The sequence below is a fragment of the Bartonella pachyuromydis genome (assembly GCF_039543065.1).
GTDB classification, from domain to species: domain Bacteria; phylum Pseudomonadota; class Alphaproteobacteria; order Rhizobiales; family Rhizobiaceae; genus Bartonella; species Bartonella pachyuromydis.
Genome location: NZ_BAABJA010000008.1, coordinates 1 through 57671 on the forward strand (window position 1 = coordinate 1; position 57671 = coordinate 57671).

The 57671-nt window shown below is 39.3% G+C and carries 42 protein-coding genes and 12 pseudogenes (1 of these 54 running past the window's edge); 41 read left to right on the top strand and 13 right to left on the bottom strand.

Going from position 1 to position 57671, the window contains the following annotated elements:
• The 5 genes from ABD917_RS08875 to ABD917_RS06115 form a co-directional block, all read left to right on the top strand.
• The coding region (locus tag ABD917_RS08875) for an autotransporter outer membrane beta-barrel domain-containing protein (protein WP_425548553.1) at positions 1–127 on the top strand (127 nt) is incomplete at its 5' end.
• Positions 128–305: 178 nt separating this feature from the next.
• The gene (locus ABD917_RS06100; RefSeq protein ID WP_345119224.1) at positions 306–488 is read left to right on the top strand and encodes a hypothetical protein; all 183 of its coding nucleotides are present in this window, start codon (positions 306–308) and stop codon (positions 486–488) included.
• Positions 485–841 carry a hypothetical protein gene (locus ABD917_RS06105; RefSeq protein WP_345119225.1) on the top strand — a complete coding sequence of 119 codons (357 nt, stop codon included), beginning with the start codon at positions 485–487 and terminating at the stop codon, positions 839–841. Before ABD917_RS06100 ends, ABD917_RS06105 begins: the two co-directional genes overlap by 4 nt.
• Before the next feature lie 137 nt (positions 842–978).
• Positions 979–2199, top strand: a complete 1221-nt coding sequence (locus ABD917_RS06110; protein ID WP_345119226.1) for an autotransporter outer membrane beta-barrel domain-containing protein — start codon at positions 979–981, stop codon at positions 2197–2199.
• Between the two features lie 134 nt (positions 2200–2333).
• Positions 2334–5402, top strand: coding sequence for an autotransporter family protein (locus ABD917_RS06115; protein WP_345119227.1), 3069 nt, complete (start codon positions 2334–2336; stop codon positions 5400–5402).
• Positions 5403–5993: 591 nt separating this feature from the next.
• Here ABD917_RS06115 and ABD917_RS06120 read toward each other — a convergent pair.
• From ABD917_RS06120 to ABD917_RS06145, 6 genes are all read right to left on the bottom strand, one after another.
• Positions 5994–6434 carry a flagellar protein FlgN gene (locus tag ABD917_RS06120; protein WP_345119272.1) on the bottom strand — a complete coding sequence of 147 codons (441 nt, stop codon included), beginning with the start codon at positions 6432–6434 and terminating at the stop codon, positions 5994–5996.
• Between the two features lie 2380 nt (positions 6435–8814).
• The gene (locus tag ABD917_RS06125; RefSeq protein ID WP_345119228.1) at positions 8815–9027 is read right to left on the bottom strand and encodes an EexN family lipoprotein; all 213 of its coding nucleotides are present in this window, start codon (positions 9025–9027) and stop codon (positions 8815–8817) included.
• Positions 9028–9190: 163 nt separating this feature from the next.
• Complete coding sequence (locus ABD917_RS06130) at positions 9191–9433, bottom strand: EexN family lipoprotein (RefSeq protein ID WP_345119229.1); 243 nt, start codon at positions 9431–9433, stop codon at positions 9191–9193.
• A gap of 1430 nt (positions 9434–10863) precedes the next feature.
• Positions 10864–11094: a hypothetical protein gene (locus tag ABD917_RS06135; RefSeq protein WP_345119230.1), complete on the bottom strand. Its 231-nt coding sequence runs from the start codon at positions 11092–11094 to the stop codon at positions 10864–10866.
• Positions 11091–11720 carry a ParA family partition ATPase gene (gene parA, locus ABD917_RS06140; RefSeq protein WP_345119231.1) on the bottom strand — a complete coding sequence of 210 codons (630 nt, stop codon included), beginning with the start codon at positions 11718–11720 and terminating at the stop codon, positions 11091–11093. The genes ABD917_RS06135 and parA overlap by 4 nt, the downstream gene beginning before the upstream one ends.
• Positions 11717–11968, bottom strand: a complete 252-nt coding sequence (locus ABD917_RS06145) for a hypothetical protein (RefSeq protein ID WP_345119232.1) — start codon at positions 11966–11968, stop codon at positions 11717–11719. Before ABD917_RS06145 ends, parA begins: the two co-directional genes overlap by 4 nt.
• 839 nt (positions 11969–12807) lie before the next feature.
• On the opposite strand from ABD917_RS06145, the gene ABD917_RS06150 reads away from it, so the two are divergent.
• The gene (locus tag ABD917_RS06150; protein WP_345119234.1) at positions 12808–13137 is read left to right on the top strand and encodes a protein tyrosine phosphatase family protein; all 330 of its coding nucleotides are present in this window, start codon (positions 12808–12810) and stop codon (positions 13135–13137) included.
• A 416-nt stretch (positions 13138–13553) separates the two neighbouring features.
• Here ABD917_RS06150 and ABD917_RS06155 read toward each other — a convergent pair whose 3' ends face one another.
• Together ABD917_RS06155 and ABD917_RS06160 are read right to left on the bottom strand one after the other, a co-directional pair.
• Positions 13554–14555, bottom strand: coding sequence for a bifunctional riboflavin kinase/FAD synthetase (locus tag ABD917_RS06155; RefSeq protein ID WP_345119235.1), 1002 nt, complete (start codon positions 14553–14555; stop codon positions 13554–13556).
• Positions 14555–15400 carry a TIGR01459 family HAD-type hydrolase gene (locus ABD917_RS06160; RefSeq protein ID WP_345119237.1) on the bottom strand — a complete coding sequence of 282 codons (846 nt, stop codon included), beginning with the start codon at positions 15398–15400 and terminating at the stop codon, positions 14555–14557. Before ABD917_RS06160 ends, ABD917_RS06155 begins: the two co-directional genes overlap by 1 nt.
• A gap of 155 nt (positions 15401–15555) precedes the next feature.
• On the opposite strand from ABD917_RS06160, the gene ABD917_RS06165 reads away from it, so the two are divergent.
• Positions 15556–15717, top strand: a complete 162-nt coding sequence (locus tag ABD917_RS06165; protein WP_345119238.1) for a hypothetical protein — start codon at positions 15556–15558, stop codon at positions 15715–15717.
• 1395 nt (positions 15718–17112) lie between these two features.
• Here ABD917_RS06165 and ABD917_RS06170 read toward each other — a convergent pair.
• Positions 17113–17809, bottom strand: a pseudogene (locus ABD917_RS06170) (nuclease).
• Between the two features lie 143 nt (positions 17810–17952).
• Here ABD917_RS06170 and ABD917_RS06175 point away from each other — a divergent pair.
• The 11 genes and pseudogenes from ABD917_RS06175 to ABD917_RS06225 all read left to right on the top strand — a co-directional run bounded on the left by ABD917_RS06175 (position 17953) and on the right by ABD917_RS06225 (position 26363).
• Positions 17953–18300: pseudogene (locus ABD917_RS06175) on the top strand (TrbC/VirB2 family protein).
• A gap of 28 nt (positions 18301–18328) precedes the next feature.
• On the top strand, positions 18329–18655 hold the full coding sequence (locus ABD917_RS06180) for a VirB3 family type IV secretion system protein (RefSeq protein ID WP_345119239.1): 327 nt from the start codon (positions 18329–18331) through the stop codon (positions 18653–18655).
• Positions 18652–20205, top strand: a pseudogene (locus ABD917_RS06185) (VirB4 family type IV secretion/conjugal transfer ATPase); the annotation flags it as partial. The gene ABD917_RS06180 and the pseudogene ABD917_RS06185, both read left to right, overlap by 4 nt.
• A gap of 297 nt (positions 20206–20502) precedes the next feature.
• Positions 20503–20742 (top strand): annotated as a pseudogene (locus ABD917_RS06190) (EexN family lipoprotein); the annotation flags it as partial.
• 98 nt (positions 20743–20840) lie between these two features.
• Positions 20841–21767: pseudogene (locus ABD917_RS06195) on the top strand (TrbL/VirB6 family protein).
• Between the two features lie 68 nt (positions 21768–21835).
• Positions 21836–22072, top strand: a complete 237-nt coding sequence (locus ABD917_RS06200; RefSeq protein WP_345119240.1) for a type IV secretion protein VblB7 — start codon at positions 21836–21838, stop codon at positions 22070–22072.
• Positions 22069–22735 (top strand): annotated as a pseudogene (locus ABD917_RS06205) (VirB8 family type IV secretion system protein). Before ABD917_RS06200 ends, ABD917_RS06205 begins: the two are co-directional and overlap by 4 nt.
• Complete coding sequence (virB9, locus tag ABD917_RS06210; protein WP_425548554.1) at positions 22735–23589, top strand: P-type conjugative transfer protein VirB9; 855 nt, start codon at positions 22735–22737, stop codon at positions 23587–23589. Before ABD917_RS06205 ends, virB9 (ABD917_RS06210) begins: the two are co-directional and overlap by 1 nt.
• Positions 23590–23616: 27 nt before the next feature.
• Positions 23617–24778, top strand: a pseudogene (virB10, locus tag ABD917_RS06215) (type IV secretion system protein VirB10).
• Between the two features lie 12 nt (positions 24779–24790).
• Positions 24791–25864 carry a P-type DNA transfer ATPase VirB11 gene (gene virB11 / locus ABD917_RS06220; protein WP_345119241.1) on the top strand — a complete coding sequence of 358 codons (1074 nt, stop codon included), beginning with the start codon at positions 24791–24793 and terminating at the stop codon, positions 25862–25864.
• A gap of 236 nt (positions 25865–26100) precedes the next feature.
• A pseudogene (locus ABD917_RS06225) lies at positions 26101–26363 on the top strand (EexN family lipoprotein).
• A gap of 319 nt (positions 26364–26682) precedes the next feature.
• Here ABD917_RS06225 and ABD917_RS06235 read toward each other — a convergent pair.
• The 3 genes and pseudogenes from ABD917_RS06235 to ABD917_RS06245 all read right to left on the bottom strand — a co-directional run bounded on the left by ABD917_RS06235 (position 26683) and on the right by ABD917_RS06245 (position 27686).
• Positions 26683–27186 carry a Fic/DOC family protein gene (locus tag ABD917_RS06235; RefSeq protein WP_345119242.1) on the bottom strand — a complete coding sequence of 168 codons (504 nt, stop codon included), beginning with the start codon at positions 27184–27186 and terminating at the stop codon, positions 26683–26685.
• A 75-nt stretch (positions 27187–27261) separates the two neighbouring features.
• On the bottom strand, positions 27262–27450 hold the full coding sequence (locus tag ABD917_RS06240; RefSeq protein ID WP_345119243.1) for an antitoxin VbhA family protein: 189 nt from the start codon (positions 27448–27450) through the stop codon (positions 27262–27264).
• 52 nt (positions 27451–27502) lie between these two features.
• Positions 27503–27686: pseudogene (locus ABD917_RS06245) on the bottom strand (antitoxin VbhA family protein).
• Positions 27687–28286: 600 nt separating this feature from the next.
• On the opposite strand from ABD917_RS06245, the pseudogene ABD917_RS06250 reads away from it, so the two are divergent.
• The 3 genes and pseudogenes from ABD917_RS06250 (at position 28287) to ABD917_RS06260 (ending at position 30865) form a co-directional block, all read left to right on the top strand.
• Positions 28287–29306, top strand: a pseudogene (locus ABD917_RS06250) (ATP-binding cassette domain-containing protein).
• Positions 29281–29811 carry an ABC-2 family transporter protein gene (locus ABD917_RS06255; RefSeq protein WP_345119244.1) on the top strand — a complete coding sequence of 177 codons (531 nt, stop codon included), beginning with the start codon at positions 29281–29283 and terminating at the stop codon, positions 29809–29811. The pseudogene ABD917_RS06250 and the gene ABD917_RS06255 overlap by 26 nt, the downstream one beginning before the upstream one ends.
• A 517-nt stretch (positions 29812–30328) precedes the next feature.
• On the top strand, positions 30329–30865 hold the full coding sequence (locus ABD917_RS06260; protein ID WP_345119274.1) for an ABC-2 family transporter protein: 537 nt from the start codon (positions 30329–30331) through the stop codon (positions 30863–30865).
• 989 nt (positions 30866–31854) lie between these two features.
• On the opposite strand, the gene ABD917_RS06265 is transcribed toward ABD917_RS06260, so the two are convergent.
• Entirely contained in the window at positions 31855–32598 is a 744-nt protein-coding gene (locus tag ABD917_RS06265; RefSeq protein ID WP_345119245.1) for a hypothetical protein, read from the bottom strand.
• A gap of 365 nt (positions 32599–32963) precedes the next feature.
• Between ABD917_RS06265 and ABD917_RS06270 the strand changes: the two genes are divergently transcribed.
• The 20 genes and pseudogenes from ABD917_RS06270 to ABD917_RS06365 form a co-directional block, all read left to right on the top strand.
• Complete coding sequence (locus ABD917_RS06270) at positions 32964–33272, top strand: TrbC/VirB2 family protein (RefSeq protein ID WP_345119246.1); 309 nt, start codon at positions 32964–32966, stop codon at positions 33270–33272.
• A gap of 21 nt (positions 33273–33293) precedes the next feature.
• Positions 33294–33605, top strand: a complete 312-nt coding sequence (locus ABD917_RS06275) for a VirB3 family type IV secretion system protein (RefSeq protein ID WP_345119247.1) — start codon at positions 33294–33296, stop codon at positions 33603–33605.
• Positions 33602–35965 (top strand): VirB4 family type IV secretion/conjugal transfer ATPase, encoded by a 2364-nt coding sequence (locus tag ABD917_RS06280; RefSeq protein ID WP_345119248.1) that lies wholly within the window; start codon positions 33602–33604, stop codon positions 35963–35965. Before ABD917_RS06275 ends, ABD917_RS06280 begins: the two co-directional genes overlap by 4 nt.
• Positions 35962–36420 carry a type IV secretion system protein VirB5 gene (locus tag ABD917_RS06285; protein WP_345119249.1) on the top strand — a complete coding sequence of 153 codons (459 nt, stop codon included), beginning with the start codon at positions 35962–35964 and terminating at the stop codon, positions 36418–36420. The genes ABD917_RS06280 and ABD917_RS06285 overlap by 4 nt, the downstream gene beginning before the upstream one ends.
• Position 36421: 1 nt before the next feature.
• Positions 36422–37387, top strand: a complete 966-nt coding sequence (locus tag ABD917_RS06290; RefSeq protein ID WP_345119250.1) for a TrbL/VirB6 family protein — start codon at positions 36422–36424, stop codon at positions 37385–37387.
• A 204-nt stretch (positions 37388–37591) separates the two neighbouring features.
• Positions 37592–37907, top strand: a pseudogene (locus ABD917_RS06295) (type IV secretion system protein VirB7).
• The gene (locus ABD917_RS06300) at positions 37897–38565 is read left to right on the top strand and encodes a VirB8 family type IV secretion system protein (protein WP_345119252.1); all 669 of its coding nucleotides are present in this window, start codon (positions 37897–37899) and stop codon (positions 38563–38565) included. Before ABD917_RS06295 ends, ABD917_RS06300 begins: the two are co-directional and overlap by 11 nt.
• Positions 38562–39425, top strand: a complete 864-nt coding sequence (gene virB9 / locus ABD917_RS06305) for a P-type conjugative transfer protein VirB9 (protein WP_345119253.1) — start codon at positions 38562–38564, stop codon at positions 39423–39425. Before ABD917_RS06300 ends, virB9 (ABD917_RS06305) begins: the two co-directional genes overlap by 4 nt.
• Entirely contained in the window at positions 39418–40623 is a 1206-nt protein-coding gene (gene virB10, locus ABD917_RS06310; protein ID WP_345119255.1) for a type IV secretion system protein VirB10, read from the top strand. Before virB9 (ABD917_RS06305) ends, virB10 (ABD917_RS06310) begins: the two co-directional genes overlap by 8 nt.
• A gap of 7 nt (positions 40624–40630) precedes the next feature.
• Positions 40631–41701 carry a P-type DNA transfer ATPase VirB11 gene (gene virB11, locus ABD917_RS06315; RefSeq protein WP_345119256.1) on the top strand — a complete coding sequence of 357 codons (1071 nt, stop codon included), beginning with the start codon at positions 40631–40633 and terminating at the stop codon, positions 41699–41701.
• 64 nt (positions 41702–41765) lie between these two features.
• Positions 41766–41932, top strand: a pseudogene (locus ABD917_RS06320) (antitoxin VbhA family protein).
• Positions 41933–41981: 49 nt separating this feature from the next.
• Complete coding sequence (locus ABD917_RS06325) at positions 41982–43619, top strand: BID domain-containing T4SS effector (protein ID WP_345119257.1); 1638 nt, start codon at positions 41982–41984, stop codon at positions 43617–43619.
• Positions 43620–43882: 263 nt separating this feature from the next.
• On the top strand, positions 43883–45517 hold the full coding sequence (locus tag ABD917_RS06330; RefSeq protein ID WP_345119258.1) for a BID domain-containing T4SS effector: 1635 nt from the start codon (positions 43883–43885) through the stop codon (positions 45515–45517).
• Between the two features lie 151 nt (positions 45518–45668).
• Entirely contained in the window at positions 45669–47588 is a 1920-nt protein-coding gene (gene traG / locus ABD917_RS06335) for a Ti-type conjugative transfer system protein TraG (protein WP_345119259.1), read from the top strand.
• Between the two features lie 97 nt (positions 47589–47685).
• Positions 47686–47928 carry a hypothetical protein gene (locus tag ABD917_RS06340; RefSeq protein ID WP_345119260.1) on the top strand — a complete coding sequence of 81 codons (243 nt, stop codon included), beginning with the start codon at positions 47686–47688 and terminating at the stop codon, positions 47926–47928.
• A 229-nt stretch (positions 47929–48157) separates the two neighbouring features.
• Positions 48158–49756 (top strand): BID domain-containing T4SS effector, encoded by a 1599-nt coding sequence (locus ABD917_RS06345; RefSeq protein WP_345119261.1) that lies wholly within the window; start codon positions 48158–48160, stop codon positions 49754–49756.
• 301 nt (positions 49757–50057) lie between these two features.
• A complete protein-coding gene (locus ABD917_RS06350; RefSeq protein WP_345119262.1) occupies positions 50058–51158 on the top strand; it encodes a BID domain-containing T4SS effector in 1101 nt (366 codons plus the stop codon).
• A 299-nt stretch (positions 51159–51457) separates the two neighbouring features.
• On the top strand, positions 51458–53164 hold the full coding sequence (locus ABD917_RS06355) for a BID domain-containing T4SS effector (RefSeq protein ID WP_345119263.1): 1707 nt from the start codon (positions 51458–51460) through the stop codon (positions 53162–53164).
• A gap of 340 nt (positions 53165–53504) precedes the next feature.
• Entirely contained in the window at positions 53505–54878 is a 1374-nt protein-coding gene (locus ABD917_RS06360; RefSeq protein ID WP_345119264.1) for a BID domain-containing T4SS effector, read from the top strand.
• 263 nt (positions 54879–55141) lie between these two features.
• On the top strand, positions 55142–57671 hold the 5' portion of the coding sequence (locus tag ABD917_RS06365) for a BID domain-containing T4SS effector (protein ID WP_345119265.1). Its footprint extends 158 nt past the window's final position; only the first 2530 of its 2688 coding nucleotides appear in the window; the start codon lies at positions 55142–55144; its stop codon lies beyond the right edge, outside the window.

A 57671-nucleotide genomic window follows, 5' to 3' on the forward strand; every position in this document is an offset into this window, starting at 1 on the left:
GCTTGGTGTAAATGCACAATTGTCACAAAATATTGCCCTTCATGCCGATGTGAATTACCAACAAAAGCTGCAAAAAGCCGGTATATCTGGAGCAAGTTTTTCCGGCGGAATACGCTACCGCTTTTAAGAAAATCTTATCTTTATTTTTAGAATATGAGCAGCGCTGAGATATCAACAGCGCTGCTTAGTTTTGTGCATTACAAAAAACGAAAACCAACTCGAATTGTTAAGTCTTCATCAAAAAGAAAAACATCTTAGAAGCATTTCTATGCATAAAAAGCGTTTATTATTATGCACAGCCGCTTGTGCTTTATTTTTCTTATTTTAATGCAATTTACATAAGTAATGCCTCTGGTTTAAGCCCACAGACACGCCATGCACTTGAAGAAATTACCAAATTACCTAGACAATATCGCCATACCATTGATCTAATCAATACTCCAACACAGACAGAAAAAAATCTTGAGATGATAGCTCTGGTGGCATGATGAGAGAAAATTCTCATTTTGATCAGGCAGTTCAAAATTCTATGAATCATGTGAGAGATACCATCAACAGTTCTTTTTCTGGTGCTGGACGCTATGAATCAGGAGCGTATAAAAAGATATTGGAGCGTGAACTCAATGCTTTATCCACAAATGCAATGGCTAATCATTTTCATCAGAATGTACAGCATATGAATCAAGCCAATGCCCATCTTAATCGTTTGCGGCAAAACCGCTTAAGAATGACAGAAGACTTATTAAAAGGCTACGAGAAAGCGCTCTCCGATGCGGCACAGGCAACAACAATACTTGAAGCTGATAACCAACAGCGTGTTAATACTGCACATAAACAGTGAGGAATACAAGACAATCAAGAGTGGTATAAACTACAAAATAAAGCAGAAATGCTGCATAAAGTGGCAAGAGTAGAGAACGCTTTACAAGGACACAACAAGGAACTTTCCGATACTATACGCACAGCACTCATAGATACTTGGAATGCCGATACGATAAAAAACGCAGAAAAAAAGGAGAGGCTTCTGTTCCCTCTCTCTCATCCAGAGAAAATAAATCCTCCCCTCCTCTTGCTCTTCCAAAAGGTAAAGATAATACATCATCAAAAACAACTCTTAACCCATCAGCAAATCATGTACGGTTGTCTACAAAGACTGAGACGACCATTCAAACTCTCACTGATATTAAGAGAGCATCTAAACTTGCAGAGGGGAAAGAGACTGCGGCTTTATCTCATGACTTACCTCATTCAGAAGCAAAAACCGAAACTCTCTCCCCACAAATAGCGAACTATTTGGTTATGCCTCATGCATTATTTTCCATTGGATTTGCTGATGTAAACAATCAAAATACCTTATTAGACAATATACGCATAACAATGTTTGAAGCAAAGGATTATAAAGAGAAAGGACTTTTCTTTTCTACTTATGGAAAGAGAAGCATCTTCTCTTCCAGCTCTCATACACCACAAAATAGTGCTGATGCCGATATCCGCTGTGCGGCCTTCCAAACAGGTCTGCCATTGATAACCTTAGAAGAACAAAATACCAGCACAGATTTTGGTCTTTTGGGAATATATAGAAAACTCGCTTTCACCCCAAAGAACAGAGAAAACTCGCAAAAGAATATACTGAATAAATGGTCTCTTACCGCATATGGCCACATGCAGCATGACAGTGGTGTCTATGCAAGTGCATTTCTTTCCTATGGACTCTTTAACGGAGAAAATATCACTACTCTCACTAAAAACACCAAAACATTGGCAGCCTCTGCTACCATCGGTCAAAAATTGCCAACTATTGTTGAGAAAATAATATTTGAACCACAAGCACAATTTATTTACCAACATCTCATGCTTGGCATTCTTTCAGATGCAAAGAGCTTTAAAATAAACATGGGCAATCCTTCTCAGTGGTTACTGCGTGTTGGTGGTCGTTTAACGCAAAACAAAGGTGAAGCTGTCTCCTTCTATGGTAAAGTAAATATTATCAATACGTTTGGTCAAAATAATACTGTACAAATTGATAAAAAGAGTTTTCAGATTTCTCCAATAGGAACAAGCCTTGAAGACGGTTTGGGTATTAACGCTCATTTATCGCAAAATATCGCGCTTCATGGTAATGTCAGTTATCAACATAAACTCAAAAAAGTTGGTGAATCTGGTATAAGTCTATCTGCTGGAATGCACTATCGCTTTTAAAAATACTTTTCTTCATATCTTGAAATATAAAGCCCCCCCCATATGTTTTATTTTGTATTTTATAAAAAAACAAATGGGAGTGATCCCATTTTTTCTGTGAAGGGGGGGGAGAAAATATTTAGGGATATATTTATATGAAGAAAAGCTTCTTATTATATACAGTTTCTGGAGTTCTCTTTTGCTCCTCTTCCAGCCTATCTTATGCCCGTGATGAAATACCTACTCCACAACCAACTATAAGTTCTTCATCTGCACAAACTAGAACTGATAGTACAACAGCTAAGAAACGAAAGAGGAGTCTATCTGCGAGTGCCACAACTCCAGAAACAGTGCCTACAAGCCAAAACACACCAGCAGAAGCCCCTTCATCTGGAAATACATCTCCTATAGTTGCACGCCCCAGCTCTCAACCATCTAAAAATCCTAAAGAGAACACTCTATCACAAAATCCTCAATCTACAGAAGATACTGTTACGGAATCTACAACGACAGGGACAAGTGCTAAATCTAGAAGACGTCCATCCCCATCTTCTACAAGTCCAACCGCAGAAGGGGCACTACGGAATTCCTCTGCAACTACTACACAGCCAATGCCTCCAAAACCAACATCAGAGGCCCCCCAAATGCTTGCAAAACCTGAAGATGTAAAAACAGCAGTGAAAGCACCACCAGCGCCTACAACCTCCGAGAATACAAAACCAGAAACAAGAATTCCACCAGTATCTACAGGCTCTGAGAAAGTAAGACCAGTAACAAAAGAACCACCAGAGCCTACAAAACCTGAAGGTGCAAAACCAGAAACAGGAATGTCACCAGTACCTACAAGCCCTGAAGGAGTAGGACCAGCAGTAAAAGTGCCACCAACTCCTGTACAACCAATGCCTCAACAGCCAGTGCCCGAAAAGCCTGAACAACAAGAACAAGATGAGGATAAACAATCTAAAGTTGAAGCAAAAGATGGGCAAACTATAGAGCTGTATAATGCTGATATTTACGACAGATATTTTGCTGTATCCGCAGAGGGTGAAAATTCGCTTGTCAAAATACACGGAGGAACAGTTAGTGCAAATTTTGTTGCACTGAGCACATCAGATAGAGGAACGATTGAAGCCACAGATATTAGTGTAACAGCAGGATTAACTGGTTTGTTAAACATCAATGGTGAAATCAACCTTAAAGATTCAACCGTAACTGTTACAAGTGATTATGGAGCAAATGGTATTGTTTTCCTAAATGATCCATATCATGTACCTGAAAAACGCCATGTACGCAGTGCTGAAACAAAATCAGATACCAACCAAGAACAAAATTTGGTCAATCAAGTAATCTTGCAGAACACAAAACTTTCTGTTGAAAACGGCGTTGGTATGAGCATCTATGGGTTGGATACGGACGCTGAAGTTTTCCTCAAAAATTCAGAAATCCACGCAGATCTTTTAGTGAAAAATACAAAAACACTAGGAGCTGGTGTCCATAGTCTTATATTAACGGCAGATCACTCTCATTTAGAAGGGCGCGTAAGAACATTGGATGAAAACCAAACCATTTTTGATCTGACAAATGGTACAAAATGGTTTTTAAAAGCAAATAAAAACATAGAAAATAACGATAACGATCCATCTAACTATGAACAGTTTGGCGCTAATGAAAGAACCTATTCTAACCTTTCTGCACTCAAGTTTACAGATAGTACAATTATATTTGAAGAGCCCATAGAAGGACAGTATCAAACTTTGTTTGTAGGCCTTAACCCACTACAAGAGGCAAAAGAATCTGAAGATGATAACGAACCTAATGCAGCTGTGGTTTATAGTGCAAAAGGGAAAGCAGAAGTTTATTTGAATTCTCAATGGAACAGCTATTCCCCAGTAACTAAACAAACAGCCGACCGTCTTATAATTCATGGTGATGTATCAGGTACGACCACAATTCACGTCAATCTCTTGGAAAGCAACCCAAAAATGACCGATAGCCGTTCGGTTTGGGACGAGCAAATGCTTTCACTTCCCGTCGAGACCCATGGAATTTCACTCATTCAGGTTTTTGGCCAAGCCAATGAAAATTCCTTCAAATTAGCAGGAGATTATCTGACAATGGCTGGCCTGCCTTATAAATATGTCTTGATGCCTTACGCACCAAGAACATCCCATGAGAGCCAAAATCTCTTTGGTCAGAATAATCGTGATTTCTGGGATTTCCGCTTGCAAAATGATTACCTTGATAAGGACAAGAAGATCAGAGCCGTTTTACCACAGGTAGCAAATTATGTGGTAATGCCTAGTGCTTTGTTTTCCGCTGGATATGCTGATATCAACAACCAAAACACATTGTTAGACAATATATATACAACAATATTTGCAGAAAAGCATAAGAAGAAGAACGCTATCTTTTTATCCTCCTATGGAGAAAAAGTTACTTTATCTTCTAGCCGTGATCCACTCCATTATGGCTACGGCGCTGATGTAAACTATAATGCTCTACAAGGAGGTATCGTATTAGCTGCATTGGAAGGCAAAGATATCAGTACACATTTTGGTCTTTTAGGAACATACGGCAAGCTTTCCTTTACGCCAAAGGGTATGAAAGATTCTGAAAAAACCACACTTGATAAATGGTCTCTCACAGCCTATAGCGGCGTCAAACACAGCAATGGTTTATACGTAAACGCACTTTTTTCCTACGGAGCCTTGAAAGGAAACATTACCACGCCTCTCATTGGCAATGCTGCAAAATTGGATGGTACTAAAATATTAAATGTATCTGCAACGGTTGGCCAAAAATTAGCAACCGGTATGCAGGGACTAATGTTTGAACCACAAGCGCAATTTATTTATCAAAGCCTCATGTTTGACGTACTCTCCGATGCCAATAATTTTAAAGTTGATATGAATAATCCGCATCAATGGTTGGTACGAATTGGTGGACGTTTAACGCAAACTCTCACCACTCTAGAAGAAAATTATCCTGTTTCCTTCTATGGTAAATTGAATGTCACCAAAACCTTTGGTGATGGTGGAACAATAAAAATCGCTGATCGATTTTATCTTGATCCCATGGGTTCCTCCATTGAGGGAGGTGTTGGTTTTAATGCTTTCCTCTCTCAAAAGATCGCTCTTCATGGTGATATTAGTTATCGACAGAAACTGCAAAAAGCCGGTATATCTGGAACTAATTTTTCTGGCGGGATACGTTATCAATTCTAAAATAACATCAGTACCAATTCTCATAAAAGGCAGCATAAAATGCTGCCTTTTATGAATAAATTTCTATTTCGCAGATTTTTATAAGAAAACGCTAAAAAACTATCCGATCTACAGAAAAAGACTTTTTACGCGAAAGAAATGCTATGCTTGATCTTACCTACAATAATATTGATTTATCATAATCATCTAGCATTATTCATATTCAATAAGAGTCTCGAATATCGCAGAATTCTCTTACGGCAAATCTCTCCCATATTGAATCAAGAAAAATTGTTCGTACACCGTTATAAGCAAAATGAGCATAGAGACCAAAACATGAAAGAACAAACGAAAAAGGCCTCTCATGAACCGTTTTCAATTCAAGGGTTATAGCAACTCCTGTGAGCTAATAAATACCTAGAAAATATAACGTAGCACAGGCTTATTACAACATCATATTCTTAAGAGAGCTAAAGAGCATAAGCGCTTTAAAAAGCCAATCCTCCCTTTTTTAGCATCAAAATCGTGTAAATTGTAATACCCATATAAAACATCCGCAAGAGATTAAACAATATAAAACCATTAGATGAAGCCATAGGTTACATCATTGTTTCATCCCTTAGAGCGTCCATTAACCGAAGGCTCACAAGCTCCATCTACTTCTTTTGTACGTGCAGCGATTTGTATCGCTTGTGAAAGATCGTTGACGGCATCTAAATGCGTTTGCAGCAATTTACTATTACGATGTAATTTTTCCTGCAAATCCGATAATAAACTTTCGACCTCATTCTCAATATCTTCATTCATGTAGCGTTTCACATCGCTTATAGATTTATTAAGGTCACGCAAGCCACGTATTTTACAGAGATTAATTTCTTCATAATCTGGAACACCACTATTCTCTAGCATATTGCTTTCATAATCGACCACTTGTGCCAATCCTTTAACAGCAGCAACAAATTTTGTCATAGCCCAATCACGATCAATAAGATTGTTATCAAGGACTTTTGCTCTTGCAGCAAAACTATCATCACCATATTGCACGACAGACATTTCATTTTCCCCTTCAACAGTATTGTTCAATCTTTCTCTTAAATATCAAATTATCAAATAAGGGAGATTAAACAGCTTTCTTTCAATGCTGATACACTCAATTGAGTTTATTGTGCGAATATTGCCCCGACAACAGCACGATAATCCTAAAAGCGTATACCTATTTGACTTTCAACACATTACTTTTACGACATCATATGGATTTCTCTGCTATCAAACCACCCTTTGTGCAATACCAATTCAGCAAAACACCACAAATCATCAAATCAATATGCAGGAGACATCTGAAAGCTCCAAATTTATTTAGCCTCTTTTATTTTACCTGCCTTAGATAAAAACAATAATATGCACCCTCTATACCGACAAAAATTTGTCGCATATAAAAGTTTAAACCCTTTAAGGCTTTAGCATTTTAAAGATTGCAGCATTTTACCCTCCATAACCTTTGGCCTTCTATGCACCACTGTCCTCTGCCTTTTAGCACTCAGAAAAACCAGTAAGCACACATATTCAGAAAGATTCACTCTCACATGCTCTTTTCCGCATCACACAATATTTTGCATGAGATACAAAAACAGCACTCCTTTTTGAACAAACCAATCACACCAATATCAAAAAGAGCGTTTTAAATAGCCAAACAGCTACAAACCCCCCTTTTTCAATGATCATTCGCTTTTCTTTGCAACAATCGACTATATAAGATTTTTAAACTTCTTTCAAGAGTTCATAAAAAACGCAATTTGATAATCTTTTCATCCTATAATTGCTTAAAATGATCCTCCACTGACATTCACCATATTTTATTGCAACCAAGCTCCTTACAAATCATTTTACTTTATAACAGAGAGTTGATTGTTCACGGCGCCATCTTATTACGCGCACTCCATACATAGATAAAAGAAAAATCATGGCTTTTCTCACAACCAAAGCCCCTACTGCAAACTATATTGTTATTCTAAATAGTTAGGATAAAGCTATATTGTTGTTCTTTTCCCTCACTGATCATATTTACCATTTCTTCATCAATCAGCTTGAATGGATCTTGTTTGCGGTAAAATCAAACAGAAAACGTGTTTTAAAAATTTTTTTATCGCACAAAACTTACATATAAAAAGCAAAGCAACACCATAAATATTCACTGTTTTTATATGTACTACAGTGCTAAGGGTATCACATCCCGATACGAAAAAAGAGTAATTTTACGCTTGCCGCAGATATTGTATCAACATATATTACAAACTGTAACAGATTGTTATTCATAAAGCCCATACCCAAAGAATGGAAAGAGGTTCTTATGGCTGATATCATAAAAACTGCTGTGCTTTATTCAACATTGATTGTCACTCTTAATGCTTTTGTCGTGCTAGCCCTCATGATAGAGATACAGTAGGTATATTCTGTTAAGCGTTTGCCATAACCTGCGCAACGCAGTGCGTGAGCATCTCATAATATCAAACATAAGTTTTAAAGCAGAAAAATTTTCATAGACCAAGCGATCACTTTTCAGTATTTTCACGTTACTATGTGCTTTTAGAAGCATTTTGCGCAGTTACTCCCCAATATTTATTCTTCCTGAATGATCCTGTCAAATTGATCCCCTCCCCACTTAAAAGCAAGACTCCTTCTCACGCATTTGTAATAAAATTGATTTTTCTTCAAAAATTTAAACTATATACAACATCTTGATTTATAATAATAATCTACCGTTATTCATCTAAAATAATCGCCTCGAATATCGGAGATTTCTCTCATTTCGCATCCTCCTATATCAAGTGAAACCATTTACTTGCACATGATAAGTACAGAATGAAATAAGTATAAAACCATCAAAGAAAGAGCTAAAAATGTCTGTTCTGAGCACTTTCAGATGCCAAGAGCTGTTTTAACATTTTCAGCGAACAAAGAGTACGATAGTACTAGCTGTTACTGAACAACCATGCCCCTAACGCACCGAACATCTCCTGAATATTCTCTACCTTAAACTTGTATTTTGTATAAAGGCAAAAGAGATCGGTTCAATATGCATAAATATGCTCACCGTACTGAAAAAACTTTTACAACACTACGGAAATTTTTTCATTCCCCCTATAAGGAGAAAAAGATCCTAAAACCTCATTGACTATAAAGCACATGAAGGGAGTGCTCGTTGTGCCAATATGATTTAAAATACAATTTTTTTACAAGCGCTGCGAAATCTTGTTTTTAAAAAGAAAAAAACTCCACCATAGAGAGGAAATTTCTCATTGAGAGAAAGTCTTCTCTTTGTGGTTCAAAGCAAAATGATCTCTCACTTAAAGCAGAAAAAACAAGATCCCCATTCTTGTTGAGAATTTCACAACTATCCCTTTATGCTCAGATAAACAAGGTCTGAGAACAATATTTAACCTCCAAAAAGAAGTTGGTAACCTGCTTTTGCGACATTATCACAATTTTGAGATGCCTGTACAGATGGCCCACCGAGGAAACACTTCTTTTCCCATTTGAGACGTAATTCTTTATCTTTCTTAAAATCTTCAACGCTATAGTTTTTTTCGCAACAAGCAACAGCAAATCCAGTGCAAAGCAATAGTGTGGTGATAATAACTTTGTTCATGGATTGGATTCTTTCCAGATCTTATCTATTCTTTTTTGATCTTCTTTAATTCTCTCTCGCCATTTAGCATCTTCTTCAATTCTCTGCCTTTCATATTCAGCTTCCCGTTTTCCAGATTCAGAGAGCCATTTTTCAAATTCTGCATCGCTTTTCGCTTTTTCTCTTACTCTTCCATATATTTAAGGTTTTCTTCTTCTGCTTTTTTCCGGCGTTCTTCAGAAAGTTCGTGATCAGCTACTCGTACATTTTCACAATTTTTTGAAGTTCCTGACCATCCACATCTCACAGCCCATTCTTCAAATAATTTTGGATCTCTCTTAAATTCCTCAACACTGTAAGTTTTTTCACAACCAACAACGACAAGCCCCATACAAAGCAGCAATGCTGTGATAATGGCTTTATTCATTAAATAATTCCCCTTTTTCCTTCTCACTTAATAAAATAATGTATTTCATATACTCTCTGCATCGTACGAACAGATTTCTTTGCTGAATGCGCAAAACGGCAAGGCAAATATGGTAAATCTCATAGCCGCTTGCATTTTAAACTTGCATTTTTAAGATGTGTCTTTATTACATGCCCCGCACAGGCACCCCATTGTGAAGTTTTTGAACTTTCATAACACTTGTGAAGCCTTCGCACTGTTCAAGAAGCTTTACACTTCTTTTCTGTCATATCACGCTATTATGAGACATAAAACAATACGAATATCTGCCTTAACCACTTGGTATGCTTATAGTCATGGCGATAGATCAGCAAACAAAAACAATATCTTCTTCAATTCACTGATTGCACTCTCATCATTCTGAAATCACTGGAAAATCAAAGCAAGCTTTGCTATAATCCCCCCTGCATTGACAATAATGCCAATAGAAATACTCAGCAAGCAACCTGATATGTTCAAACAGAACAGAAAAATTGGGACCTATCCCCTCAAAAACTATTACCGCTCATAATGTCACTCCCTTAAAAAGTACAGATACAAGAAACAAGTTCAAGAAAATGACAAATAAATTCTTTTATGTATTGAAAAAGAATAAATCTCACCAAGCACCAATATTAGTGAACAAATGAATTCTTTTACCCCCTCCCTCTAAACTTTAATAAAGTTTAACAAAACAATATACAGCTGAAAAAATAACCAGCCCCCCATTTTCCTACAGTATTAGCTTTTTAAAAATAAAATAAACAAGAAGTAATTTTACATTTAAAAACATTATCAACACAATTCTTTAAAAAAATCGTCCTCATCTATAAAGATAAAAAATGTTTGCCACTTCTGAACATAAAGTTATAAAATATAGCCATTTTCTTCACCTCGTAGAATGAAGTAGCAGAGTGGAAAAACTGTTTTTTGTTATCAAATGATGCTTTTGTTATAAGAGCATTTCGTTTTAAGCGGCCAATAGTGCTTATAGAAAGGCACCATCATTCACAAAAATCATGATGCGTAAGTGTTTCATTCATTGGAGCTGAACTTGCCAGCTTGCAACTTACAAAAAACATCACGGTCAAATTTCACAGATAGATGATATCTCTCCCTATCTGTATGCATGTCACCTTATCTTTTATTATGGATGCAAGAGGCAAGATGCTCCCCAAATACACACTCTCATTCACCCCACCCAATATTTATTCTTTTAAATATCGTTTATGTCCCATACATATAAAACAACCAGCCAAGTGCGGATTTATTCAATATTGCTCTTAAAAAGGATATAAAGGAATAGAATAGCAGCGATCACGCATAAGACAGCCCTGCCCAAGGTATTTGTAATGTCTACTTATGAGCAAGGCAAATAAAGCCCACAAAAATGTATTATCGCATATCATTTTTTACACTTTTCCGTATTTTTGTGCAAGCAATTCACGCACCTCATCTGCCATTTTTGTTCCACGACTTGCACAACTCACCTTAATCAAACGATGTAAACTTTCCGGTATATCAATTGTGAGACGTTTCATCCCCCCATCCATGCTCCCTTTATTATTTTCAACCCATGCATCCGCCGTTAAAGGAATGGATTTATTGGTTGGCTTTGTGCCAATCTTAATTTTTTTATTCATCGTGCTAACTCCTTGATTTCCGCAGCAACAGCTTCAATTTCTGCTGCCGCTGGACCTTGCTTATCGACTTCATAAACAGCTTTCCCCTGGGCCACCGATTCTGCAAAAATCACGCGCTGAGCAATGCTCGCAGAAAGAACACCAACAGGAAACACTCCAAGAGCTTCACTCACATCACGCCCTATTGCTGTATTGACTATTTTACGATTAATAACAAAAGCAGATTGCAAATTTTCTTTATAGACTCGAGCTTCATCAAAGAGCTTGACAATTCCATCCGCTGCCCAAATATCATAGGGGCTAGGCTGCACAGGAATAAGCACAAAATCTGAAGCCATAAGAGCACTGCGCGCAAGATCCGTTACGCGTGGAGGACCGTCGATAATAATATGATCGTAACCATGACCAATCTGGGCAATTTCCTTATGAATCGTTGCGCGCGGTAAACCAACAACCGAAAACAAGGGATCACCTTCACGAGCCGCCGCCCAATCCAATGCACTTCCCTGCGGATCACCATCAATAAGCAACACGCGCCCTCCAGCCCGCGCAAAGCTAGCAGCAAGATTTACACTCAAGGTAGTTTTTCCTACCCCTCCCTTTTGATTTAAGAGTCCAATAATCATGAATTACGTCTTTCTGCTTTATCGTTTTTACGATTATACAGAAAATAACAAAAGAAGCAAGCAGAGACCCCATACAAACCAACAGTTTCCCCTTTTTCATAAGAAAAGCAACAACTCCCAATTTCCTCTTTTAAATAATCTTTTCGTATCGCAACGAACAGCATAAAAACAGTTTGAGAGACAAACAAACATAAACGGATAACAGATTCTTTCTGATATTTATAACCAATGCTAAAATCTGTATTCACAAACATCAAATCATCAGCAGATTTTAAAACGATTATCTCTACCCCCCCCAAAAAAAGCCGTATAAACTTGATTTTCCCATTATGAAAGCAACAGCACGTCCAATATGCTTCACCGCTTCCATTAAAGGCTTAAAGCACACTGTCCCTTCTGTAAATGGATACAAACCAATCAAAGAAAAAAGGCATATTTTTTTAAAACATAGGTCTTCGCTAACGAATTTACGAATACAACTCCGCATTACCTACCCTGTACAAAGCATCTTTGCTAAAACAACGTCGAACCACACGATCTCTCATAAAAATTGAGAAGAATGGTTTAAAATTGAAGCATTTTTTGAGTATCACCCCCCCCAAAAAAACAATCTGTCTAAAAAACCCTACCACACAATCACATCAGAGAATAAATAACAGCATCAGAACGGTAAAAGCCATCATGCTCCCCTTCCCTGTTTCAGCTATCCTTACCTGAAAATACCTTTAAAAAGCACATGAAATTGAAACGGTTTTATCCTCTTGCGTCTTTCTCTTGCAATGTAGAAGCAAATAATTTTTAAATTCATCGAGACAAATAAACACCAAAAAGAGAGATCTCTTTGGCGTTCTTACTTTACAGAAGAAGAACAATAAATTATCTAATATCAATCGGACAGCTCATCAATATAAATTAAGAGAGAACATGTTGGGAATAAAACGCCTCGCACAGCACAATATGTTTTTTCAAAAGCGCATCTATTTTTCTCGAAGAAAGAAAGTTTTAAAAATATAGAACACTCTCATCTTTAGAATATTCTTGTAGCGTAGCAGAGAACATCATAAATTGTTATGAGGAACGAACAAATATGCACTTACAACAAATTGACCAAGATATTTTTATCAGCGCCCAAATTAGTGTTGAAAATATCAAAACATTAGCACAATCAGGCTTTAAAACGATTATCTGTAATCGCCCCGATCAAGAAGAGCCCCATCAACCTGATTTTTCCATCATTAAAGCAGCAGCATATGAATATGGCATAACATCACATTATATTCCTATCGTACCACCGACCATAAATCGATCAGAAATTGAAACCATGAGAATGATTTTAAAAACAGCATCTCTGCCTCTTCTTGCCTATTGCCACCACGGAACACGCTCCATGCATCTTTATCGCTTAACCCGCCTTTAATTGCATATCTTAACAGATAAAAAAGAAGCCATTATTCTTGAAATTCTAAAAAATCCTCAGTTTTTATAGAATTTTGCAATCCAAGAGGGAAATCATACGAACAGTTTTAAAATAGTATGTTCTCTTCAACGATTGCACAACAAAACACGCTCTCTACATCTTGACCAATGAATCTGCCTTTCTTTGCTTCTCTTAACAGATCATAAAGAAACAAGTAGTAAATTTTTAAAGCCATAGAATTTCATAGTGTTATGAAAAAAGATGAACAACAATGCTAAAATCAGATCTCCAGATATTCGATAGCCCTTCCCAACAGCGCAAAAAACACATATTTCATGATATTTTAGAATATATTTTCGTGATCATAATCAGTTTAACAGCTATTTTTGCTGCGCTTCTTTCTTTTTCAGATCAACTTAAGCTATATTTTTAAAAGTAAGCAGCCTATCCAATGGTGATAATGGTTGCACTTTTGCTAAAATTCCTTTTGCTGCTTTTTCATCACGTTGCATTTGCGCAATCAAAGGCTCTAACCCATCAAATTTTTCTTGCCCTCGCAAAAACTGAAAGAAAGAAACAGTGCAACTTTCTCCATAAAGGTCGTCATTAAAATCAAATAGATAGGTTTCTAACAAGGGGACACCATCCTCTACAACCGTTGGACGACAGCCAAAACTTGCAACACCATCATGCAAAACACCATTCGCACGGCGCAATCGCACAGCATAAACACCATGTGCCAAGCTTACTTGGAGAGGAAGCATTTGGTTAGCGGTAGGAAAACCTAAAAGGCGACCGAGTTGATCGCCTTGGATAACATTTGAATGCACCCGATAATGATAGCCCAACAAATGGGCTGCTTTTTTCACCTCACCTTGGGAGAGAAGCTTACGAATAGAACTGGAGGAAACAATCAATGGTTGCTGGTTCTGTTTGCTCGATAAGCAAGGGACTTGCACAACTTCAAACCCACATTCTTTTCCCCGTTGAGAAAGCAGCTGTGCATTTCCACTTTTTTTGTGCCCAAATTGAAAGTTTTCACCCGTTATCACCGCACAAACATCAAAAGCTTCCTTTAAAATCGCACGAATAAATTGCTCTGCTGAAAGAGTAGCAAAATGCGCATCAAAAGGCTGTTCAATGACGCCATGAAACCCGAGTATTTTAAAAATTTCAGCTTTTTCAGCAGCTTCTGTTAGGCGATCTACAGGCGTCGAGGGCTGGAAAAAACTTCTTGGATGCGGTTCAAAGGTTAAGACAATAGCAGGCTTATTTTTCAGACGCGCCAAATCAAGTGCTTTTCGCAGCACCATCTGATGTCCACAATGAACACCATCAAAATTTCCAAGTGCCAACACAGCTCCCCGCCAAGCCACAGGAAGTTGATGAATCCCCTGAAGACGTAAAAAAACTGACATTACTGAAGTGCCCACATGACTGCTTGTGGCTTATAGCCATGACGTTCAAGAAAAGATTGCAATGCTTGCTTATCCACCACACCATTTTGCATATAGTCATAACGATGAATCCCACCCATGATATAGAGAACATCAAGACCAAAATGCGCCGCACCTTTAACATCGGTCAAAAGACCATCACCAATAGCCAAAACCTGACTTTTTTCCACTGCTCCACGCATTTTTTCTAATTTTTCAAAGGCACATTCATAAATGGGCGCATGAGGCTTTCCAGCAATACGCACCTCACCTCCTAATTGTTGGTAAAGACGCGCCAATGCACCAGCGCACCAAAATTCCTGATTGCCATAATGAACAATCACATCTGGATTGGCGCAAATAAAAGGCAAATTCCGCGCACGCATACGCAAAAACATCTCCTCATAAGCAGCAGGCTCTTCATCAAGTCCGTCCAGAAAACCACTACACACCACAACCGAAGCTTCCCATTCTTCCACCAATTCGCAATCCAATCCTTCAAACAACACCAAATCACGTTGTTGACCAATGAAAAAAACTTTACGCGGTGCAGCGCGAATAAGATCACGGGTGACATCGCCTGACGTGATAATACCATCATAATAATCGCTATGAACGTTCATGTTTTGCAACTGAGCAATAACATCTTCCCGTGGTCGAGGTGAATTGGTCAAAAAAATGACATTCTTTCCCATCTGTCGAATTTTATACAATACTTTCAATGCCGGTTCAAATGCATGCACACCGTTGTGCACGACACCCCACACATCACAAAAAATAGCATCGTAATGCGCTATGACAGTCTCAATATGGGTAAGTTCATTCATGTTGCACCTCTTTATTTCTTTGCCATTTATCAAACTGTCTTTTTCTTTAAAACTCCTTATCGAAAGAGTATTGTTCTGTCATCTACTTTCCCACTTTTTTCCCCCCGTATTAAACACCTCACTCCCTATAGAAGTCATAAAAAAGGATAAAACTCATGAAATTATCATTGCGTGGTGCAAATTCACGCCTCATATCAAAAGCTGAAAATTCTGCAAGAGTGCTTTTCCTCATAAAAACTTCAATTCTTAAGAATCGCTGTCTTGATACGGTTTTTGATCTTAAATACTCAAATTATTCTTTTGCAAAAAACCAATAAATCTTTGCATAAAAACCATTTAAAAGAAAAAGTTCCCCTCTTTTCAAGCACATAAACAAGTAAAAAACGAACAGACAGCAGAGAAACGATGGTCTATTCTATGCAATACCGTGACAGGACAGCCGGAAAAAACACCTTGGAGTAAGAGTGCTTAATATTTGGTATTTATTCTTTTATGACAGAGCAATATGATGCGATCACAAAAACTTTGTGAGAAGAGTTTTGGGTATTTCTCAAAAAATCTGCCTCCATACAAAAATGCGTTGATTTATAGGAATAATCTACATCCATAGTGAATAAGAGAGCCGTATATTCTAAAACTTTCTCATTGCAAATCTCTCCCATGGAACATCAATCAAAACCATCCCCCTGCATGCCATAAACGGAATGAACCTATGGATAAAAACTGTACAACAAAGCAGCAAAAATGCCTCTTATGAAGAGTTTTTAGCACCAAGGGCTGTAAGCAATATGGGGGGTTAACAAAGTGAATGATAATACCAATCTATAACTACAAAGAATGATCGATTTCCTTGGCTTTTTTCCGTATATTTTCCACAATGAGAGATCAATGAAATGATCCACGCCCTCCTCTGCTCTTTACTCAAACTCTTCTATTCTTTGGGCTCTTGAAAGAAAGCAAAATCAATGTACTATGCTTTTTCGCAGCAAATGAAAAGTCATCTAAGAATGAGAAAAAGCAGAAAACACGAGGCGTATCGGTCATTGGCTTTTATGATAACCAGCAGTATCTCTCTCCACCCCCATCACCTCTGACATAACCTCTCACACATCCAGTTTTGGCTTTTACAGCTGTAATAAAGTAACAGTTGCATATTTTATTTCTGCCATGTAATGAAAAACGCGGTGAGAGACAAACAAAGTTGTGCCTATTGAATGGAGAAATCAAGGGGGGGATAATGGAAGATTTGATCACGCGTCAAGAAATTGAAGAAGAAGTAGAAGAAACTGATCTACTCCATTTTCCTTTTTCTCTATACTATTCGTGGATTGGTTAGGCGCATACTAGGAATCATAGCAGTAATAAGCTTTGTTCTGTTTATTGCAAATATTCTCGTTTACTGGTTAGAAATACTGGGACCTAGAACAGTAGAGTTTAGAGTACCTTTCATAATCACAACAATTATGTGTATCATTCTCTTTTGTAGTGCTAAGGTCATCAGTTGGTTTTATGACATGCTTTTATTTCGTCTTGCACCACCAGATATTACTCTGATACTCTCTGAATGATATTATCTAACAACACCCTCAACAGCACTTATACACGAGCACGGTTAACAAAAAAGACTTAACCGTGCTGGTCTTTTTCTTATCTTTCAGTTTGTTTAAAAATCTTTAAGGATCAATAGGATTATAGCTGCCATGGTCTCTTCTCTACTCTTCTGGCTGGTCAAATTGGCTAGACCATAATCCCACTTGTGCTTTTTGCGCAGCAGATTGTAGGTTTTTATAATCTGCTGGTGAGGGAAAGTGCTGCTGATCTTTTGTCAACACCATCATGCCTTCTATAAGCCCCAAGCGCGCCAGATCAACTCCATCAACAAAACATTGTGCATAATGAACTTGTTGAAGAACACGTGTTTGCCGACAAGTCACATTTTTATCGATTGTTTTTGCCACAAGCCACGCTGTAACAAAAGCCTCACAGGGCCATTTAATGCCATGGCGTGAGGCAAATTGCCGCGTTTCACATGTTTCAACACCATATAATCGGATATTGCGCACGATTCTTTTTCTCCACCCCTCATCCATAGGCGTGATCATTTTAAAAGTAACACCGCTTGTCACCTCTATAGCGCCAGAATAAACGGGGACATTTTCTTCATAAAATTCTGTTGATAATGCTTCTAAAGACAAAGGCATTTCTTGTTTATGATCATGATCACGTATTGTTAAATCTGCTTCTTGAAACTGTTTTTCCACGGTCTTTTTTATCTTTTGCACAACAGGATTTTGCATAACATCTTCAGATGTTTTGACCAAAATAAAACACAGATGCAATAATAATATAAATAAAAATCAGATATTTAAATAATGATCGAAAAGGTTTTTTAAAATTATCATTTTGAATATTATAAAGAGTTTTGTTTGTTTTACTATAAACAAAGAAAATACTGTAAATGAAACAGTATCATTTTTGATTTATTTACGTTATACATTACATTTAGTTAATATTAAGCAATTTTTATTCTATTAATACGCGGGGACATTTCCATGCTGAAAACAAGCAATTCTTCTGCAAGTAGTCGTTCTTTATCCAAATTAGCCTTTTCAAACAGCCAAAAGAAATGGTTAACGACAATACTGATGTTGTTCATTGCCTTTATAGCACTCAGCGTTCCAGCATTTGCAGAGGGCTTTGGAAAAATCGACGATGCTCTTCAAAAAGTTGTTAAAGCTTTACCAGGAACCATTGCAAAATCAATTGCTACCATTGCCGTTGCTGGTGTTGGGCTTGCCTAGATTGCTGGTTATGTTGAAATGCGCAAAGCATTTTTTGTTTGTGTTGGTATCGGCATTGTTATGGGTGCAACACAAATCGTATCGATGCTTTCCAATTAAGTGACTGACTTTAGCATTTTCAAAAATCATGAACCAGCGCGATAAGCTAACGGAAGATACGTTGTTTCTCGCTTTCACCCGTCCTGCAATGAGTGCAGGTGTAACGGTGGAAGCTATGGGGTTAAATGCCATGGGAACAATGATATTGTTTATTATGACAAGCAATTTTTTCCTTATAACCTTTGGTATTACAACACACTTTATCTTTAAGGAAATTCTCAAACACGATCATAATAAATTTCGTATCCTCCTGACATGGCAAAAGACACACCTCTTTGCCAGAAGTTCTAGTCTATGGGGTGGGGGAAGTCTTTCTCCATTACGATTAATTCGTAATTATGAGGAATTGAAATGAGAACACTAGAGCGCAAGCGTGAAAAACAACCGGAATCCATTATTCCTTATGTGCGTCATGTCAACAAGCATGTGATCGCACTGGATTCTCGCGCGCTCATGATGGTTGTAAAACTTGAAGGAATTAACTTTGAGACAGCCGATATTATTGATCTCAATGTACTTCATGAACAGTTAAACAACTTGTTTAAGAATATCGCGGATGAACGTATTGCCATTTATAGCCATATTATCAGAAAGCGTGAGAAGGTTTATCCAGATGGGACTTTTAGATCAGCATTTTCCAAACAGTTGGATGACAAATACCGTGAACGGATGGTTTCTCAAGAACTTTATCGGAATGATCTTTAACTTTCTATTTTGTGGAATCCCCATGTTGATAAAGCGGATAAATTAGCGGAATTTTTCAAACGTTTAGGCAAAGCAAAAGCAGAAAAAAAGGAAGTTGATGAAGAGTCCATTCGCAAGCTTGAAGATGTTACCACGGATATTGTTCAAAATTTAGAGCGCTATGGCGCAAAAAGGCTGAGCCTTTATGAACATGAAGGCAATATTTATTCACAGCAAAGTGAATTTATTCACCAATTGGTAGGTGGACGTCGTGAACGTGTACCTCTGACATGGGGAACGATAGCCTCCTCTGTTTATTCAGACCGCCTTATTTTCGGTAAAGAAGTCATAGAAATACGCTATGAAGAAGGGCAAAGATTTTCCGGTATGTTTGGTTGGAAAGAATATCCAGCAAAGACCAGAGCAGGCATGACAGATGGTCTTCTCACCCTACCCTTTGAATTTATTTTTACCCAATCTTTTGTCTTTAAAAGCAAAAACATTGCCAAGCAGATTATGGGGCGCAAGCAAAATCAAATGATCAATGCCGGAGACCGTGCCGGCTCACAAATCATGGAATTAGATGATGCCCTGGATGATCTTGAATCCAACCGTTTTGTTTTAGGAGAGCATCATTTATCCTTAGCTTTTTTTGCCGATAACACCCAAGAATTGGCAGATAATCTTGCCAAAGCCCGTTCTCGTCTCACCGATGGCGGCGCTGTGATTGCGCGGGAAGACCTTGGGCTTTCGGCAGCGTGGTGGGCACAATTGCCTGGAAATTATGCCTATCGTATCCGCTCTGGTGCCATTACCAGCCGCAATTATGCAGCTCTTTCTCCTTTTCATTCCTTTCCGGTTGGCAAAATAGATGGCAATGTATGGGGACCAGCGGTCGCATTGATGAAAACCTCTGCTGGTTCAGCCTTTTATTTTAATTTTCACTTTGGCGATTTAGGTAATACCTTTGTCTGTGGCCCCTCTGGTTCGGGGAAAACGGTTATTGTTAACTTTCTTCTTGCGCAATTGCAAAAGCATGATCCCCATATAGTCTTTTTTGATAAAGACTGTGGAGCAGAGCTTTTTGTCAGAGCGGGTGGTGGCACCTATATGCCTTTGAAAAACGGCAAGCCGACAGGGATAGCGCCGTTAAAAGGCTTAGACTATAACAATCCAGCAGACAGAGTCTTTTTACGGCAATGGATTACCAAACTTGTTTCTAAAGCCGAAGAAGAAAATCGTAAACGTAGAGAAGAATAGGAGAAAAAACTAAAGGAAGATCAAGCGAAATGGGAAGCTGAAGCTGGAAAACGTGCAGCTGACTATGAAAAACGGAGAGCTGAAAAACAAGCTGAACAGAAACAGGACAGCAATTGAATTATAGACCGAAATATTTGTGGCAACATTATGTTTACGCCCTAGATTTGTCATCACGGATTACAAAAACCTAAAACACAGAGCAGAATGTAAAAATTGTGCTCAAACCTCACAAACAGAAAGAAAGAAGGGGAAATATTCATGAACAAAATCATTATCACTGCACTACTACTTTGCACTGGAATTATCACAGCTGGATGTGAAAAAACTTATAGCGTTGCAGAATTTAAAAAAGATAAAAATTTACGTGATGAATGGGAAGCTAGATGTGGATTAGCAGGTACCACAAAAAATTGTGAAAATCTGAGATTAGCCGAAGATGAACTTGAGAAAGAATATTATCAAAACCTTTCCAAAAAACATCAAGAAGAAGATAAGAAGTAAAAAAACTAAAAAGAAAGAAAAATAGTGGAAAAAAGGGTGCTTTTAAGCACCCTCCAAGAAATTGTCAGGACATACATGAATAGCGGGGCATTTAAATGGCAATAAACAGCAAAAGTATATTTACTAGTATAGATAAAGGTTTAAGGGAGCCACTGACAACGGCAATGGATAGCACCATTGGAAATCTTTCATCGGCTTTATCTACACCACTTAAAGCATCCTGTACACTCTACATTATATTTATAGGTTATAATGTTATCTATGGGTGCTCTTCCATGCCCTTATGGGACTTTATAGCGACAATTTTCAAACTTGGTATCATTGTTACACTCGTTACAAAAGCTTCTGGCTATAACACATGGGTCAGGGATATATTTTTCAATGATCTGCCGAATGCCATTTCAAATGTTATACAAGGAGCACATTCAAATAAAAATATATGGGATAATATGATAAACCAAGCTACCGCACATGTTTTTGATGCTGCAAACAATACACCAAGGCGTAAAATCGGTACATTTATTGCTAACTGACTTGCTGGTTGTCTCTGCTATATTATTGCTATTATAGTTTGTACGATTGGTTTTATCGTTTCATTATTAGCTAAACTTGGTTTATTTCTTGTCCTATCAATAGGTCCTCTTTTTATAAGCCTTTATATGTTTTCAGCTACAAGACGTTTTACAGAAACATGGTTAAATCAAACAATAAACTTTATCATTTTACAGGTACTAGTCGTGTTGCTTGGTGATATGTACGTCAAAGTTTCGTCGAGCATTTTTTCAGACAATATTACAGATATTATGATTTCTTTACTTGGATTCATGGTTATCGGCATTTGTGGTATTTATCTTTTTTTCCATTTACCTGCTATTGCCTCTGCTTTAGCCTCTGGGGGAGCTTCCCTTACCGGAGCAACAAAATTTAGGAGCAAACACAGCAAAAACGGCTGGGAAAGCTGCTCAAAAGTTAGAAGAATTTATAGAAAAAATGGCAAAAAGCATTCTGAACCACATGTTTAAGAAAAGGAAATAGGAAAGTGTTTTAAAAAATTGGGGTCATTTTATCGCTTATCCTCTTAAATAGTTGTATGCCTTCATCAAACACTCTGAAGTCACTTCCAAAATGCGATGAATATTCTAAGTGGCCATTAAACAAATCGATGTGGAATTGGGAAGGAAAAAATCCCTCCTCCCCCCCCATCATCATCAGCAACAATACCGACCTCCCATCATCTGTGAAAGAGAGCAAACTCGAAACGCTTCTCAGCCAAAAACTCACCGATGAAGAAATGGAATCCTACAAAGACTGCGGGCAAAAAGCATGAAAGAACAAGACATAGAACAATATATTGCGGATGCGCGATTGTTTGATCAAGACCGCATCCTCACCTCATACCGCATCACCCACGCCTCCCTCACTATCGCTGCGATAGCTGTGATCGTCGCGGTCATCTTTTCGCTGGCGGTCATCACCCTCACCCCGCTTAAAACCGTTGAGCCCTTTGTCATCCGTGTCGACAATTCAACCGGCATCACAGAGGTTGTGGAAGCCTTAAAAGAAGCCCCCACCAACATTGATGAAGCGATCACTCGCTACTTTGCGGCAAAATATGTCCGCTCTCGTGAAGGCTTTGAGTCTGAGGAGGTACAACACAACTTCCAAACCGTCTCCTTGCTTTCTTCTCCAGAAGGCAAGAAAGATTTGCCAGCTGGTATGGAGCACCCCCCAAAAGTCCACAAATCCTCTACAAACACGCAAGTGTTACAATAACGATAAAACAATCTCCTTCATCAATCAGGACGTCGCACAGGTCCGTTATTACAGAACAGCACGGGACGATGAAACCAATAAAGAATTCATCAGCCACTGGGTTGCAACACTCACCTTTGAATATATCAACGCCCCCATCTCTGTACAAAACCGTTTGATAAATCCTCTCGGCTTTATTGTTAGTGAATATAGAACAGATCCAGAAGTGATCAACTAATCCATGAAAAAAAATTCTTTTTTCTTTTTCTAAGCGCCATCGCTCTTTCTCCTACACCTTGGGGCAATGCCAGTGTTTTTCCCACCCGCGCATCAAATGACAGCCGCATTCGCTTTATCAATTATGATGCCTATAATGTCACAAAAATTATTGGCACCATACGCTCGTCTGTACAGGTAGAATTTTCTGCTGATGAAGAAATTGCCCATGTTGCTATCGGCAACAGCGTTGCTTGGGAAGTAGCACCTGCTGGCAATATTCTGTTCCTCAAAGCACGAGAAATACAGCCCATTACCAATCTGCAAGTGGTCACCACCCGCCGTGATGGCTCAAAACGCTCCTATCAATTTGAACTCATGGTCAAAGATGGCGAAATTTCCACCGCACAAGAAACCTATTTTCTCGTCAAATTTCGCTATCCACAAGACGAAGCCGAACGCAGAAGGCTTGCTGCACTTTTACGACAAGAAAAAAAACAAGCCAGACAAATTGATGGTCTTTTTGATGCCTCTGAAACCTACGGACCACGCAATTGGGCTTATAGCGCACAAGGATCGAGCAATCTTGAACCCTCCGCCGTTTATGACAACGGCAAAACCACAACATTTACCTTTCCAGACAATCAAGAAATCCCTGCCATCTATATTGTTGGCAGTGATGGAACAGAATCCCTCGTTCCCAAAACCACCAAAGGCAATATGGTGATTGTCCATGCCATCAGTGCTAGGTTCACCTTAAGAAAGAGCAGAAATGTTTTATGCATCTTTAATGAAGCCTATCAACAAAAAGGCATAAATCTAGGAACCGGAACAACCTCACCATCTGTTGAACGCAAAGTTGCATCAGATCTTTAAAGAAGCGGGAATAAAGGGGGCACACCTATGAGTGATAAAACAACTATCGAAGATCGTGGTGCAATTGGCGATAAACGCAACAATACCTCACAAAGCCTTGGCAAAAAAATTGTCATCGCTCTAGCCTGCATAGGATTTTGTGGTTATGTTCTCTGGAATATCTTATCCACCCCCGAAGAAAAAAGACACGGCAAAGTCTCATAAAAAACAAGCACAAAATTTTCACAATACACTAGCACCTCTAGAATTAGCCCCCGCTGACCCGCGCACAAAACTTGGTCCCATAACCCGACACCCCCCACAACCACTTGCACCAGAACCCAAAAAAGACGATCCTTTACTTGATGCCGCAAGACGCGCCCCTGTACTCGCTTTTGCTAGGGGCACGAAGTCTCAATTAAAAGACATTATCAACAATGGTCTTACCAACACCTTTGACAAATTGAACCCTCTTGAAAATCTTGGGAATATGCAAAATTCTCCTGCTCTTCAAGACATCAAAAATTTTGCAACCCTGCTAAACCCAACCAAAACAGAAGAGACAAAAGCAAGCTTCATCGGCAATAGAAACTTTATCATCGCCATGGGAACCTCTATCCCCTGTATTTTAGAGACGGCATTAAACAGTGACCAACCAGGCTTTGCAAGCTGCATCATTAACCGCGATATCCTCTCTGACAATGGTCGTGTTGTCTTGCTAGATAAAGGAACCCAAGTGATTGGTGAATACCGCGGAGGAATAAAACAAGGGCAATCCCGCCTCTTTATCCTCTGGACCAGAGCAAAAACCCCAACCGGTGTCATCATTCCCCTTGCCTCGCCCGCAACCGATAGTTTAGGGCGATCCGGCTTTGATGGCAATATCAACACCCATTGGTGGGAAGGCTTTGGCTCTTCCCGGTTACTTACCGTTATTGATGGCGCCACAACAACCCTCACCAATAAAATAACAAACAATTCCAACAAAGCGTGCGCAAACAACACTGGAAAAGATGCAGCAAGTATAGCCCTTGAAAACCAAATCAACATCCCCCCTACCTTAGAAAAATACCAAGGTGAACTCGTCAACATTTTTGTGGCACGGGATTTGGATTTTTCTTCCGTTTATAAACTCTCCATTACAACAAGAATAAACAAAATCTTCCCACGCTCTATTCCAAGAAACTTCTTCTACCATTCTCAAATGTAGTAAAAAGAAATTATGCCCACAGCACAAAATTCAGAACGCGCTTCTATCGTCTTAACGAAATTGAAGATCTTAAGAGACTACCTTAATGACGATAATTTATTTGAAATTGTCATCAATCGCCCTAGTGAAGTGATCGTTGAAGGTCCAAATGGTTGGCAAACCCATACTATCAAAGAATTGACCTACAGTGAATTAGAAGGCATTGCAAAAGTTGTTGCTGCCTATACAACACAAAAGATCAGTGTAGAAAACCCTGTTCTCTCTGCCACACTCCCCAATAATGAACGTATACAAATTGTCATGCCTCCCGCCGCTGCGCCAAATACCATCAGCATGACAATTCGTAAACCTTCATCGCGCACTTTTTCTCTTGAAAGTTTACACGAAAACCAACTGTTTTCTGTAACAAGAAACGTCAGTTTTACCCCTCTTGAACAAATGAAAAAACGAGCAGGTGAACTTTCTGATACGGAAAAAGAATTAACCGATCTCTTTATCGCCAAAGACTTTTGTAAATTTTTAGCGAGAGCGGTTATTACCCAACAAAATATTTTGATATCTGGGAAGACCGGTTCGGGAAAAACCACTCTTTCTAAAGCTTTAATTGCCAAAATTCCTGACTATGAACGCATTCTCACCATTGAGGATACACCAGAACTTGTCGTTCCCCATTCAAACAAAGTGCAACTTTTTTACTCAAAAGACAATCAAGGACTAGCAAAAGCGGGTGCAAAAGAACTCCTTGAATCGGGATTGCGCATGCGCCCCAACCGCATACTCTTGCAAGAATTGCGTTATGGCACAGCTTTCTATTATATCCGCAATGTTAATTCTGGTCACCCAAGTTCCATCACCACAGTCCACGCCTCAACAGCGCTTTCCGCCTTTGAACAAATGACCCTTCTTGTCAAAGAAAGTGATGGCGGTGGAAATTTAGCACGAGAAGACATCCATGGCTTATTAATTTCTATGATTGATGTCATCATCCAATGCAAACGCTTGGAAGGAAAATTTCGTGTCACAGAAATCTATTATGATCCTTTCAAACGCCGAAATGCTTTAAAAAAAAAACGCAAAGTCGAGTAAATAAACATGAAAAAAATGAAGCTGAACATCAAAAAAGGCAAACTAAGCGACAAGAGAGAGAACGAAAAGCTGAAAAACAACAGGATAACAACGAAACTATAGGCAAAGATCTCTCTCGCAATATGACCTCTACGTCAGAGATTTATCATCACAGATTACAAAAAATGAAAACACAAAGCAGAATGTAAAAATTGTGCTCACTCTTTAAAAACTGAAAGAAAGAAGGGGAAATATTCATGAACAAAGTCATTATCACAGCACTACTACTTTGCACTGGAATTATCACTGCTGGTTGCGAAAAAACCTATAGCGTTGCAGAATTTAAAAAAGATCAAAAATTGATGGAAGAATGGGGGCAAGATGTGGGTTCACAGGAACTTCAAAAAATTATGAAAATCTAAGATTAGAACAACTTGAACTTGAAAAGGAATATGAAGCAAAAGCGGAAGAAAGAGCAAAAGAACAAGCTGAACGAGAAGCAAAAGAGCGCGCTAAATAAAAATAAGATAACAATTGAATCAGAAATAATCATATTTGGAAAAATTTGATAGAATGGGTATGTAATGACATTTGAAAAAATAGCTTACTTTACCATGGTAGAAAATATTGTTAATGAAACCCATCATGCAAATAATGAAGGACTTCATTACGAACCTTTCATTGGCGTTAGATGCACCACTGAAACTATCTTGTACAATCTACATCGCATTTATGGGTTACAATATCATCTATGGTCGCTCTTCCATGCCCTTATGAGAATTTATAGCAACAGTTTTCAAACTTGGCATCATTGTTGCACGCACCACAAACGCCACTGCTTATAAGAGATTGAGGTTCTGGTGGATAAGTGCAGACAAGTGTTCAAAATTGCCATGATACGCCGCAACTGATGCCTTTATCATTTCTTGTTGCTCAAGAGAGCTCCAATCGATATAATAGCTAGCTTCACGAGCAAGCAGCCCCATAAATTCACGCAATGTGCGTCCATTCCCCTCTCGAAAGGGATGTAACACATTCAACTCACCCATGTAATATCCAGCCCTTATACTGAATTCACCCATATCAAGACCCCGCAGATAGCGCTCCTTTGCAAGCTGCTGTGTAATCTTCGGTGCATAATTTTCAATCTGAGTATAATAAGCAAATATGCTATTCCCTTTGGTAATATCCAGCAAACGGATCTTCCCCGCCCATTCATAGACATCACCAAACAGCTTTTTATGGATCTCTTTCATGTGAGCAAGATCAAACTTACCATGAAGAGGTGTATCCATAAGTTCAAAAGACCGCAGATAAGCAAAAGTAGCTTCTCCACACTCCAAGGTGGCTCAATCTTTAATTTCAAATCGATTATACAACACACCGGTTTCAGGATCAGTATAAGAATCATCACCCCCTTATACTTCTCCACGTTTTACCCGCTCTATATAATCTGTGATAATATCACTTATTTCAAATTCACCTATAATATAACGCTCTACTTGAGCAACAACTTGTGGATCTGGTTCCAACCCCTCTAAACGTTGGCTTGCCAATGCATCTTCAGCATGAAGGCGACGCAGCTTAATTTCCTCTTCACTCAACATATAAAAACCTCCTCCCCTTGAATATTATACCATTAAACTATCGTTTCTATTCTCATACTTCACCACGTTTTATCCGTTCCATAAAATCCTTGATTACATCACTTGTTTCAAGTTCTCCAATAATAACCCGCTCCATCTGAGAAACGACCTGTGGATCTGGCTCCAACCCCTCTAAACGTTGACTTGCTAATGCATTTTTAAAAGCGACGTCGTTTAATTTCGTCTTCGCTCAACATATAAAAATCTCCCTTGCCTGCCCTTTACTATAACGCAACCACACTCCAAAAACAAAATACTTTACGTTTATTGCCCCCTATAACATCTTTTGACTTTGAACACACTATTGCATGATTTTGGTCTTGCACTTAATCTCTGCAATAAAAATTTAACAGCATTTACCAAAAGAATAAAGGCAGCTGTTCCTTTTTCTAATGCGTTTCCTCTTAAAGCACAGTACCATCACACGAAAAAAACAGAATAACTCACCATTGCTTATCACCTACGATACTGTCCTAATGCAAGTCTCACATGCTGAAAGCATAACAGTTCACATTTTTGGTTGCACAATAATGAAGGACGACAGCTCCCTGCCCATCAGATTTCATCTCTGCCAAACATCATCTTGAAAGAAAAAACAAAAACTGAACCTATCAATGCCTCACGCAAACAAGCACATCTTAGTGAAGAAATATACTGTCTCTCAATAGGATAAACTCTTCAAGTGCGTTTTATTACGATAAAGGTCTAGGAATATGTCTTCTTTTCCGGTAAATGAGAGCAGAGTTTCAAAGATTACGAGCCCCTTAAACAGGATAAATTAAAAAGGGGGGAGACTGATGGCATCATTATTGATTGACCTTAACAAGGTCTCAAAAATATACCGCAGCAAAGAGCATGCACCTAGTTTTACAAACAAGGTGGTTTCTCTTTTTAAGCCAACCTATAGAAACCATCACGTGCTAAAAGATATCAGTTTCACCCTTTTTTCAGGGCAAGCACTCGCCATCGTTGGACCTAATGGAGCGGGGAAATCAACACTGACTAAAATACTTTCTGTTATACAAGCCGCTGATGAGGGGGATGTCAAAGTCTTAGGAGTGAATCCTTATAAAACGAAAAAAGATTTGTTTAAGTCTCTGAGTGTCGTCTTTGGTCACAAAAATTGCTTATGGTGGGATTTGCGCCTCCGCTATAGTCTAGAAATGGTTTAACCCCTCTATGACCTTGAACGGAGCTCTTTTATTCGTGATCTTAAAGAAATCACTGAGTTATTAGACATTGAGCATATCATGGATAAGCCCGTAAGCATGCTAAGCCTTGGTGAGAGAGTCAAAAGTGAATTGGCATTTAATTTGTCCTTTAGACCTAAGCTGTTGTTTTTAGATGAACCAACCATTGGTCTTGATATTACCTCCAAACATGAAATCAGAGAGTTGCTTAAAAAACTAAAAAGAGAGCAAGGCTTAGGATATATCATCACAAGTCATGATATGGGAGATATTGATAGCTATGTCGATGATATTATTCTTTTGCATAAAGGAAAGAAGCAGTTTCATGGCACTATGGATAGGCTTAAAGGGATAATTCCTTCATGGGTGAAAATAACTGTGTTTTGTGAACACTTGCCAACCCTCTCAACCCTTATCAAAAACATTGATGAACTCGCCATAAAATTGTCTGCTCCTTTACAAAAGAAACACTTTAATGATGAAAAATGTACACTGGAGATTTCACTGTTGCAGGAAGATGTTCCACGTTTCATAAGAGAAATCGCAACAGAACTTAATTGTCCGTTTTCTGTATCCACTCCCTCACTTGAAGAGATGCTCCGTGTTAAATTTAAAGAATTTATCTAACCATTGCTTTGCTCTGTTTCTCTTTGCCAAAAACGGACTGCTCACCATCCTTAGTGACAGAGCAATGTTTTTTACCGATTTTGTTATGGGGACGCTCTCGCCCTTCATGATTCAACTTCTGTTGTGGAATGCCCTTTTTTCTGATACGGGCGACAACATAAACGGTTTTGGCTTTCAGGATATGATGTATTATTATGCCTTTGCCTTAATTTTTTCACGGTTAAATAATGGTTATGGTATCATTCAATCTTTCTCTAAATATGTGAAAGAAGGGCAATTAGAAGTCTATCTCACCAAACCATTCAGTTACATGACACAAATGCTATTGCCCTTTTTGGGTAAAAGTGTGCTTTATGCCATTCCCTTAATAGCTCTTTTTACTATAAAGTTCATTTTATCCTACGAAAATATTTTAGGATTGGTCATAGCTTTTCTGTTATTTTTTCTCATTTTTATTCTCTCACAATTGCTGTGTTTTTTCTCTCCTTTGCCATTGCCTTATTGAGTTTCTGGGTTATTGAATATAATATTTTTCTCTCTTTTAGTATTCTTAGTTCAGCACTTCTTGGCGATACCTTTTTACCTTCCTCTTTTTGGCCAACATGGCTTATTCCATTAATGCAATTTAATCCTTATCGTTTCATCATATCAGCCCCTGCCGAATTCCTCTCCACAAAGAACCAAGTGATGTTTCAACAATTGATGTTGGGGAGTATTTTTTATATTTTGTGTCTTTTATTCTTTATTCATCTTGTCTGGAAAAAGGAAATGAAAGCCTATCATGGAGTGGGGGAATGAAATGAAAATAATCTCTCATTTTATCAGTATGAATATACGCCGCAACTTGTTTACGGTAAAAACTTTATTGGAGAATTTATTCTTTCTCTGTGCTATTATTTTATTCAATTCACCTTTATTGACAGAATTTCTTGCTTTTCAGGAAATATTGGGAGCTATAGCAGAGATGAAATTCATTTTATCTTTGTCGTCTTCATTTTACTTGGAATATTTTTACCAGTTCTATTGAAACATTTTTTGAAAAACTAACAGAAGGTAAAATTGAGGGATATTTGACAAAGCCTGTTTCAATTTGGCTGTTAATCTTGTTTGGCTGGTGTAGACCTCTTTATCTGATCAAGCTCTTTATTGTTGGTGTGAGTGCTTATTTTTTTGTCTCATTAGCCGATATATCAGAGATAAAACTACGATGGTTTTCTTTTATCCTAGCCATAATTTGTGTCTTTATCGTAAACTTGTGTTTTTTTATGATGTTCAACTTTATAACATTCATGACCAACCGTAAGATGCCGGTTGCCTATTTTCATGCCATGCTTTATCAACTTTCCTTTATCCCCATAGCAATTTATCCCTCAAATCTTATGAAAGGGCTGCTATTTTTGCTGCCCATGGCTTTTTCGGCATCCCTCCCCGTATCACTCCTGCTTGGTAAAAATGAATGGCCTATAGGTTCTCTTGTGTTAAGCACTGTCTTTACCATGGTCATGACTTTGATCGTCTATAAGAAAACAATCCGTAAATTCAACGGATTGGGTGGATGAGATGAAAATCAGTATAATGCCAGCAACATCCCAACATCATCATTGAAAGAATGATTGTTTAAAAAAACGGATATTTTTCTGATTTTTTCCACATGATAAGGTGCGGTTTAGATGCCAACTCTCCCCTATAATCATGATTTCACAACCGCATGAGAAAGACAAAACAAGCCTCTTCAAAACCTCTTTTCTTTGCATTGATTATTCCATTTAAGAATATTGATTTCCTTAAATGATCACGCTTACACACTTTCTAGCGTACCATGCTCAATGCTCTGTTCTGAAGCTCATATTCACCCTCTTGGCTGCTCTTCATGAACACGCATTTTAGAGCCATCAATAAGACCTCTTACAAATCACTTCATTGCTACTCTTTGTCCAATAAAAGAGATCAAAATAGTTCTCATTCATGGAATGATGATTAAAATCCAAAAAAGCAAAACTCTAAGGATGTCAAAGAATAAAAGATCAAGAAAAATTGTTCCCGAAACGTCGCTTGTCCGTTTTATAATCTTTATTTCGAAAAACTTGTAAGCCTTTTTAAAGAAATATAAAAACCAACATTCCATAAGGGGAAAGTCATGAAAAATTCTATCCTTTGGCTTAGAATTCGCTCTTATCAAGACGAACAAGAAGCTCTTTTCAATGTATGCCATGAACTTGGTTAAATATCGTACTTTTAGCTCGTACTTGCCCTAAAATATTAGAAAATCATAAAATGTTGAGAAACGTTTCTTAAAAACAAGCGCAGGTGAATAGACAATCCAATAGCATTCTGTATTACCTGAGAAAGATGCTTCCATTAACACACCAATAAAAAAGAGCGAATATCTCAAAAGAAAATATATCTTGAAAACGAATACATAATGAGTCCACCATTATAAAAAACAGGAAAGAAAAAATTTATAGCTTTTTTGAATTTTTCTCTCACTCTGTTTATATTCACATTGTAAACTTTTCGATAAAAATCATAAAATGACTATATAAGTCAATTAAAAGTCTGCAAAAGGATTATAAGATCCATTATTCCGCCGCCACCGGAAAGGTTCAGTAAACTCACTAGACCAAAGACCAATTTTGTTGTTTCGTGCTGTTTCTTCAGCAGAACGGTACTGTACTGGAACAGGATTCTCACTCTCTTTTGAGAGCACAAACATCCCTTCTGCAAGACCTTCTTCAGCGAGATCAACACCATCAATAAAACATTGTGCATAAGCAATACCATTATGCATAAGAGCCTGCTTACAGGATAAACTCCGCCCCAGTGTTTTGGTCACCAGCCAAGCTGTGGTAACCACACCGCAAGGCCATTCTTGATCATTTAATTTTGCCTTTTGACGCGGCGCACATGTATCCACACCATAAAGGTGAATATTGCGTGTAATGTGCCTACGCCAAGATTGTGCAACAGGAGTAAGCAATTTAAATGTAACACCACTGGTAACCGATGCCCACCCTTGAAAAACAGTGGTATTACCCAGTAAAGCACTGTTCTGCAAGTCAACAGCGGATTCATTTTTTGCTAATTTCTGTTTGATGATGGGGTCCACCCGCCTTTTCTCTTCCAAATAAATATCAACAATATCTTGAACATCCTGCATTGCAACTGTTCTGAAAGCACTTAAATCCATTTTATCCTTATATTGACTTATTCCCCATAACATAGAACCTATAATGTAAATAATAACGACCCATTTAAATCGTATTCGCTTGATACATTCGCTTAAAAAGTCCATTATTTCTTTGCCTTTTTACATTTTTATCAACAACTTGCCTACTCTTTAAGGGGAAAAACTCTAAGTAAGATGTGTTGAGTGTTAATTACATTTTGTAAATAAAAAATATTATTCTCACACGCTTAACGATTACCATCTTGAGATAATGTACAACTTAAAATTGCCATTTTTATGTAACACAATCATAAAAATGAAAAATATTCTGTCTCTTTAAAAATTCGAAGAAGAAGATTTTGGAAGTGCACAAAGATCACTATCAAAGCTTTTAGAAATATTTGAGGGGAATTTAAGCTGTAAACCGTAGAGCAGAAGAATTCTTAACCCTTAAAAGAGACAAGAGATCAATACAGTCAAAGAGAGGTAAAATGACAGGTACTCTATCTAAAAACAGCATCTTTATCGCTTTCATGCTGCTTTTAACAGCACTCATTGTAATAGACCCTTCTTATGCTGCTGATACTTCAGCGGGATTTGGAAAGATTGATAGTGTTTTAGACAGTATCGTTACTACGCTAACGGGGGGTACAGCAAGGCTTATTGCCATTATATGTGTTATTGGCGTGGGGATTGCTTGGATGTACGGTATCTTTGATTTACGCAAAGCTGCCTTTGTTATTATCGGCATTGGTATTGTTTTTGGAGCCCCTTCTCTCGTTAGTAAATTCATTGGGTAATTAATAGAAAAGTTGACATAAATGAACGAAGACACTCTTTTCCTTGCCTGTACAAGACCTGCCATGATTGCTGGTGTCACGATAGAAGCGATGGCGCTTAATGGTATGGCAACAACCATTCTCTTTATTCTCACAAGCGGTTTTACCATGATTGGTCTTGGCGTTGGGATGCACTTTGTTTTGCGTGAAGTCACAAAATACGACCACAATCAATTTCGTGTGCTCTTTGCTTGGCTTAATACAAGGGGAAAACAAAAAAACGTCACAAGATGGGGAGGAGGTTCTACATCTCCTCTACGTCTTGTCCGGACTTATAAGGAGCTGGACATATGAAGCAAACGGCCATCATGAAACGGGAAATTTTGCCTGAAGAATATATTCCCTATATACGCCACATCAACCAACACGTCATTGCTTTAAACTCGCGCTGCTTGATGGTGGTAATAGCTGTTGATGGTGTTAATTTTGATACTGTAGATATCGATCAGATAAATTCCTTACACAACCAATTAAACACGCTGTTAAAAAATATTGCTGATGAGCGTGTTGCCTTATATTCTCACGTTATCCGCCGACGTGAAACGATTTATCCAGACAGTCAATTTTCTTCATCTTTTGCCGCAACCTTAGATGCAAAATACAAAAAGAAAATGGTTTCCCAAGAGCTTTATAGAAATGATCTGTTTATTTCCCTGTTGTGGAATCCAGCATTCGATAAAACAGAACAGCTCGCTTCTTTTTTCCAGCGCTTAACAAAAGCAAAAAAAACACAATCTGAACCAGATCAGGAAGCCATCCGCAAACTTGAAGAGTTAAGTCGAGATTTTATGGAAGGTTTGGAAGCCTACGATCCACGTCTCTTATCCATTTATGAATATGATGGGATTTTATTTTCTGAACAAAGTGAATTTCTACACCAGCTCGTGGGAGGAAGACGTGAACGTATTCCTCTGACATTTGGCACCATTGCCTCAACGATTTATTCTGATCGTGTTATTTTTGGCAAAGAAATTATTGAAATTCGCCATGAGAGCAATGAGCGCTTTGTTGGCATGTTTGGCTGGAAAGAATACCCCTCAAGAACACGCCCAGGTATGACCGATGGTTTACTCACCGTCCCCTTTGAATTTATTTTAACACAATCTTTTGTCTTTAAGAGTAAAACAGCTGCCAGTACCATTATGGGGCGCAAACAAAATCAAATGATTAATGCGGCCGATCGTGCCAGTTCACAAATTGCAGCACTCGATGAAGCCCTTGATGATTTGGAATCTAACCGTTTTGTTTTGGGCGAACATCATATTTCTCTGGCTGTTTTTGCTGATCATCCCAAAATATTGGCTGAAAATCTCTCAAAAGCACGTGCACATTTAACCAATGGTGGTGCTGTTATTGCACGAGAAGATTTAGGATTAGAAGCGACATGGTGGGCACAATTGCCAGGAAATTTTAGCTATCGTGCGCGCTCTGGAGCCATTACTAGCAGAAACTTTGCCGCTTTATCGCCCTTTCACTCTTTTCCTATTGGTAAACTTGAGGGGAATGTTTGGGGAACTGCCGTAGCATTGTTGAAGACACAAGCAGGTTCGCCTTACTATTTTAATTTTCATTATGGAGACCTTGGCAACACCTTTGTTTGCGGTCCATCGGGATCTGGTAAAACGGTGATTGTTAATTTTCTTCTTGCCCAATTACAAAAACACAATCCGACTATGGTATTTTTTGATAAAGACCAAGGGGCAGAGATTTTTGTGCGCGCAGGAGGCGGTAAATACAAACCTTTAAAAAACGGTCAGCCTACGGGTATTGCGCCCTTAAAAGGCATGGAATACACCGAAAAAAATAAAATCTTTCTTCGTAATTGGATCTTAAAACTCGTCACAGCTGAAGGACAAACAGTCACCGAAGAAGAACGACAAGATATTTCCAATGCCATCGATTCCTTAGCAAGTTTACCCCGTGCACAACGCTCTTTGAGTGCTCTTCAACTGTTTTTTGATAACACATCAAAGGAAGGCATTGCCATACGCTTACAACCTTGGATAAGAGGGGATGCTTTAGGTTGGGTATTTGATAACGATCAAGATGATCTCAATTTAAACGCTCAATTTATTGGTTATGACATGACCGATTTCTTAGACAATGAAGAAATTCGGCGTCCTTTGATGATGTATCTCTTTCACCGGATTCTTGACCTTATTGATGGACGGCGCATTATTATTGTCATTGATGAATTTTGGAAAGCGCTTGAAGATGATTCATTTAAAGCTTTTGCCCAAGATCGTCTCAAGACGATCCGTAAACAAAATGGGATGATGTTGTTTGCAACGCAAAGTCCCAAAGATGCTTTAAACTCAACAATTGCCCATACCATTATTGAGCAATGCCCCACGCAAATATTTTTTCCAAATCAAAAAGCAAATTATCAGGATTATGTTGAAGATTTCAAACTGACTGAGCGTGAATTTGAACTAATACAGTCAGAGTTGAGCAGAGAATCCCGTCGTTTCCTTATCAAACAAGGACAAAATTCCGTTGTTGCAGAACTGAACTTACGCGGAATGAACGATGAGATCGCCGTCTTAAGCGGCACAACCAAAAATATTGAACTCATGAATCAAATTATCAACGAATATGGAGAAGACCCCGATCAATGGCTCCCCATATTTCATCAAAGGAGAGAAAATCAATGAAAAAATATAGCTTAATCACACTGTTATCTCTATCTCTCATCCCATATGCCAATGCAGATTCCCCCTCCGATGCGGATGCATATTATAAAAAGGCTGTAGAAAATACGCAGAGAGGAGATGATGCCTCATCAAAAACAGCTGAAACGATTTATGAATCGTCAGCTAGAATTAGCCAAAAAATTGAGAAAATAAAGGAAAAAATTGAAACTGTAAAAGCAAAAACAGAGGCAAAACCTGAAGAATTGCAGCAACTTCAAGCAGAACTTGCTCTTCTTCAAACACAACTGCAAGCCGATACTCTAATACTTCAATCTCTTGCTATGATTGACAGAAAAAATAGCAAAACAAAAGAAGAACTTAAGGAAGAAGAAGCACAAGAGGAGCGTAAAGAGATTCAAAATAAACTCTCAGAAAAAGAAAAACAGTTAGAAGCAAAAGTAAACGTTGGAAGATAGAATGTCCGACTTTAAGTTTTCCCCATTTGAAACTATTTCTGGACATATTGTAGACCCACTCGACAAGGTGATAAACACCACGGTGAGTGGGCTATCTTCTGCGATCTCAGCACCACTTAATCTTGCTGCAATTATTTTTACCTTTTTGTATGGTTATAATGTTATGACAGGTCGTGTAGCCCTTTCTATGCATAGCCTTCTCAATAATGTGGTAAAAATTGTTATTGTCACAACAATGGCAACCAATGCAGACACCTTTAATATCTATGTCAAAGATATTTTCTTTAGGGATTTAGTAAACGCTATTGGAAATGCGCTCAACGGCAATCCTGCTAGCTCCAATGTCTTTGATGTTATTATGTTAAAGGCAAGTTCTCGTTTTCAAGAAGTCTTATACAATGCTTGGTTTTTTGAAAAGATCGTTGTTGGTCTTCTTGGTGGTATAATGCTTGTAACCGTTATTTTCTTCTGTATAGGTGGGTTTATTGTGCAAATATTTGCCCAAGTTGCACTGGTAATGATTATAGGTCTTGGTCCCCTTTTCATTAGTTTGTACTTGTTTAATGTAACTCGAAAATACACCGAAGCATGGATTTCCACTTTGGTCAATTTTACCATTTTACAAGTTCTTGTGATCATGCTTGGAACAATTATATGTGAAATTATCCTGCAAGTTCTCAGAGTTTCCTATGAGTCAATCTATGTTCTTTTCCCACCTGTCATCGTTATTTCGATTATAGGGATTATTATCTTCCGTGCACTTCCAGGTATTGCTTCAGCCTTAGCTGCTGGCGGACCATACTTTAACGCTGGTATATCTTCAGGAGGACAGATTGCTTCAATGCTTTACAGTAGCGCTAAATCGGGTGGAAATAGTATCACTTCACACCTTACCGGTGCAGCAAGTGCTGCAAGCAGAGCAGCAAGTGTAGCAACAAAGGGAGGGCGAGGACGTGGTCCCTTTTAAGAGATATCTCTTTAGAAGAACCAGAACTCTTATTTATGCATTGCGTGCGCGCTATCGCGCACGCCCCATACACAAATTGTGTGAAACAGTTGATATTCTTTGTTTCACAAAACCCATCAAAATCTTTCATCACATGCTTTTGTGAGATCGTTCAGAACAAAAGCTTCTATACGCTGTATTCCAAAGTATTTGTGAGTTCAAAAAATGAAACGAAAAATAACTTTTTTTGTGATCCTAACGATTGCCCTTACGGGCTGCGCCTCTCTGAGTGGCCCTAAAAAACCGCCACGATGTAATGGCAAAGTTACCCGTGCTTTAAATAAAGACAAATGGGATTGGGAAAATAAAGGTATCATCCTACAAGAAAACACCACAAAGCCTGTCACAACACCCATCATTCTCAATACCTTGGAAAGCGAAAAAGCAACAGCAAGCGTGACACTTAAGCCAACTACATTAAATTCCATAACCCAATAAACACTTTACTGATAGAACTGTGGAGGTCGTGCGTGAAAAGTAACGAATTTGATGAATATATAAAAGAAGCACGCTCATTCGATATTGACCGCATGCATGGCATGCGTGTGCGGATGAAAATTGCCATGGCTTTTACCGTCCTTTTTGGCCTAATGACAATTGCTTTAGCTTTAGCTGTTGCAACATTAATCCCCTTAAAAACTGTAGAGCCTTTTGTTATCCGCGTTGATAATTCAACAGGTATTGTTGAGACAGTGAGTGCACTAAAAGAAACACCAAACAACTATGACGAAGCGATAACACGCTATTTTGTCGGTCAATATGTTCGTGCCCGAGAAAGTTTTCAGGCCTCGGAGGCAGAATATAATTTTAACTTGATTTCTCTTTTCTCTTCACCAGAAGAGCAAATCCGTTTTGCCAAATGGTATGCGGGCAACAATCCAGAAAGTCCGCAAAATATCTACCAAAACATAACTGTTACGGTTTCCATCAAATCAATCTCCTTTTTAAACGACGAACTCATTCAAGTGCGTTACTACAAAACACTCAGAGAACTAAATGGCACTGAAAATATTTCCCATTGGGTTTCGATTTTAAAATTTTCCTACATCAATGCGAAAATTTCAACAAAGGACCGCTTGATCAACCCACTTGGCTTTCAAGTATCAGAATATAGATCTGATCCAGAGGTGATAGAATGATTAGATTTTTTCAGATAATCTTAGCCTTTATTGTCGTAATGAGCTGTCATACGATCTCCTCATTTGCGGAAACAGCGCCCGTAAGTGCCCGCAAAGACAATCGTATCAGATTTGTCAATTATGACCCATACAATGTCACACAAATCATTGGCACTATTCGTTCCTCAGTCCAACTTGAATTTGCCGATGATGAAGAAGTGAGCTATGTGGGCATTGGCAATTCCGTTGCTTGGCAAGTTGCCCCAGCCGGCCACTTTGTTTTTCTCAAACCGCGCGAAGTTCAACCCATCACCAATTTACAAATTGTCACAAGCCGCCAAGATGGGACAAAGCGTTCTTATCAGTTTGAATTACAAGTGCGTGAAGGCGATGTTTCAGCGGGCAATGAAACATATTTCTTAGTTAAGTTTCGTTATCCAGAAGATGAAGCCTTACGGAGAAAATTAGCCGAAGCCGCCAAAGCTGAACAACGCGAAGCAAATTTTGTTAATGATGTTTTAAATATCCATGAAGATTTCGGACCACGCAATTGGGCTTATGAAGCACAAGGCTCAATCCTTATTGAACCTTCTTCTGTCTATGACAACGGTAAAACAACAACATTCACATTTTTAGGCAATAAAGAAATTCCCGCCATTTACATTGTATCGCGTGATGGACAAGAAGCGCTTGTACCAAAATCAATTAAAGGCAACAAAGTTATTGTTCATGCCACAGCTGCGCAATTTACTTTGCGTCGTGGCAATGACGTGTTGTGTATCTTCAACAAAAGGTTCGTGCCTGAAGGAATTAACCCCGAAACCGGTACCACATCACCATCCGTACAACGTAAAGTGAACATAGGAAGCAGCCATGAATGACACAATGGATGAAAAGAGCATCAATGATCGCGATACGATAAAAGACGCTCAAGGAAAAAAACAACAGAACAATGTAGGAAAAGCAATAGCTCTTATTATTCTTTTTTCTGTTTGTCTTTATTTAGCATATTCAACACTTATCACAGACACAAAATCACCGGTTGAACCTCCAAAAGAAGGAATTATTAAGCAAACAGAACGTTTCCGCCCTGCAGAACCAAATTCTGTGACTTTTGAACAACCTCAGAAAAATGGTACCTTACAAAAAAATGGTATTTTAAAACGCAACGCTCTATTACCCAAGGTTGAACTCCCCACGCCCACAGTAGACCAACCAAAAACCGCTGATGATGAACTCTTACAAGCAGCACAACGTGCCCCTGTGTTAGCTTATACAAACCCCCAACAGAATACAGAAAATACATCAACAAATAATAGTGTTGTACTTAATAAGGTAGACAACACATCTGATGAAACAGCACAACAATTTAATCATCTTCTCAAGCCAACAATTCTTGAAGGCATTCGCTCTTCAGCACTTCCCAATCGTAACTTCATCATCACAATGGGTACGCCCATTCCCTGTATTTTAGAAACAGCTATCAACAGTGACCAGCAGGGCTTTACCAGTTGTATCATTTCCAGAGATATTTTGTCAGACAATGGCCGCGTTGTTCTCCTTGATAAAGGAACGCAAATTGTTGGCGAATATCGTGGCGGATTAAAAAAAGGACAAAGTCGTCTCTTTATACTCTGGACAAGAGCCAAAACACCAGAGGGTGTTATTATCGCATTAGCCTCACCAGCAACAGATACTTTAGGACGTTCTGGTATGGATGGAGATATTGATAATCATTGGTTTGAGAGAATTGGTTCTGCACTGCTTGTATCGATTGTCAGAGATGTTACAGGCTATGCAAAAGAGCGTTTATCAAAAAGTCAAAAAAAGAAAGATAAAGAAGCCGTTTCTTCGGAAGAAAACGTTTCAACTGTTTCTTCAGGACAAAATATTGCAAGTATTCTCACGGAAAATTATGCCAATATTCCTCCCACACTCACTAAAAACCAAGGGGAATTGGTGAATGTTTTTGTTGCCCGCGATTTAGATTTTTCCAATGTTTATAAATTGAAAGTCATTGAAAACAAAAAACAAATTACCAATCGAGCCCTTTCAAGAAACTTTTATAAAAAGCAGTGATTTGAAAATGAACCAAAACTTACAGCATTTAAACAATGAAACCATCGCCATTGTTTTAACAAAACTTGAACCAATCAATGCTTTTTTGCAAGATGACAGCCTTTTTGAAATTGTCATCAATCGTCCCTATCAAGTGATGACGGAAGGAATTGAAGGCTGGAAAACCGTAGAAATCCCTGCTCTTTCGTTTCATGAGCTTATGGGGATTGCTAAAGTTGTTGCTTCCTATTCGAAACAAAATATATCGGATAAAAATCCCGTATTATCTGCTACTTTACCAAATAATGAGCGCATTCAAATTGTCATTCCTCCTGCGGTAGAAAAAGACACCATCAGTATGACAATTCGCAAACCCTCATCACGGAATTTTTCTCTTGACGATCTTGCCAAGAATGATCTCTTTTCGCTGTGTGAGCAAATATCATTTACGCCCATAAATGATTATCGATCACGTCTTAACGAACTCAAAAGCGTTGAACATGGCTTAGTAGACGCTTACTGTAGGAAGGACTTTGTCTCCTTTTTAAATCAAGCTGTAACGTGCCAAAAAAATATACTGATCGCTGGTAAAACCGGCTCAGGAAAGACGACCTTATCCAAAGCATTAATTGCTAAAATTCCGGACGATGAGCGTATTATCACCATTGAAGACACACAAGAATTGGTTGTACCTCAACAAAATCATGTTTCTATGATCTATTCAAAAGATGGCCAAGGTTTATCCTCTGTTGGTCCCAAAGAACTGCTCGAATCTGCATTACGCATGCGTCCTGATCGCATTCTTTTACAAGAACTTCGAGATGGTACAGCTTTTTACTATATCCGCAATGTCAATTCAGGACACCCAGGTTCGATCACCACGGTTCATGCCTCAACAGCACTTGCCGCCTTTGAACAAATGACCCTTTTGGTCAAAGAAAGTGAAGGAGGAAGTGATTTAGAGCGTGATGATATCCGTGGTTTGTTAATTTCAATGATTGACATCATCATCCAATGCAAACGGATTGAAGGAAAATTTAAAGTCACGGAGATCTATTATGACCCATTCAAACAACGAAACATCTTTGGAGGCAACTAAGCAGTCATGCCTTTAAAAAAGGTTTTTTAAAGGCACTTCTTGAAAAGCTGAAAAGGAAGAATAAATGCCAATAGAGGCGCTAGAAAATCCTTTATCAATGACACCAGAAGAGCTGAAAAAGCGCTGTGAAGCAGTTGATGCAACCATCAGAAACCACGCCTTGGAGGGATAAAACTTCATTCCACAACGCTTAAGATTTTAGAAGCATATGCGAGGGGAAATCTTTCATGAGAGGAGTTTAACACCCTTATGGACAACGCTACATTATAAGGAAGTAACGATGCCAAAAGCCAAAGCAAAAACAAAAAATATATCTTCCCCCTTACCCCATCATTATCTCTATTCTGGTACTAACATACTCAAAAATAAATATGGCGAAACAGATCTACAACTTTTTCGAGAAAAATCTTCATATGATATAGAACAAGCGACAAAAAATCTGCGAGAAGAACCCCTCCCAGAATATTTTGATTTAACTTACCTCTGCCATATTCATCACCAGTTATTTAAAAACACTTTTGAGTGGGCTGGAAAGCTACGATATGCCCCTTTCACCTTTGCCGACGAGAGCACTGCCGCCATGCCAGAAATGAAACGAGGGGAAGGAGGAAGAGTTTTTGCACGTGATGAGGAGATCCTAGAAAGCTTACAAAGTTTCGATCAACAGCTTACCGAAAAAAACAATTTGCAAGGTTTAACGCGTGAAGACTTCATCTATGAAGCAATGGGATTGTTTAGCACTCTCAAACAAATACACCCATTCATAGATGGCAATGAACACACAGCGCTGTTGTTTTTGGAAAAGCTTGCTCGCGCAGCCGGCCACCAGCTAGACTTTTCTCTTACCACCAGAGAGCGCATAATGTTCGCCAATATTTCAGAAGCCGAAAGAGGCGATCTAGAACCCATGCAACATCTATTTGAGGATATCTCCAATCCAGAAAAAACGCTTCTTTTAAAAGAATTCATGGACAACATGAAAGCGACTGGCCGCAATGTGAATGATCATCTCGTAATAGTGACAAAAGAAGGGGAATCCTACACAGGAATCTATAAAGGTACTGGTTTTAACCACTTTTTGCTCGAAGCGCATGGTACTTACATCATTGGCAATAAAGATGATCTCTGCCCAGAACAATTAAAAACATTACAACTCGGCGATAAATTTATCTTTACCGCCCCAAATAGAAAAGACTTTGAGCACATACTCATCCCAAAAGAGACATTAGCCCCTCTCACAACCCATGAACAAACAGAAAGGGTGAGAGAAAGTGCTCGTGTCCACACAGCGCGAACTCAAGTTCAACTGTTATCACAAATCGTTTATAGGCGTTCACAAGCATTAGACAAACAGATGGCAGAGATTCTTCAAAATCCAAGCCTAGCTCAACAGCTTGTCGATCAGATTCAACAATCTCCCAGCTCTATTTCCCCTCTTGCCGGTTTCAGTATATGCGGTCTCCAAAATCAAACACGTGTAAACGCACGAAATCATCTTGCTATGCTCTCTGATGCAGTGATGAATTATGCATATGCTGTAGAATATACGCAGTATTCAATCAATAAAGACTATCAACTTGAACAAAAACGCTGTGAAAAAAAAGTAGAAAAACCGAGTCAAAATTTGCAAGATCTCTTTTGCTTATCACCACAAGCACAAAGAGACATCTTGTTCCAAAATCCTATGTTGTGCCAAGAACTGCGCGATTTTGTATGCCAGTTAGAGAGTCGCCTCTCAGCATATGAATATAGGGCAATCAAACACAAGGATCATGAAACCCTTGCACAAAGTATTGGCGTATCAAAACAGAAAGCGCAAGAAATTACTGAGACTGTTCAGAAAGCCAAAGAAGCACATCAGCAGCAAATCCACACACGCAAACTCAACCACTCCAATGCGCTCGCTATGGCCAGTTGAAAGGAGTATTTTATCACATATCCTAAGAAAAGCCAAAAGGAAGACCAATGCAAAACATAAAAACACAGCAAGCCATTATGTTAATGCAAAAAAATCTAGCAAAATACAGAGAGAAGTTTGTCTCGCAGTCAATGCCCATGCATTTGCAAGGATAACACTTCATTTTAAAGCACTTAAAATTTGAGAAACATCTGTGAGGAGCAATCTTTCACGAGAGGAATTTAACACTCTGATAGACAACATGACATGATAAGGAAATAACGATGCCAAAAGCCAAAGCAAAGACCAAAAATAGAGACCAGCCTTCTCCCCATCATTACCTCTATCCTAAAACAACAACACTCAAAAATAAATATGGAATAAAAGATTTAAAATCTTTTCTGGAGAAATGCTCGCATGATACAGTGCAGGCAATGGTCAATCTGCGAGAGGAACCTCTCCCAAAATATTTTGACACCAGCTATCTATGCCACATTCATCACCAGTTGTTTCAAAATACCTTTGAATGGGCTGGACATCTCCGCCATATCCCCTTCACATTTGCAGATGGCACCACAGCCGCTATGCCAGAAATGAAACGAACGGGGTGTGAGCATCCTTTTGCAATCGGTGATGACGTCCAACAAGGCTTACAAAGATTAGAGCAAACACTTGCAGAAAAAGATAATTTACAAGGCTTAACGCGTGAAGAATTTAACTCTGAAACAATAGACTTATTTAACACTCTCAACCAAATTCACCCATTCAGAGAAGGCAATGGACGCACACAGCGGGTATTTTTTGAAAAGCTTGCTCACGCAGCAGGTCATCGACTCGACTTTTCGCTTGTCACCAAAGAACGCATGATGCTGGCCAGTGTTGCAGTAGCAGAAAAAGGCGATCTAGAACCCATGCAACATCTGTTTGAGGATATCTCCAATCCAGAAAAAATTGGGCTTTTAAAAGAATTTATGGACAATATGAAAGCGACTGGGCGCAATGTGAGTGATCGTCCTGTTATGGTTGCAAAAGACGGTGAAACTTATACGGGCACCTATAGAGGCGCTGGTTTTAACAGCTTCGCCTTCAACGTAAAAGGTGCTTACATCATCGGCAATAAAGAGCATCTCTTACCAGAGCAATTAAAAACATTACAACCCGGTGATAAATTTACCTTTACCGCTCCCAGAGGCGAAGATCTTGAGCCCCCCCTTATCCCCAAAGAAAACTTAGCCCCTCTAACAAAAAGCGAAATAGCGGAATTAATTGCCGAAGACGCCTGTGTTAAAGTAAGTCATAAGCAACTCCAACAGTTATCAAAAATTGTTTATGGCAACTCGAAACGATTAGATGACAAAATGGCTGCAATTATTCAAAATCCAAGCTTAGGCCAACAGCTTGCTAATCAGATTCAACTGTCTCCAAGCTCTATTGCTCCACTTGCAGGTTTCAGTTTATGCGGTCTACAAAGTCATGCACGCGCAAATGCTAAAAATCATGTTGAGATGCTCTGTTCTGGCGTAATGAATTTTACCCATGCGATACAACATGCTGAAAAAGAAATCACACAAGAGCATCAAAGAGAACAAAACCGTCGTGCAATAGCAGTAGAGAGACCAAGTCAAAACTTGCAAGACGTCCTCGCCTTGCCAAAAGAATTGCAGCAAGAGGCTTTAACAAATAACCCTAATCTTCGAAAAGAACTCGGTAACTTTATAAAAAAGGTCTATACGCGTCTTTCCGCACAAGAACAACAAGTGATCAAACACAGTGATTATGAGACCCTAGCGCAAGCTCTTGGCACATCTGTAAATAAAGCACAAGAAATTACACAAACCGTTCAGAACAGCAAAAAAGCATACCAGAACAGCCAAGAACGGAGTGTCCATTGTGTAAAAGCACTGGCTATGGCCAGCTAAAGGCGATGCAATTTTGTTGCTTTATCGCAACACTATACTGAGAGATGTTTTAACATTCTCTCAAACCATGAAAAAGGCAGCGCACCTAGCACCCTGTCACCATAAAATATGAACAACAACAGATCTGGAGAAAACTGAGAGTCAGACAAAAATGAAATATACAAAAACACAGATGGCGCTTATTTTAGCGCCAATTGCTTTAGGGATTTTAACAATATTCCTTATTCCTCATTTATTGTCTTTTGCCACAAATGGGATGGATAGCACGCAACTTTATTGGTATATTCGTTCAGAACCTTTATTAATACTGGTCATGGTCGCCTGCATATCGTTGCTTTATAGTCTTTCACAAAAACTATACCTACGCAAAGCAATCACATTTGTCTCAACAATCTTTTTTAGCATAACCGCCCTCTATCATATTGGCAGTGAGATACAACGCTTAAGTCCTTATGTTGGTCAACAAGGGATAACATGGAGTTATGCGATTAAGTTCATGGATCCTATGGTGGTCTTTGGCATCATCATCAGCTTCGCTCTTTTATCAGTGCAAATCATCACGACCTCTCCACGCACCAATAAGGTCAAGCGTGCTAAAAAAGGCGTGTTTGGGAATGCTTCATGGATGAAGTTAACAGAGGCCGCTAAAATTTTTCCTGCCAATGGCCAGATTGTTGTTGGTGAAAGATACCGTGTTGACCAAGACAGTGTGAGCACTGTTCCCTTTGCCCCTGGCAACAAAACGACATGGGGAAAAGGTGGAAAAGTTCCCCTCCTCACCTTTAATCTTGATTTTGGTTCAACCCATATGATTTTTTTTGCTGGTTCTGGTGGCTACAAAACTACCAGCACAGTGGTTCCAACATGTTTGACCTATCCAGGCTCTATTGTCTGCCTTGACCCTTCCACCGAAGTTGCACCAATGGTCAGATTTGCGCGAAAAAAAATGGGCAATAGAAATGTTATTGTTCTTGATCCCAATTCCATTTTAACAAAAAACTTTAATGTCCTCGATTGGCTTTTAGACGATAGCGTTCCACGCCCACAACGTGAAGCCAATATTGTGGGCTTTTCCAAATTGCTTCTCACGGATAAAAAATCCGATAATTCTTCGGCAGAATATTTCTCGACACAAGCGCATAATCTTTTAACAGCTCTTCTTGCACATGTCATATTTTCCGATGAATATGAAGACCATGAACGCACCTTAAAGACATTGCGTGAAATTTTATCTCAATCAGAAACAGCTATTGTCAATCAATTACGCATGATTCAAGAAACGACCCCTTCTCCTTTTATCCGTGAAATGGTTGGTATTTTCACGGAAATGGCAGAGCAAACCTTTTCAGGTGTTTACACAACAGCCTCAAAAGATACCCAATGGCTTTCTTTGTCCAATTATGCGGATCTTGTCTGTGGCGATGATTTTTCCTCCTCAGATATTACAAATGGCAATACAGATGTTTTTCTCAATCTCCCTGCCAGCATTTTGAACAGTTATCCTGCAATTGGACGAGTGATTATTGGTGCTTTTTTAAATGCTATGATTATAGCTGATGGAAACTATAAAAAGCGTGTATTATTTGTCTTAGACGAAGTTGATCTTCTTGGTTATATGAACATCTTAGAAGAAGCACGCGATCGTGGTCGTAAATATGGTACGTCCCTTATGCTCTTTTATCAATCCTCCGGTCAGTTGGTCAATCACTTTGGAGAATCAGGCGCACGCTCATGGTTTGAAAGCTGCTCTTTTGTGAGTTATGCTGCCATTAAAGACCTCCAAACAGCCAAGGATATTTCAGAGCGCTGTGGTCAAATGACCGTTGAAGTTTCTGGAACAAACAAATCGAGAGGTTTGTCTTTGGGAAAAACCTCTTACAACATCAACTATCAACAAAGAGCGCTAATTTTACCCCACGAAGTTATTCAAGAAATGCGTCAAGATGAACAAATTATTCTCATGCAAGGACACCCCCCTTTACGATGTGGTCGTGCGATCTATTTTAGAAGAAAAGAAATGTTAGCGGCTGCTGAAAAGAACCGTTTTGCTCCGAAAGCAAAGAAAAAATGAAAAACGCCTCCTTATGAGCAATAATCATCAAAACAAGAGCAATACTATCAAAGGATGAAGACACCTATTTTAAAAGCCAGTTTACAAGGAATCTCACATGGTCCAACAAGAAAAATATGGGGGAGAAAAATCCTTGGATATAGCTTTCATGCGCGTGCCTATCAACACTATCATTCCTCATAAAAAAGCCCCCAAAACCAAAACAACGCTGGCAACCATGACCAGCACCTCCATATTCAAAAGCCCCATCAAGGAGCTTTTGCAAAAAAAGTACCTAGAAAACCTACCCTTTGTCAACATGGTAAACAGAAAAGAAAAAACGCCCCAAAAATATTTCTAAAAATGCACAAAGCAACATGCCTTAACAACAATGCGAACAGACTCTTCTCGCCCTCTCACAGTAAAAGAATTACAAAAATATCCCGACAAGGGAAGCAAACAACAGATCTGTAAGCAAGGAAATGATATCTCTCTCCAATATTTCAAAAGAATACGCGAAGGGGGGGCTTTCTACATAAAAAGTTTAACACACCCTCACCATCAACCCCTATCCTCTAAGGAGAAAATAGATGCTAGAGCAGAATTATCTGTATAAAAACACCAAAACCCTGAAAAATAAATATGGCATTAAAGACCCTCAAAAACTGTATGAACGCATTGCCCATGATGTATCAAAAGAAGCAGTGAATTTCCGCCACGAACCTCCCCCACGAACATTTGACGCTGCTTATCTCAAAACACTTCACTGGAGCCTTTTCCATAAAAGTTTTGAGTGGGCAGGCCAGACACGTGATAAATCTTTTACCTTTGCAGATGGCTCTACAGCCCGTATGCCAGCCATGCGCCACAAAGGCCATGAAGTTCCTTTTGCCGTAGGGGAACAGATTCAAAAAGAATTGAAACAATTAGAGAAAATGCTGCATACAAAGAACAATTTACAAGGCTTATCGCGCCAAGAATTTGCTGCAAATGCCGCTCACGTTTATATGCTTCTCGACCACGCCCATCCTTTTAGAAAAGGCAATGGGCGTGTACAACGAATGTTTATGGAAAAACTCGGACAAGTCGCAGGTCATAACATTGATTTCTCTGTGATAACACATGAGCGCTTAACCCAAGCCAGTATTCAAGCCATACAGCGTAGTAATCCAGAACCGATGCACCATCTCTTTGAAGATATGACCCATCCCCAAAAAGCACAGCTCTTAAAAGAGTTCATCTCCAACATGAGAAACTCTGGACTTAGAGAAATCAACAACCGTCTTGTTTTAGCAGCAAAAGAAGGTGAAATCTATAATGGCATCTATAGAGGTGCAGGAGCAGAGGGTTTTGTCATGGAAGTCGAAGGAGCTTTCGTTGTCGCGCCCAAAGATGATCTCACCCCAGAACAAGTAAAGACATTACAAAACGGCGCATCCATCTGCTTTGCAAAATCAAACGTAGAAAATTTAACAGAAACACTCATTCCACAAGAAAAATTACCCGCTCTCAACAATGAAGAATTATTTGCAAGAGTTACAAGCGACCCCTTCGTTGAAGCAGGCAAAAGAGAGGTCCAACACTTATCAAAGCTCGTCTATGGCAACGAGAAAATTCTCGGACCACAAATGGAGTTGATCACTGCCGATCCAAACTTGGGGCAAGAATTTTCTGAGCAAATTTCTCAAGAACCTAAATCAGTCTCTAAGCTTGCAGGGGTCAAAATGTGTGGTCTGAAAAGTCCAGAACGCAGGCAAGCAGAAAATCATATTCCACAACTAAGTGAAGCACTCAAAAATTATGCCACAGCCATACAACAAACAAAGGAGGAAATTCTAGAAAAGCACCAAAGAGAACAAAATCGCTTAAACCAATCTGTTGCAAAGCCAAATAAAGACTTACAAGACCTTTTTGCCTTAACAACAGAACAACAAAAAAATGCTTTGTCTCGTTCTCCTGCCCTACAACAACAGCTCCACAGTTTTTCGCGCCAATTACGCAATCGTTTATCATCAGAAGATCGTCAAGCCCTAGAGCAAAAAGATCATACAAGACTTGCTTGTCTGCTTGGCGTATCAGAAAGCAAAGCCAAAGAAATTGCCAACACCGTACACCTCACCAAAGAGGCACAATGTCAGGCGCGAAGTCTTAAAGTGAGTCGCTCCTCATCGCTGGCACTCACCGGCTAAACAGTACAGAGAGCTTTCACCTTTTCTCTCATTCCTTTATGTGCAAAATTTCCTCTTGAAAGACTTCAGAATGATTATGAATAAAAATTATCAAATAAGAGCAAGAAATTTTATATAACTTATTGATAAAATTTCACAAAAAAACTGTATTAAAGACATAAAGGTCGATTATGATTGCCCATGAATAGCGCAATCTTTGGAGGTCATTTAAATGGATATTTTGCTTTGTATAAAGGAGCCAAAATATAAAGGCGGAGAATACACCAAAGAGGTTTTCTAAAAATATTGAAAGGAAACATGCATGAAAAAGAATCATCCTTCCCCTTCTAACACTGTAGATGAGCTAAGAAGACGCTTTGAGCGGCAAAACCTACAAGAACAAGGAGCCACTGGTGGAGAACCCCTTTACGCAAAGGTGAATAAACCACCAAAACACCAGCACCCCCAAAAACCAGAAGAATCTGGCTATGCATCCCTAAGAGCACAAGAAACTACCCCCCCATACCCGCAAGAAACGATCTATGCACCACAAAAGCCAATGGGCAATCCCTATGATAGACCGCCTACGAGGCCAAGTAATGGACAACAGGCCACAAAACTCGTAGAGCCCTATGACGTAATTGATCTGAGCAAACTAGGAAAAGAGCCAATCTCTGAGCGCCTAAAAAATCCCCTCTATGAGAGTGTTGGTGGAAGAAATCCTCAATCACCAGAAACGCCCTATGCAGAGATTAGCTTTGGCTCACATGAGGGGCGCCCCACACAAAAAGACTTAGAATCTGTCTATGCAACCATTAACACAGGCGCAGCAGGTGGCCCCTCCCCTCAACAACGAGAAAATCCCTTCTATGAGGGTGCTGACGCAGGCAGAACTACTCCTTCTCCAAGAACGCCAGAAGATGAAATTAGAGCAAAGATGATGCAAAACCCACACTTCCAATATGGTTTAATGGAAGTCCAAGAACGGTGCCAAATTGTTTATGGTAACCGGAATGCTTTGAATACACAACTTGCCAATATTCTCAGCAATCCGCAAGGAGGAGAAAAATTTTTATGGGATCTTGCAGCAGATCCTGAAAGCGCTGGTAAACTTGCGGGTCAAAAAGTCCTTGGCGTAAAAAGCTCAGCCCGCAGAGAAGCTGAAGAAGAATTTGGCGCCCTTTGTTCTAGTCTTGAAAAACATATAATCCTTGCGCAAAAGCTACACAAGAGTTTGACCCGTGAGCAGGAAAGAGGACGTGGACATGAACGAGGAGAACATCAAGAAGGTCATGAGCACGACCATCACCGTCATCATCATCATCGCTCTCACTCACACGAAAGAGGACAACATTCTCCTGAACAGACGCGAGGCAGACAGAGCCCTGAACATAGCAAAGTAGGAATGGCTTTTGCTATGTAATCCTGCATGATGTAACAACACATAAATTTTTGCCTTTTAATGAATTTTCTTGGCGCAGTTGCAACAAAGCGATTGCGCCCAAAGGCTGTTATGGAATGTTACAAAAAATTGTCAAAAAAGAGCGCATAATTTTTATTAACCTATTGATAAAATTTCACAAAAAAACTGTATTAAAGACATAAATGTCGATTAGCCTCATCTATGAATAGCGCATCTTCGGAAGCCATTACCGTAAAACAAAGGTAAGGCATGCACCAAAGAAATTTTCTCAGGTTTAAAAAACTAAAAGGAAATATTTCATGAAGAAAAAACCTTTCCCCTCGACCCCCGTAAGTGAATTAGTAAAACACTTTGAGAATCTAAGAACTTCTAACCAAAGAGCTTCTACTCCCGAACCTGTCTATGCAAAGGTTAATAAACGACCAAAACAGAGCCTCCAAAGCCCACCAGAAACTATCTATGCTCCCCCAAACCCACCAGAAACTGCCCATGGTGCCGTTGGTGAGGAGATACATGGGGAGAGATCTCCTCAAAAACTCGCATCCCCCTATATGGTAACGAATTTTCAGGATCTAGGGGAGAGCCAAGACTCTCAACAACTAGAAAATCCACTCTACGAACCTATGGGTGCAGTAGGTAGACCATCTCCCCAAGAATCAGTTACACATCTCTATGAGGAAATTGGCGAGGGAGCACATGGAGAGAGGTCTCCCTCAAGCCCTATAAACCCCTATACAGTAACTTATCAACAGGATCTAGGGGAGAGCCAAGACTCTCAACAACTAGAAAATCCACTCTACGAACCTATAGGCGCAGTAAGTAGACCATCTCCCCAAGAATCAGATACACATCTCTATGAGGAAATTGGCGAGGGAGCACATGGAGAGAGGTCTCCCTCAAGCCCTATAAACCCCTATACAGTAACTTATCAACAGGATCTAGGGGAGAGCCAAGACTCTCAACAACTAGAAAATCCACTCTACGAACCTATGGGTGCAGTAGGTAGACCATCTCCCGAAGAATCAGTTACACATCTCTATGAGGAAATTGGCGAGGGAGCACATGGAGAGAGGTCTCCCTCAAGCCCTATAAACCCCTATACAGTAACTTATCAACAGGATCTAGGGGAGAGCCAAGACTCTCAACAACTAGAAAATCCACTCTACGAACCTATAGGCGCAGTAAGTGGACGATCTCCCCAAGAATCAGATACACATCTCTATGAGGAAATTGGCGAAGAAGCGCAGAGAAGACGCTTCTCACGGCCGCCAGAAGAAACCGTCTATGCACCCCAAATCCCACTAGAAACTGCCCAAGGACTCGTACCCCCCTATAGAGTAAGTAATCCGCTAAGAAGAGATCCAGACTTTCAACCGCAAAATAGTTCACTCGAACAAGCTATGGGTGAAGGCGCCGTCGGTGGACAAAACCCTCAACGCTTAGAAAATCCCCTCTATGAGAGTTCTGACTCAAGGAGACCCCCACTTCCTCCAAGAACGCCGCAAGATCAGATTAAGGAAAAGATGGTAAAAGATCCAAACTTGCAACGTAGTGTGTTGCAAATCCAAGAACTGTGCCAAACTGTTTATGGTAACCATCGTGCTTTAAATCAACAACTTTCTGATATTCTCAACGATCCTCAAGGAGGAAACCAAGTCCTGTGGGAGCTTTTAGAAAATCCTAAAGGCCCTGGTAAGCTTGCAGGTCAAAAATTCTTAGGCATAAAAAGCCCAGATCGCAAAGCAGCTGTAAAAGCCTTTGGTCCTCTTTGTAATACTCTTGAAGAACATATAGAAACTGTACAAACACTACATCGCCATCTTTCCCGTGAGCAGGAAAGAGGGCGTAGACATGAGCGAGGAGAACATCAAGACGGGCAAGAACACAGCCATCGCCATCGTCATCATCGCTCTCACTCATATGAGAGAGGACAAGAGCCTCCAGAGCAGCAAACGCGAGGCAGACAGAGTTCTGAACATACAGGAGAAATGGCTTTTGCCATGTAAGTCTGCATGATGTAACAACACATAAATTTTTTGCCTTTTAATGAATTTTCTTGGCGCAGTTGCAACAAAGCGATTGCGCTCAAAAGTTGTTATGGAATATTACAAAAAATTGTCAAAAAAAAGCGCATAATTTTTATATAAATTATTGATAAACTTTCACAAAAAAACTGTATTAAAGACATAAATTTCGATTACAAAGGCGATGAATAACGTAAGTCTTTGGAGGCCATTCCCAATTGATATCTTCTCCCATTGATATCTTCCTTTGTATAAAAACTATAACACATGAAACGTGGAGAGTGCACCAAAGAAGTTTTCTCAGAATTAAAAGGAAACATGCATGAAGAAACATCAATCCTTTCTCTCTCCCTCAATATTAAAACTCATAGAGCTCTATGACCAAGCTGCCGCAGAAGTAGCAAACCAACAAAGCCCCTCTACACAATCTGTTCAACACAACCAAGAGCCGTCTCATCACTCGAGAGGAAAAGGGCAAAAACAATCAAACCCGACAATTCTAGATGGTCTCGTCTACAAAACGGTTGTTTCGAGTCTCGCAGACCCTCTAAACAAATATACCGACAAAATGCCAAGTCAGCAAACCACATATACGGAAGTTATTCTAAAAAGCAATCTCTCTTCTATAGCAGAAGAAGATGAGCAGAAACAACCCGTTGCAAGAGAAGAACAAATACCCACAACAACAGCACCTTTATCAAGAACAAGACTGGCTCTCTCTGAAGAGCAAATTATAGCACTCTTGCAACACAACCGATTGATACACGACTATCAAGAGGAAATTCAAACTCTTTGTCAAAAAGTATATGGCAATCAACGGGCGTTGCAAAAACAATTAGAGCAAATTAAAAAAGATCCTTCTACTGGAGAAAACTTATCCACGCACATAAAAGAACATCCTGAAGGGATTCATAAATTTGCCGGTAAGAAAATGCTTGGCATAAAAAGTAGTGCACGCAGACACGCAAATAACAATTTTCCTACCCTTTGTGGCTTGGTTGATTCTTACGTAGCAGCTGTAAAAATTACAAGAGAAGACTTGGTTATGACCCCAGAAGCAGCACTTCTGTACTATGAACACTCACTAGGCAAGGAAACTGTAAACAGAATCTTACAAAGTTCGCATTCTTCTGAAAGATCATCCCCCTCCCTGTTAAATGATGATCTTTCTGAAAGAGCACAACAACACCCCATGGTTAAAAGACATCATGCACAAATCCAATATTGGTGTAAGGTTGTTTTTGGCAACTCTGAGCTTTTACAACAACAAACCAGAGAGCTATTTGAAAATCCCGCTCTGGTAGAAGAGCACACATGGCGACTTGCGGAAGCTCCACAGTCTGTTAGTAGCTATGCTGGTGTTGGTGTTGGTAGCTTGAAAAATAAGGCACGAAGACATGCTGAAGCAGGTCTGTCACACTTAATAAGCGCCATGGGCAATTATGCACATACCGTACAGCGTGTAAGGGAAGAGCTTACACAAACCCAGCAACTGCAAACAACACAACAACATGGTGAAATATCTCAAATCTCACAGAGACAACAAGAATTTTCACGCTCTCCTAAACCGCTTGAAAACTTAGCAGCAACATCACGTGAAGAAACCGCTGGACCTTCTAGACATGTACCAGAACCAGCGAAAGATGTGCGACCGCGTAGAACAACATCATCCAAAGCGATGGCTTTTGCTAGTTAATGATGCATCCCTGTGGGCTTTTCATTTTGTTTCTTGGTGCATTCTCCACAAAGGCGTTTGTGTCCAAAAAGCTCGTACGGTTTTATCAAAATGTTCTCAACGATCATCCTAACTGATTGAAAATAAATATCAATCATCAACCCCATAAACCACGCAAAGCCTTTTGAAATCATTCAATTGGGCACCCCCTAAAAACGAAAGGTGAAGAATGCACCAACAATATTTTCAAAATAAATATTGAGACAACTTGAAAGGAAACTTGCATGAAAAAAAACAAACTCTCCCCTTCCGTAGCACGCATAGTAGAAGAATTTGAAAAACTCCAAGAACAATCTACAGCAACACCAACGCCCCCTGTCCGAAATACCCAAAAACCACCCCTTGCCAAACGTCCAGAACACCTTTCTCATGCAAGCGTGACTCCAACCCAAACTTCTCACACAAGCGAGAATCTACAAAGCCACACAACATCACAAGAAAGCACAACCACACAGGGAAGAACTGCTCCACCAAGACCACCGCGTGCAAAGGAAAGACAACAAAACAACCCGACACCACAAGAAAGAACAACCACACAGGGAAGAACTGCTCCACCAAGACCACCGCGTGCAAGAGACAAAGAACTCCTCACAAAACAGATACCACAGGAAGAAAGCCTATATGCAACACCTACCTCTCAAACAACAGTACAGGGGCAAAGCCCCACACTAACACAAGACAGTGAGTCCATATACGCAAAGCTTGCGATAAAAACACCACCTTCCATAAGACATAGACAAAGACGGGACGCAATCACTGGACAAGAGCAAACCATATACGCAGCAATTACATCATCAGGCGTGACCATCCCTCTCACGAAAGAGGAAATGTCCTTAAAAATTAAAAACAGTCCATTGGTCCAAGCTTGTAAAGACCAAATACAAGCTTTATCTCAAACTGTTTATGGCAACCCCAATATTTTTCAAAAAAAACTTGAAGATATTGAAAAAAATCCTATTCTTGGGGAAAGCCTTTCATGGCAAGTTGTCGCCAATCCTAAACTGGTTGGAAATCTTACTGGAAAAAAAGTTCTTGGTATAAAAAATAAAGCACGCAAAGAAGCTGAAGAGAATATTACCCCCTTATGTCTTGCCCTTGAAAATTATGCTGATACAGTAAAGAAGGTAAGAGAGAGCATTTTACATGGCCATAGGGCAGGACAAACACTCCGTAGATCGTCCCTAAACCTCAAGCAAATGGCTGAAGATCTACAAATGCCGCATAAAGCGAAACAAAAAACGGGCCCCCTTTCGCAGAAAGAAATGGCACGCAAGTTGCAAAGCAATTCAATGGTCCAATATTGTCACGCAGAAATCACCTATTGGTGCACCGTTGCTTATGGCGACCCAGATATTTTGCAGTATAGTCTTCAAGAACTTCACATAATTCCCGAAATCGCAGACAATCTTGCATGGCAAATAACCACACGCCCCACTTTCTTTGGTAAACTTGCTGGTTTGAATGTCTATGGCCTAAAGAACGAAGCACGCAAACAGGCTGAAAGTGCTCTTCCACGTCTAGGTGAAGCTATCGAAGGTTATGCAGAGGCTATAAAACACGCAAAAGAAACCATTTTACAAAGCCAAGGAGAACAACAAAAACATCATACACAATCTTTGCAGCAAGAGCAAAGCATGCAAAGACAGCAAAGCCTCTCAGAATCTCTGAGAACAGCTGTTGATGCCTCTGTAGAAGGCTCACAAGCTGTTCAACCCCACATGGTGACAACATCAAAACAACAAAGACAACAGAGCATGCCGTCTTCTTCACCAACACAAACAAAACGCCGTGCTCCACTTCCACCACAAGAGCAGAGCAGGCAAAGCCTCTCAACATCCCCTCAAACAACTGAACAATCGCCTACACACGAGCATCAAGAAACTCCTCAAGCCTCCACACAAACGCATTGGGAAAAGCTAGGTGCCAAACCACGCACGATGAGAGATTCTGAACAAAAAAGGCAAGAGAGTCCTTCGTCTCCTTCTTCAACACAAACAAAATGCCGTGCTCCACTTCCACCACAAGAGCAGAGCAGGCAAAGCCCCTCAACATCCCCTCAAACAGCTGTTGATGCCTCTGTAGAAGGCTCACAATCTGTTCAACCCCACATGGTGACAACATCAAAACAACAAAGACAACAGAGCATGCCGTCTCCTTCTTCAACACAAACAAAACGCCGTGCTCCACTTCCACCACAAGAGCAGAGCAGGCAAAGCCCCTCAACATCCCCTCAAACAGCTGAATACGCACCAACACGCGGGCATCAAACAACTGTTGAAACCTCTGTGCAAACAGAACAGAGCCCACAAGCTGTTCGACCACGCATGATGAAAACACCGCAAACGAAAAAAACTCCACCTCTCTCGCATAAAGAAATGGCCGAAAAAGTACAAAGCAATATTTCTGTTCAACGTGCTCTAACAGACGTCTATAATTGCTCTAATATTGTTTATGGTGACCCATTTATTTTTAAATATCATACTGAAGATATTCAAAAAATTCCTCTTTTGGGAGAAGGACTCTCATGGCAAGTAGCAAACTATCCTAAAATATTTGCTCCCCTTTCGGGAAGGAAAATGCTTGGTATAAAAAATGATGCACGCAAAAATGCTGAAGAAGCTATTCCTTCTCTATGCTCTGCTATTGATCATTATACAGAGACTGTAAAAAAAGTAAGAGAAGACATTGTAAAGGCGCATGAGGAACAACAAAAACTCCAAGAACACTCTCCACAACAAGAGAAAAGCAGGCAAA

Coding starts and splice junctions, on each gene's coding strand:
- ABD917_RS06105 (WP_345119225.1), top strand. CDS start 485: ATGATGAGAGAAAATTCTCATTTTGATCAGGCAGTTCAAAATTCTATG.
- ABD917_RS06115 (WP_345119227.1), top strand. CDS start 2,334: ATGAAGAAAAGCTTCTTATTATATACAGTTTCTGGAGTTCTCTTTTGC.
- ABD917_RS06120 (WP_345119272.1), bottom strand. CDS start 6,434: ATGTCTGTCGTGCAATATGGTGATGATAGTTTTGCTGCAAGAGCAAAA.
- ABD917_RS06125 (WP_345119228.1), bottom strand. CDS start 9,027: ATGAACAAAGTTATTATCACCACACTATTGCTTTGCACTGGATTTGCT.
- ABD917_RS06130 (WP_345119229.1), bottom strand. CDS start 9,433: ATGAATAAAGCCATTATCACAGCATTGCTGCTTTGTATGGGGCTTGTC.
- ABD917_RS06135 (WP_345119230.1), bottom strand. CDS start 11,094: ATGAATAAAAAAATTAAGATTGGCACAAAGCCAACCAATAAATCCATT.
- parA (WP_345119231.1), bottom strand. CDS start 11,720: ATGATTATTGGACTCTTAAATCAAAAGGGAGGGGTAGGAAAAACTACC.
- ABD917_RS06150 (WP_345119234.1), top strand. CDS start 12,808: ATGCACTTACAACAAATTGACCAAGATATTTTTATCAGCGCCCAAATT.
- ABD917_RS06155 (WP_345119235.1), bottom strand. CDS start 14,555: ATGTCAGTTTTTTTACGTCTTCAGGGGATTCATCAACTTCCTGTGGCT.
- ABD917_RS06160 (WP_345119237.1), bottom strand. CDS start 15,400: ATGAATGAACTTACCCATATTGAGACTGTCATAGCGCATTACGATGCT.
- ABD917_RS06165 (WP_345119238.1), top strand. CDS start 15,556: ATGAAATTATCATTGCGTGGTGCAAATTCACGCCTCATATCAAAAGCT.
- ABD917_RS06180 (WP_345119239.1), top strand. CDS start 18,329: ATGAACCAGCGCGATAAGCTAACGGAAGATACGTTGTTTCTCGCTTTC.
- ABD917_RS06200 (WP_345119240.1), top strand. CDS start 21,836: ATGCCTTCATCAAACACTCTGAAGTCACTTCCAAAATGCGATGAATAT.
- virB11 (WP_345119241.1), top strand. CDS start 24,791: ATGCCCACAGCACAAAATTCAGAACGCGCTTCTATCGTCTTAACGAAA.
- ABD917_RS06240 (WP_345119243.1), bottom strand. CDS start 27,450: ATGTTGAGTGAAGAGGAAATTAAGCTGCGTCGCCTTCATGCTGAAGAT.
- ABD917_RS06265 (WP_345119245.1), bottom strand. CDS start 32,598: ATGGACTTTTTAAGCGAATGTATCAAGCGAATACGATTTAAATGGGTC.
- ABD917_RS06270 (WP_345119246.1), top strand. CDS start 32,964: ATGACAGGTACTCTATCTAAAAACAGCATCTTTATCGCTTTCATGCTG.
- ABD917_RS06275 (WP_345119247.1), top strand. CDS start 33,294: ATGAACGAAGACACTCTTTTCCTTGCCTGTACAAGACCTGCCATGATT.
- ABD917_RS06280 (WP_345119248.1), top strand. CDS start 33,602: ATGAAGCAAACGGCCATCATGAAACGGGAAATTTTGCCTGAAGAATAT.
- ABD917_RS06285 (WP_345119249.1), top strand. CDS start 35,962: ATGAAAAAATATAGCTTAATCACACTGTTATCTCTATCTCTCATCCCA.
- ABD917_RS06290 (WP_345119250.1), top strand. CDS start 36,422: ATGTCCGACTTTAAGTTTTCCCCATTTGAAACTATTTCTGGACATATT.
- virB9 (WP_345119253.1), top strand. CDS start 38,562: ATGATTAGATTTTTTCAGATAATCTTAGCCTTTATTGTCGTAATGAGC.
- virB10 (WP_345119255.1), top strand. CDS start 39,418: ATGAATGACACAATGGATGAAAAGAGCATCAATGATCGCGATACGATA.
- virB11 (WP_345119256.1), top strand. CDS start 40,631: ATGAACCAAAACTTACAGCATTTAAACAATGAAACCATCGCCATTGTT.
- ABD917_RS06325 (WP_345119257.1), top strand. CDS start 41,982: ATGCCAAAAGCCAAAGCAAAAACAAAAAATATATCTTCCCCCTTACCC.
- ABD917_RS06330 (WP_345119258.1), top strand. CDS start 43,883: ATGCCAAAAGCCAAAGCAAAGACCAAAAATAGAGACCAGCCTTCTCCC.
- traG (WP_345119259.1), top strand. CDS start 45,669: ATGAAATATACAAAAACACAGATGGCGCTTATTTTAGCGCCAATTGCT.
- ABD917_RS06340 (WP_345119260.1), top strand. CDS start 47,686: ATGGTCCAACAAGAAAAATATGGGGGAGAAAAATCCTTGGATATAGCT.
- ABD917_RS06345 (WP_345119261.1), top strand. CDS start 48,158: ATGCTAGAGCAGAATTATCTGTATAAAAACACCAAAACCCTGAAAAAT.
- ABD917_RS06350 (WP_345119262.1), top strand. CDS start 50,058: ATGAAAAAGAATCATCCTTCCCCTTCTAACACTGTAGATGAGCTAAGA.
- ABD917_RS06355 (WP_345119263.1), top strand. CDS start 51,458: ATGAAGAAAAAACCTTTCCCCTCGACCCCCGTAAGTGAATTAGTAAAA.
- ABD917_RS06360 (WP_345119264.1), top strand. CDS start 53,505: ATGAAGAAACATCAATCCTTTCTCTCTCCCTCAATATTAAAACTCATA.